General features: G+C 56.9%; 52 protein-coding genes and 1 pseudogene (1 of these 53 running past the window's edge). 22 read left to right on the top strand and 31 right to left on the bottom strand.

What is annotated here, in order from left to right; translation table 11 throughout:
• The 8 genes from ACR0CG_RS17355 to ACR0CG_RS17320 all read left to right on the top strand — a co-directional run.
• Nucleotides 1-1,068, top strand: partial view of a M24 family metallopeptidase gene (locus ACR0CG_RS17355; RefSeq protein WP_170432403.1) — the 3' portion only. It extends 90 nt beyond the left edge of the window; only the last 1,068 of its 1,158 coding nucleotides appear in the window; its start codon lies off the left edge, out of view; it ends in the stop codon at nt 1,066-1,068.
• A gap of 41 nt (nt 1,069-1,109) precedes the next feature.
• The gene (locus ACR0CG_RS17350) at nt 1,110-1,898 is read left to right on the top strand and encodes a phytanoyl-CoA dioxygenase family protein (RefSeq protein ID WP_170432406.1); all 789 of its coding nucleotides are present in this window, start codon (nt 1,110-1,112) and stop codon (nt 1,896-1,898) included.
• Between the two features lie 105 nt (nt 1,899-2,003).
• Entirely contained in the window at nt 2,004-3,242 is a 1,239-nt protein-coding gene (locus ACR0CG_RS17345; RefSeq protein ID WP_170686463.1) for an FAD-dependent oxidoreductase, read from the top strand.
• Nucleotides 3,243-3,263: 21 nt separating this feature from the next.
• On the top strand, nt 3,264-3,533 hold the full coding sequence (locus ACR0CG_RS17340) for a sarcosine oxidase subunit delta (protein WP_237212687.1): 270 nt from the start codon (nt 3,264-3,266) through the stop codon (nt 3,531-3,533).
• Nucleotides 3,530-6,397, top strand: a complete 2,868-nt coding sequence (locus ACR0CG_RS17335) for an FAD-dependent oxidoreductase (protein ID WP_480526501.1) — start codon at nt 3,530-3,532, stop codon at nt 6,395-6,397. Before ACR0CG_RS17340 ends, ACR0CG_RS17335 begins: the two co-directional genes overlap by 4 nt.
• Before the next feature lie 2 nt (nt 6,398-6,399).
• Entirely contained in the window at nt 6,400-7,008 is a 609-nt protein-coding gene (locus ACR0CG_RS17330; protein WP_170432415.1) for an aminomethyltransferase family protein, read from the top strand.
• Between the two features lies 1 nt (nt 7,009).
• Nucleotides 7,010-8,065 (top strand): threonine aldolase family protein, encoded by a 1,056-nt coding sequence (locus ACR0CG_RS17325; protein ID WP_480526499.1) that lies wholly within the window; start codon nt 7,010-7,012, stop codon nt 8,063-8,065.
• A gap of 123 nt (nt 8,066-8,188) precedes the next feature.
• Entirely contained in the window at nt 8,189-8,911 is a 723-nt protein-coding gene (locus ACR0CG_RS17320) for an NAD(P)-binding domain-containing protein (RefSeq protein ID WP_170686459.1), read from the top strand.
• A 267-nt stretch (nt 8,912-9,178) separates the two neighbouring features.
• Here the strand turns inward: ACR0CG_RS17320 and ACR0CG_RS17315 are convergent, their stop codons facing one another.
• A complete protein-coding gene (locus tag ACR0CG_RS17315; RefSeq protein ID WP_480526498.1) occupies nt 9,179-9,472 on the bottom strand; it encodes a hypothetical protein in 294 nt (97 codons plus the stop codon).
• A gap of 14 nt (nt 9,473-9,486) precedes the next feature.
• Nucleotides 9,487-11,121, bottom strand: coding sequence for an amidohydrolase (locus ACR0CG_RS17310; RefSeq protein ID WP_480526496.1), 1,635 nt, complete (start codon nt 11,119-11,121; stop codon nt 9,487-9,489).
• A gap of 233 nt (nt 11,122-11,354) precedes the next feature.
• On the opposite strand from ACR0CG_RS17310, the gene ACR0CG_RS17305 reads away from it, so the two are divergent.
• Genes ACR0CG_RS17305 through ACR0CG_RS17285 form a run of 5 tightly spaced genes read left to right on the top strand, consistent with a single transcriptional unit; the run spans nt 11,355 to nt 16,182 of the window.
• Nucleotides 11,355-12,122 carry an SDR family NAD(P)-dependent oxidoreductase gene (locus tag ACR0CG_RS17305; RefSeq protein WP_480526494.1) on the top strand — a complete coding sequence of 256 codons (768 nt, stop codon included), beginning with the start codon at nt 11,355-11,357 and terminating at the stop codon, nt 12,120-12,122.
• A complete protein-coding gene (locus ACR0CG_RS17300) occupies nt 12,122-12,904 on the top strand; it encodes an enoyl-CoA hydratase-related protein (RefSeq protein WP_170485152.1) in 783 nt (260 codons plus the stop codon). The genes ACR0CG_RS17305 and ACR0CG_RS17300 overlap by 1 nt, the downstream gene beginning before the upstream one ends.
• Before the next feature lie 9 nt (nt 12,905-12,913).
• A complete protein-coding gene (locus ACR0CG_RS17295) occupies nt 12,914-14,122 on the top strand; it encodes an acetyl-CoA C-acetyltransferase (RefSeq protein ID WP_170485150.1) in 1,209 nt (402 codons plus the stop codon).
• A gap of 3 nt (nt 14,123-14,125) precedes the next feature.
• Nucleotides 14,126-15,004, top strand: coding sequence for an enoyl-CoA hydratase-related protein (locus ACR0CG_RS17290; RefSeq protein ID WP_170682316.1), 879 nt, complete (start codon nt 14,126-14,128; stop codon nt 15,002-15,004).
• Nucleotides 15,005-15,027: 23 nt separating this feature from the next.
• Nucleotides 15,028-16,182: an acyl-CoA dehydrogenase family protein gene (locus ACR0CG_RS17285; RefSeq protein ID WP_170485146.1), complete on the top strand. Its 1,155-nt coding sequence runs from the start codon at nt 15,028-15,030 to the stop codon at nt 16,180-16,182.
• 344 nt (nt 16,183-16,526) lie between these two features.
• Here the strand turns inward: ACR0CG_RS17285 and ACR0CG_RS17280 are convergent, their stop codons facing one another.
• The 5 genes from ACR0CG_RS17280 to ACR0CG_RS17260 all read right to left on the bottom strand — a co-directional run bounded on the left by ACR0CG_RS17280 (nt 16,527) and on the right by ACR0CG_RS17260 (nt 22,446).
• Nucleotides 16,527-17,843, bottom strand: a complete 1,317-nt coding sequence (locus ACR0CG_RS17280) for an aminotransferase class III-fold pyridoxal phosphate-dependent enzyme (RefSeq protein ID WP_170682317.1) — start codon at nt 17,841-17,843, stop codon at nt 16,527-16,529.
• A 217-nt stretch (nt 17,844-18,060) separates the two neighbouring features.
• Nucleotides 18,061-19,014: an agmatinase gene (locus ACR0CG_RS17275; protein WP_170486488.1), complete on the bottom strand. Its 954-nt coding sequence runs from the start codon at nt 19,012-19,014 to the stop codon at nt 18,061-18,063.
• Between the two features lie 18 nt (nt 19,015-19,032).
• On the bottom strand, nt 19,033-19,806 hold the full coding sequence (locus ACR0CG_RS17270; RefSeq protein WP_170486489.1) for an SDR family oxidoreductase: 774 nt from the start codon (nt 19,804-19,806) through the stop codon (nt 19,033-19,035).
• Nucleotides 19,799-21,175, bottom strand: coding sequence for an aminotransferase class III-fold pyridoxal phosphate-dependent enzyme (locus ACR0CG_RS17265; RefSeq protein WP_170682318.1), 1,377 nt, complete (start codon nt 21,173-21,175; stop codon nt 19,799-19,801). The genes ACR0CG_RS17270 and ACR0CG_RS17265 overlap by 8 nt, the downstream gene beginning before the upstream one ends.
• Nucleotides 21,172-22,446, bottom strand: coding sequence for a Zn-dependent hydrolase (locus ACR0CG_RS17260; RefSeq protein ID WP_170682319.1), 1,275 nt, complete (start codon nt 22,444-22,446; stop codon nt 21,172-21,174). Before ACR0CG_RS17260 ends, ACR0CG_RS17265 begins: the two co-directional genes overlap by 4 nt.
• 20 nt (nt 22,447-22,466) lie before the next feature.
• Here ACR0CG_RS17260 and ACR0CG_RS17255 point away from each other — a divergent pair, with 20 nt between their 5' ends.
• Nucleotides 22,467-23,417 (top strand): SDR family NAD(P)-dependent oxidoreductase, encoded by a 951-nt coding sequence (locus tag ACR0CG_RS17255; RefSeq protein ID WP_480526490.1) that lies wholly within the window; start codon nt 22,467-22,469, stop codon nt 23,415-23,417.
• Between the two features lie 13 nt (nt 23,418-23,430).
• Here the strand turns inward: ACR0CG_RS17255 and ACR0CG_RS17250 are convergent, their stop codons facing one another.
• From ACR0CG_RS17250 to ACR0CG_RS17215, 8 genes are all read right to left on the bottom strand, one after another.
• Entirely contained in the window at nt 23,431-24,300 is an 870-nt protein-coding gene (locus ACR0CG_RS17250) for a nitronate monooxygenase (protein WP_170682321.1), read from the bottom strand.
• Between the two features lie 56 nt (nt 24,301-24,356).
• Nucleotides 24,357-25,793, bottom strand: a complete 1,437-nt coding sequence (locus ACR0CG_RS17245) for an amidase (RefSeq protein ID WP_170682322.1) — start codon at nt 25,791-25,793, stop codon at nt 24,357-24,359.
• Nucleotides 25,793-27,352 (bottom strand): long-chain-fatty-acid--CoA ligase, encoded by a 1,560-nt coding sequence (locus ACR0CG_RS17240; RefSeq protein ID WP_170682323.1) that lies wholly within the window; start codon nt 27,350-27,352, stop codon nt 25,793-25,795. The genes ACR0CG_RS17245 and ACR0CG_RS17240 overlap by 1 nt, the downstream gene beginning before the upstream one ends.
• A 36-nt stretch (nt 27,353-27,388) precedes the next feature.
• A complete protein-coding gene (locus tag ACR0CG_RS17235; protein WP_170682324.1) occupies nt 27,389-28,345 on the bottom strand; it encodes an oligopeptide/dipeptide ABC transporter ATP-binding protein in 957 nt (318 codons plus the stop codon).
• Nucleotides 28,342-29,316: an ABC transporter ATP-binding protein gene (locus ACR0CG_RS17230; RefSeq protein WP_170682325.1), complete on the bottom strand. Its 975-nt coding sequence runs from the start codon at nt 29,314-29,316 to the stop codon at nt 28,342-28,344. The genes ACR0CG_RS17235 and ACR0CG_RS17230 overlap by 4 nt, the downstream gene beginning before the upstream one ends.
• Entirely contained in the window at nt 29,313-30,176 is an 864-nt protein-coding gene (locus ACR0CG_RS17225) for an ABC transporter permease (protein WP_170682326.1), read from the bottom strand. The genes ACR0CG_RS17230 and ACR0CG_RS17225 overlap by 4 nt, the downstream gene beginning before the upstream one ends.
• Nucleotides 30,177-30,179: 3 nt before the next feature.
• The gene (locus ACR0CG_RS17220) at nt 30,180-31,190 is read right to left on the bottom strand and encodes an ABC transporter permease (RefSeq protein WP_480526487.1); all 1,011 of its coding nucleotides are present in this window, start codon (nt 31,188-31,190) and stop codon (nt 30,180-30,182) included.
• Between the two features lie 74 nt (nt 31,191-31,264).
• The gene (locus tag ACR0CG_RS17215; protein WP_170682328.1) at nt 31,265-32,797 is read right to left on the bottom strand and encodes an ABC transporter substrate-binding protein; all 1,533 of its coding nucleotides are present in this window, start codon (nt 32,795-32,797) and stop codon (nt 31,265-31,267) included.
• Between the two features lie 20 nt (nt 32,798-32,817).
• Between ACR0CG_RS17215 and ACR0CG_RS17210 the strand changes: the two genes are divergently transcribed.
• The 3 genes from ACR0CG_RS17210 to ACR0CG_RS17200 all read left to right on the top strand — a co-directional run bounded on the left by ACR0CG_RS17210 (nt 32,818) and on the right by ACR0CG_RS17200 (nt 35,986).
• Entirely contained in the window at nt 32,818-33,627 is an 810-nt protein-coding gene (locus ACR0CG_RS17210) for a TetR/AcrR family transcriptional regulator (protein ID WP_170682329.1), read from the top strand.
• Nucleotides 33,628-33,656: 29 nt separating this feature from the next.
• On the top strand, nt 33,657-34,910 hold the full coding sequence (locus ACR0CG_RS17205; protein ID WP_170682330.1) for a serine hydrolase domain-containing protein: 1,254 nt from the start codon (nt 33,657-33,659) through the stop codon (nt 34,908-34,910).
• A 107-nt stretch (nt 34,911-35,017) separates the two neighbouring features.
• Nucleotides 35,018-35,986, top strand: coding sequence for a helix-turn-helix domain-containing protein (locus ACR0CG_RS17200; protein ID WP_170682331.1), 969 nt, complete (start codon nt 35,018-35,020; stop codon nt 35,984-35,986).
• A gap of 132 nt (nt 35,987-36,118) precedes the next feature.
• Here the strand turns inward: ACR0CG_RS17200 and ACR0CG_RS17195 are convergent, their stop codons facing one another.
• Nucleotides 36,119-36,457 carry an FCD domain-containing protein gene (locus tag ACR0CG_RS17195; RefSeq protein WP_170485130.1) on the bottom strand — a complete coding sequence of 113 codons (339 nt, stop codon included), beginning with the start codon at nt 36,455-36,457 and terminating at the stop codon, nt 36,119-36,121.
• The gene (locus tag ACR0CG_RS17190; RefSeq protein WP_170485128.1) at nt 36,430-36,648 is read right to left on the bottom strand and encodes a GntR family transcriptional regulator; all 219 of its coding nucleotides are present in this window, start codon (nt 36,646-36,648) and stop codon (nt 36,430-36,432) included. The genes ACR0CG_RS17195 and ACR0CG_RS17190 overlap by 28 nt, the downstream gene beginning before the upstream one ends.
• A 99-nt stretch (nt 36,649-36,747) precedes the next feature.
• Here ACR0CG_RS17190 and ACR0CG_RS17185 point away from each other — a divergent pair, with 99 nt between their 5' ends.
• Nucleotides 36,748-38,196, top strand: a complete 1,449-nt coding sequence (locus tag ACR0CG_RS17185; protein ID WP_170485126.1) for an NAD-dependent succinate-semialdehyde dehydrogenase — start codon at nt 36,748-36,750, stop codon at nt 38,194-38,196.
• A gap of 86 nt (nt 38,197-38,282) precedes the next feature.
• Here the strand turns inward: ACR0CG_RS17185 and ACR0CG_RS17180 are convergent.
• A pseudogene (locus tag ACR0CG_RS17180) lies at nt 38,283-38,468 on the bottom strand (ABC transporter substrate-binding protein); the annotation flags it as partial.
• A gap of 98 nt (nt 38,469-38,566) precedes the next feature.
• Here ACR0CG_RS17180 and ACR0CG_RS17175 point away from each other — a divergent pair.
• Nucleotides 38,567-39,670: an IS3 family transposase gene (locus tag ACR0CG_RS17175; RefSeq protein WP_170682332.1), complete on the top strand. Its 1,104-nt coding sequence runs from the start codon at nt 38,567-38,569 to the stop codon at nt 39,668-39,670.
• A gap of 126 nt (nt 39,671-39,796) precedes the next feature.
• On the opposite strand, the gene ACR0CG_RS17170 is transcribed toward ACR0CG_RS17175, so the two are convergent.
• Nucleotides 39,797-41,197 carry an aminotransferase gene (locus tag ACR0CG_RS17170; RefSeq protein ID WP_480526483.1) on the bottom strand — a complete coding sequence of 467 codons (1,401 nt, stop codon included), beginning with the start codon at nt 41,195-41,197 and terminating at the stop codon, nt 39,797-39,799.
• Nucleotides 41,198-41,401: 204 nt separating this feature from the next.
• Between ACR0CG_RS17170 and ACR0CG_RS17165 the strand changes: the two genes are divergently transcribed.
• A complete protein-coding gene (locus tag ACR0CG_RS17165; protein ID WP_170682333.1) occupies nt 41,402-42,904 on the top strand; it encodes an aldehyde dehydrogenase family protein in 1,503 nt (500 codons plus the stop codon).
• A 120-nt stretch (nt 42,905-43,024) separates the two neighbouring features.
• The gene (locus ACR0CG_RS17160) at nt 43,025-44,389 is read left to right on the top strand and encodes an aminotransferase (protein ID WP_170485119.1); all 1,365 of its coding nucleotides are present in this window, start codon (nt 43,025-43,027) and stop codon (nt 44,387-44,389) included.
• 71 nt (nt 44,390-44,460) lie between these two features.
• Here the strand turns inward: ACR0CG_RS17160 and ACR0CG_RS17155 are convergent, their stop codons facing one another.
• The 4 genes from ACR0CG_RS17155 to ACR0CG_RS17140 form a co-directional block, all read right to left on the bottom strand.
• On the bottom strand, nt 44,461-45,264 hold the full coding sequence (locus ACR0CG_RS17155) for an ABC transporter permease subunit (RefSeq protein ID WP_170485117.1): 804 nt from the start codon (nt 45,262-45,264) through the stop codon (nt 44,461-44,463).
• Between the two features lies 1 nt (nt 45,265).
• Entirely contained in the window at nt 45,266-46,162 is an 897-nt protein-coding gene (locus ACR0CG_RS17150) for an ABC transporter permease subunit (protein ID WP_480526480.1), read from the bottom strand.
• Nucleotides 46,159-47,268: an ABC transporter ATP-binding protein gene (locus ACR0CG_RS17145; RefSeq protein ID WP_170682334.1), complete on the bottom strand. Its 1,110-nt coding sequence runs from the start codon at nt 47,266-47,268 to the stop codon at nt 46,159-46,161. Before ACR0CG_RS17145 ends, ACR0CG_RS17150 begins: the two co-directional genes overlap by 4 nt.
• Nucleotides 47,269-47,334: 66 nt before the next feature.
• Nucleotides 47,335-48,429 (bottom strand): extracellular solute-binding protein, encoded by a 1,095-nt coding sequence (locus ACR0CG_RS17140; protein ID WP_170485112.1) that lies wholly within the window; start codon nt 48,427-48,429, stop codon nt 47,335-47,337.
• Between the two features lie 305 nt (nt 48,430-48,734).
• Between ACR0CG_RS17140 and ACR0CG_RS17135 the strand changes: the two genes are divergently transcribed.
• Nucleotides 48,735-49,492 (top strand): IS5 family transposase gene (locus tag ACR0CG_RS17135; RefSeq protein WP_170682335.1). Its coding sequence is split into 2 segments (ribosomal slippage): nt 48,735-49,056 and nt 49,056-49,492, totalling 759 coding nucleotides; the frame shifts between segments, so codons are not numbered across the junction.
• 195 nt (nt 49,493-49,687) lie between these two features.
• On the opposite strand, the gene ACR0CG_RS17130 is transcribed toward ACR0CG_RS17135, so the two are convergent.
• The 8 genes from ACR0CG_RS17130 to ACR0CG_RS17095 all read right to left on the bottom strand — a co-directional run.
• On the bottom strand, nt 49,688-50,851 hold the full coding sequence (locus ACR0CG_RS17130; protein ID WP_170486504.1) for an ABC transporter substrate-binding protein: 1,164 nt from the start codon (nt 50,849-50,851) through the stop codon (nt 49,688-49,690).
• Between the two features lie 29 nt (nt 50,852-50,880).
• A complete protein-coding gene (locus ACR0CG_RS17125; protein WP_170560229.1) occupies nt 50,881-52,710 on the bottom strand; it encodes an AMP-dependent synthetase/ligase in 1,830 nt (609 codons plus the stop codon).
• A gap of 3 nt (nt 52,711-52,713) precedes the next feature.
• The gene (locus ACR0CG_RS17120; protein ID WP_170682840.1) at nt 52,714-53,487 is read right to left on the bottom strand and encodes an ABC transporter ATP-binding protein; all 774 of its coding nucleotides are present in this window, start codon (nt 53,485-53,487) and stop codon (nt 52,714-52,716) included.
• The gene (locus ACR0CG_RS17115; protein WP_170486507.1) at nt 53,484-54,248 is read right to left on the bottom strand and encodes an ABC transporter ATP-binding protein; all 765 of its coding nucleotides are present in this window, start codon (nt 54,246-54,248) and stop codon (nt 53,484-53,486) included. The genes ACR0CG_RS17120 and ACR0CG_RS17115 overlap by 4 nt, the downstream gene beginning before the upstream one ends.
• The gene (locus tag ACR0CG_RS17110) at nt 54,245-55,321 is read right to left on the bottom strand and encodes a branched-chain amino acid ABC transporter permease (protein WP_170682841.1); all 1,077 of its coding nucleotides are present in this window, start codon (nt 55,319-55,321) and stop codon (nt 54,245-54,247) included. The genes ACR0CG_RS17115 and ACR0CG_RS17110 overlap by 4 nt, the downstream gene beginning before the upstream one ends.
• Before the next feature lie 4 nt (nt 55,322-55,325).
• A complete protein-coding gene (locus ACR0CG_RS17105) occupies nt 55,326-56,198 on the bottom strand; it encodes a branched-chain amino acid ABC transporter permease (RefSeq protein WP_170486509.1) in 873 nt (290 codons plus the stop codon).
• A gap of 589 nt (nt 56,199-56,787) precedes the next feature.
• The gene (locus ACR0CG_RS17100) at nt 56,788-57,192 is read right to left on the bottom strand and encodes a nucleotidyl transferase AbiEii/AbiGii toxin family protein (RefSeq protein WP_170682842.1); all 405 of its coding nucleotides are present in this window, start codon (nt 57,190-57,192) and stop codon (nt 56,788-56,790) included.
• A 9-nt stretch (nt 57,193-57,201) separates the two neighbouring features.
• On the bottom strand, nt 57,202-57,671 hold a 470-nt coding region (locus ACR0CG_RS17095), incomplete at its 5' end, for a DDE-type integrase/transposase/recombinase (RefSeq protein ID WP_480526475.1).

Genomic DNA, 57,671 nt, shown 5'->3' with positions numbered 1-57,671 from the left:
ATCGTTATCTCGGTGCCCGAAAACATCTATTATCTGACCGGTTTGGACCACTGGGGGTTCTTTGCTGCCCATGTTCTCGTTGTGAACCGAGATGGCGAGATGGCGCTGATCTGCCGGGCCATGGAAAAGATCACGTTTGACAATCAGGTGAGAAACGCCCGGTTCTATGGTCATCAGGATCACGAAGAGCTTTCTGACTACGTGGTACAGGCGATGAAGGACCTAGGCCTGTCCGGTGGTCGCGTCGCGCTCGAAAGGCGCAGCCTGTTCTTGCACCTGCATCATGCCGAAGGGATATTGGCAAAGGCGGAGGGCGTCGAATGGGCGGACGGATCCGGTCTGGTCGACAACCTGCGACAGGCAAAATCCCCGCTGGAAATCGAATACACACGCAAGGCCGCCAAGGCCGCAGATGTCGGCATGAGCGCTTGCATTGACCTGATCCGCGACGGCGCGACAGATTATGAGATTGCCGCGGAGTACATGCGCGCCTCGACTCTGGCAGGTAGTGAGCCGACCGGCTTTGGCCCGTTCATTCGTCCAGCCACACGCTCGGGCGAAGAGCATACGACCTGGCGTGGCGAAACCTTCCGAACTGGTGACGCGGTGTTTCTGGAAAATGCCGCATCCTATCGCAAATATCACGCGCCTATGGGCCGGTTGGTCTTTGTGGGCAGCGCGCCGGAGGGGGCTGAGAAGTCGGCAGAGCTGGCCATGGACGGCATGAAGGCAATCTGCAGTGCATTGAAAGTAGGCGGCAAGGCCGGGGAGGCATACGCCGCCTGGCGCGAGGTAGCCGCAAGCGGCGGCTTGGCAGACTACGAACGGCATCATTGCGGTTATATGGTGGGCATCGGATTCTCACCCAGTTGGACAGGTGGGTCCATGGTAACCAGCCTCTTCCCCGGGTCAGAACGCACGCTGGAGGTCGGCATGGTGTTCCACGCCCACAGCTGGTTCACAGACACCGACGTCGTCGACTACTTCATCTCGAACACGGTCATTCTCACCGAAGATGGTGCCGAAGTGCTGACCGCCACAACACCTGAAAGCCTTGTCATAAAGTGATGACACGCACCGAAAGGCACACAATGCTGACGCAAGAACACATGACCGCTTATCGAAACGATGGCGTGGTTCAGATCAAAAACGCATTTTCGCAGGAATGGTTGGACGAAGTGCGAAGTTCGATTGAATTTGGTCGCGCCAATCCGGGGCCGATGTATCTGGACTATTCCAAAGACACCAATCCGGGCACCTACTGCACAGACATGTGGATCTGGCGCGAAAATGCCCACATGAAGAATTTCATTTTCAATTCTCCAGCGGCAGAACTTGCAGGCGAAGCGATGGAGGCCAGTTCCGTTGCACTCGTGACTGACAATTGGCTGGTGCGCGAGGCCGGCGCGGTCAACAGAGCGCCCTGGCACCATGACAACCCCTATTTCGATGTCAGCGGCGAATGGTGTGTACTGTGGATGGGACTTGAACCCGTTCGTCAGGGTGAGGGCGTGGTCTTCCTCAAGGGTTCGCACAAATGGGGGCGCAAATTCATGCCTCTCAGCTTTGCCGGCACCGGACAAAAGGCAGCACTACAGGAACCCTATGAGCCCACACCGGACTTCACTGAAAATCTGGATGATTATGACGTGCTGGAATTTGATCTGGACCCCGGTGATTGCCTGATCTTCGATTCCCATACATTGCATGGCGCCCCCAACCCTGTACCGCCTGAACGTACCGTCAACCGTCTGACAATGCGCTTCGCCCACGGGAATGCAGCGTTTGAAAAACGAGGCAGTTGGACCGACGCGCAGACAGAATACTGGCAGGCTCATGGAATGAAGGAAGGTGAACCCATTGTAGGCGAACTGCTGCCGCTTGTGTGGAGCCGGTAGCTGTATTTGAACGAACATCAGTCGCAAAGGTTTCGATGGTTGAATATGCCACTGAGCTAGTAGCCAACGAAACGGCACAACTCCAGCTCTAGAAGGTCTCTCCTCATGGTCCTGGCGCTACTCAAATACGGTCTCTCTCGACGCTATCCGGTGCGTGAGGAGATTCCCCGAACCCCTGATCTGAAAAAACACTACGACGTCGTGATCATAGGTGGCGGCGGTCACGGAGTGTCGCTTGCCTATCATCTGGCGACGAAACACGGCATAACAAATATTGCCATTCTAGAAAAAGGCTACCTGGGCGGCGGCAACACAGCGCGCAATACCACGGTGATCCGCTCCAACTACATCACCTCGCAGTCAATCAAGTTCTATGCCGCTTCTATGCGGCTCTATGAAAGCTTGGCCAACGAGCTGGACTACAACCTGATGTACTCCCGCCGGGGTCAGCTGACCCTGTCTCATTCCGATGGCGTTTCGCGGGCGCTGCGCCTACGGGCGGACAGTGGCACATTTCTGGGTGAACGCAACGAAATCCTGGATCGTCAGCAGATCAAAGAGCTGGTGCCCAGTCTAAACCTGGATATTGAAGGTCGCCCAATCCTCAAAGGTTTGTGGCACCCGGATGCTGCCACCGCGCGGCACGACGCGGTTGCTTGGGGATATGCCATCCGTGCTTGTGACCGCGGTGTGGAATTGCACCAGAAAACTCAGGTGACTGGTCTGACAGTGGACAGGAATAAGGTCACAGAAGTGCAGACCAATCGTGGCAATGTCTCGGCTGGGGCTGTGGTGCAATGTGTGGCCGGGCATTCCTCGGTTGTGGCTGCCATGGCCGGGCTACGCTTGCCGATCCGCAGCTTCCCGCTGCAGGCCATGGTGACCCACCCGGTGAAACCCTTCCTAAACCCGATGGTCTCCTCCACTGCGCTGCATTGCTATATTTCGCAATCCGCCCGTGGCGAGCTGGTGATTGGCGGGGGTTCTGATCCTTATGAGCTCTACAACACTCGCTCAACGCTGGACATGAAGGAAAGTCTGGCGGCCTCCGCGCTGGAGATGTTTCCCTTCATTGGGGATCTGAAAATTCTGCGTCAATGGGCGGGTATCACCGACATGACGCCGGATTACAGCCCGGTCATGGGACGTTCGCCATTGGACAACTACTGGCTGGATGCGGGCTGGGGCACATGGGGATTCAAGTCGACCCCCGCCAGCGGTTTCTATCTGGCACAGGCAATTGCTGAAGACCGGGTGCCGGAAATGATCCAACCCTTCCGCCTTGATCGTTTCGACACTTTTGACCTGGTTAATGAAATGGGTGCCACAGCGGCCAGCCACTAAGGGACAACGCAATTGAAAATCATGCACTGTCCGTTGAACGGACCCCGCAACATTTCCGAATTCATTTGTTACGGCGAATTCCACAACCATCCCGACCCGGACAAGACTTCCGACAAGGATTGGGCCGAGTACGTCTGGCTCGCCAATAACGCCGCTGGCGTAGTGCGCGAATGGTGGTGCCATACGCCGACCAACTACTGGTTCATTGCCGAACGTAACACCGTGACAGACGAAATCCTTCGAACCTATCCATCCGAGGACCTTCGCCCATCCGAGGAACTCCGATCATGACTCAAATCACTCGAACCGGCGCGCTGATCGACAGCACGAAACCGATCACTTTTTTCTTTGAGGGAAAACGCTACTCCGGTGTTCAGGGCGACACCATTGCCTCGGCCCTGGCGGCCAATGGGCAATGGGTTCTGTCGCGCAGCTTCAAATACCATCGCCCGCGCGGGGTGCTGACCATGGCCGGTCAGGACGCCAATACATTGGTGCAGATCGGCAATGAGGTCAGCGTTTTTGCCGACCGTCACCCGATTTCTGAAGGGCTAGAGATCAAGGCTCAAAACGTCAACGGTTCCTTGGAGAAAGATCGCGACTTCTTCATGAACCGTATGGGGCGTTTCATGCCTGTGGGGTTCTATTATCGCACTTTCTATAAGCCTAAAGGCATCTGGGAGAAAATCTGGGAACCGCTGATCCGTGCCAAGGCGGGTCTGGGCACTATGGATATCAATGCGCCCGAAGACGGTTATCACGACAAAGCTTATGGCTGGTATGATGTGGTTGTGGTGGGTGCCGGTCCTGCTGGTCTGGCTGCGGCGCTAGAGGCGGCCAAGTTGGGTGGGTCTGTTCTGCTGGTTGATGAAAATCCACAGCTGGGCGGCGCGGCGACCTATGCACGCGGCATGAATTTGCAAGACCTGATCGATCATGTCGAGGCGATGGAAAACATCGAGACTTGGACTGACGCCGTCTGTAATGGCTGGTTTGCCGACAATTGGCTGGCGGTGATCCAGGGTAACCGATTGCACAAAATCCGGGCGCGTCAGTTGGTGCTTGCCACAGGACTGATCGAACAACCCGCGCAATTCCGCAACAACGATCTGCCTGGGATTATGCAGGGTTCCGCTGCGCAGCGTTTGATAAAATCTTACGGTGTCACACCGGGGCAGACGGCAGTTGTTCTGGCGGGCAACGATGACGCCTATGGTGTGGCTCTTGACTTGGTGGATGCAGGTGTTTCCGTCACTGTCTGCGAACTGCGCAAGGAGGCGGAAGGGCCATTGCGGGCACAGGTTCAGACAGTGGGGCTTACCATCCACGATGGCTGCTGCATCTATGAGGCCTTGCCCGGGCCAGGCCACAAGCATGTGCGGGGCGTCTCCATTGCCGAATTGGACGACGCGGGTGCAGCGACTGGTAAGCAGCGGATGCTACCGTGCGATCTGGTCTGCATGTCGGTGGGCTACACACCAACCTATCAGCTCGCTGTGCAAGCTGGCGGCAAAGTTGGGTATGACGATAAAACGGCCATGTTCTCGATCACTGGGCACAACGCCGACGTTGGTCTCGCTGGATCAATGGATGGCCGATACGCGCTGGAGCGCTGTGTAGCTCATGGCACGGCCATGGGTGCGCGGGCTGCGGCCCGGCTGTCGGAGGCTGATGCCCCGGAAGCGCCAGACAAATGCGCCACTTCGCCCAATTACCCCTGGCCTATTTTCCCACATCCTAAAGGCAAGGATTTTGTGGATTTCGACGAAGATCTGCAAATCAAGGACATCAAGAATGCGGTTGCCGAGGGCTACCGCGAACTGGAATTGGTTAAACGCTTCTCCACCGTTGGCATGGGGCCTAGCCAAGGTCGGCACGCGGCGCTGCCGACCGCACGCCTGGTCGCCAAACACTCCGACCGCACTGTTGCGGAAGTGGGGGTCACCACCGCGCGACCACCTTTTACAACGGAAAAGATTGCCACGCTGGCGGGACGTAAGTTCACGCCGATGCGCCGCACGCCGATGCATTCCCGGCATGAGTCAGCCGGAGCAGAATGGTTGCTGGCAGGGAATTGGCAACGTCCGGCTTATTATGGGCGGGGCAATGCTAAGAAGACCATTGCGCTCGAAGTCAGTAATGCGCGCACCAACGTCGGTATGATCGATGTTTCAACGCTTGGTGGGTTGGATGTGCGCGGTCCTGATGCGGCAGAATTCCTCAATCGGATGTACACATTTGCCTATGCCAAACTGCCCATCGGCAAAACACGTTACCTGCTGATGACCAATGAGGCGGGTACAGTGATTGACGACGGTGTGGCTTGCCGCATTGCCGAGGATTACTTCTACATCACCGCAACCACCACCGGCGTCGACAATATCTACCGTAATATGCTGTGGTGGAACGCCCAATGGCGGTTGGACGTGGATATTGCCAATGTGACCGCAGCCTATGCCGGCGTGAACCTTGCCGGACCAAATGCCCGTACGGTGCTTAACAAGCTGACAGATGATATCGCCACTGGCGCTGAGGATTTCCCGTATCTCGCTTATCGCGAGGGGCATGTGGCAGGCATTCCCGCTCGGGCTTTCCGGGTCGGTTTCATTGGTGAGTTGGGCTACGAAATCCATGTGCCCGCGCGTTATGGCGGGGCGCTTTGGGATGCTATTGCTGAAGCGGGTGCCGAGTTTGGCATTCGCCCCTTCGGGCTGGAAGCACAGCGCGTCATGCGACTGGAAAAGGGCCATGTGATTGTTGGCCAGGACACCGACGGTATGACCACGCCGGAAGAGCTGGACATGATCTGGGCGGTGGCCAATAAGAAACCATTCTTCGTCGGCAAACGCAGTCTGGAATTGCGCAACAAGACGCTTAGGGATCGTAAATTGGTCGGCTTCTCCCTGGATGAGATGCCTACGGCTGGATTGGAAGAAAGCAATCTGGTGATCAAAAATGGTGAGATCGCGGGCTTTGTGACGTCGATCTGTCAGTCGCCTTCGGTGGGCAAGGTCATTGGTCTGGCCTATGCGGCCCGCTCTGACAGCGAGACCGGTGCGAAGATCACCTTGCGTGCCAGTGACGGAAGCCTGCATCAGGCAACCGTTTGCTCCCCCCATTTCTACGACCCCGACAACAAGCGGCAGGAGATGTGATCATGGACAATCCAATCGCACAAAGCCCCTTTGCTCATCGTTTGCGCGACACTCGCCCGACAGTCAGCGGCGGTGTGAAGATTACCGACCTTTCCGCCTTGCCGCGCACCGGCTTCAAAGGCCGAGGCACCCGCGACTGGCTGGCATCTCAAGTTGACACCGTGCCAGACGCCCCCAACCAAGCCGCCTTTCAAGACGATGGCACAGTCATCGCCTGGCTAGGCGGGCAGGAATACCTGGCACTGCCTGATCCAGAGGGTCGTTCCACCTTCTGCGCAAATCTGACGAAGGCCTGGGATACGGCGCGGTCCACTGGCACTCAGGGCATCGGCTTTCCGCTGCCTCGGGAAGACAGCCATAGTTGGCTGTGGATCACCGGCGCAGATGTACCGTCGATGATGGCCAAGATTTGTGGTGTGGATCTGCGGCCTGACGTCTTTGCGGAAGGGGACGTGGCGCAAACCGTAGTTGCGCGGCTCGGTGCCATCCTGCTGCGCCAGGATCGCAACGGCGAGTTCGGGCTTTATATGCTGAGCGATTTTGCTTCCGGCCATTACCTGTGGGATGTCCTACAAGATGCGGCGGCGGAATTTGGCGGAGGATTTGTCTGAGATGCCAAGCTACCAGTTTAACTCGGACAATGGTGCACCGGTTTGTGACGAGGTGATGCAGGCTTTGATCGCCTGCAACACTGGCGTTGAGACAGCTTATGGCGCGGATCAGTGGGCCGAGCGTTTGAACCCGGCATTTTCCGAGTTCTTCGAGCGTGAAGCCTTTGTCTTTCCCGTGCCCACGGGTACAGCAGGCAACGGTTTGGCTCTGGGCGCGATCACGCCACCCTATGGCACTATCTTTTGCCACCGCCTGGCTCATGTGGTCACCACCGAATGTGGCGCGCCGGAGTTTTATTCTGGTGGTGGGCGCATGACTTTACTGAGCGGGGCGCACAATAAGATCACGCCACAGGCCTTGCGTCAGGCGCTTTCCGATCATGGCATTGGCAACGCCCATCATATGCAGGCCAGCGCGCTTTGTCTGACCCAGGCCACCGAATGCGGTGTCACCTATGGGTTGGAGGAATTAGCTGAACTGAATGCCATCGCTCACGGTACGGGCATGAAGACCCATCTGGATGGGGCGCGGTTTTCCAATGCGCTCGTCCACCTGGGCTGTTCCCCTGCGGAAATGACTTGGAAGGCGGGTGTTGATCTGCTGACCTACGGCACCACCAAAAATGGCACGATGAACGCTGAAGCCGTGATCACATTTGATCCGGCCATCGGCGCGGCGCTGCGCTTCATGCATAAACGAGCAGGGCACCTTTCGTCGAAGATGCGCTACATGTCCGCCCAGCTCCTTGCCCATTTGGAGGATGATCTGTGGCGGACAAATGCGGCCCGCGCCAATGGCAATGCCACACGTATCCTCGCTGCCTTGCACGCCTGCCCAGGGGTCGAAGTTGTCCATCCGGTGCATATCAACGAAGTCTTTGTTCAGTTGCCGCTTGCGCTAGAGGCAGCGCTAGTAAAGGTAGGATTGTCCCTGCGTCCCTGGGTTTGTGACGGGCAAGGCAATGGAGTGCGCATGGTGATGTCCTATGCGGATGAGGAATCCCACTTGGAAATTTTTGAACATACCTGTCGTAATTTTTCGAAAAACTGCAATTAGGGCGCTTATCCGAGGCTTTTTCACGCACCGCTGCAGATTTGATGCCGGGAGATAACAAATGCTTTGAGCGTAGACTTTTAGAATTTTGTCAATGCAACAAACTGGAGGAGAGTGAGTTCTACCATGAGAATCGGAATTGTTGGAACAGGTACCATAGCCGCCGCCGTTGTCGATGGGATTGCTGAGGACGGCCACCAAATCACCGTTTCACACCGCGGAGAGGCGCACTCCTCCCGGCTCGCTGGAAAATATGAAAATGTGACTGTTGCTGACAATCAAGAGGTCCTTGATGCGAGTGACATCGTGTTCCTGGGTCTGGTGGCTGAACAAGCAAGGCCCGTTCTCTCTTCCCTGACATTCAGGCCAGACCAAAAGATCATATCACTCATGTCCGGCCCGACGCTCTCAGATTTGCGAGAAATGGTTGCGCCGGCGACTGCTGTCGCAAATATGATCCCTTTTCCTGGAATCGCCACAGGCGGATCTCCGATCTTGATACTGGGCGATGCTGCAATCGCCAATGCGCTTTTTGGGGCTCGCAATTCTATCTTCCAACTAGCGGATCAAAGTGAACTTGCCGCCTATCTCGCCGCTCAGGCTGTGCTTTCACCGGCAACCGTCATGGTGCAGAAAGCCGGAGAATGGCTGGGAGAAAATGTTAAAGATGCTGCGCAGGGCGAAGCGTTTTTACGTGCTCTGGTCGGCTCTAGCCTGCAAGCCACTCCGGATTGCCAGCACCTGATCCGGGCACTGAACACACCCGGAGGATATAACCAGCGCCTGCGGAATTATATGGAAACTTCGGGCTTCACGGAGCAGCTTAAACAGGGGCTTTCCAAGTTATGAGCAGCTGTAGAGCATGATCCATAAGGGCAGAACAGACGACAGTGGCTGGCGAAACCAAAGTGGCCCGAACGCCAATGAGCGGCCTCCATTCGTTAGTTTTTCGGCAGTGCCGCGGAGCGGCGCGCTGCGTGCGCATGCAGCACAATGCCGCCGAAGCACTTTTTGAAATTCGCTAAAATTGCGCGTACCGCAATGCACGGATTAGCTATATTGCCAAGTTAGCCAAGCCGGTCTCTGAATTCGCTGGGTCGTCTCATAGCCGAACCGCTATCGACACGTACTCAAATCAGTATCTTTTTTCGAAAATTCCACGACGTTCATAAACCGTTGCGGCTTCTTCAATGAACTTCGCCAAAAGCTCTGCCTTATAGATGGACCGGAGAACATCGGCCTGCGCGTGAAGCATTTCCCTGCAACCATACGCTTTGCCAGAGCGTCAAAATCTTTCTGGTTTTCCTGTTGAACGGTCAGGATTGCGATGAATGCGACATCTGCAAATGCGATTGTCGGGATCGCCACAGCCAAGGCTGCGGCGATCACTTTCTTCAGAAAGGGCCTCATCGAGACACCCGCGCTCACAGTCCTTCGCGGTGCGTGAACTGCCCATTCATCACGGTGCCCAAGATCTTGATGCCTGAAATGTTGCGTGGTTCGACATCCTCGATATCCTGATCCAGAACTACGAGATCGGCGTACTTCCCAACTTCAATCGTTCCGATCTTGTCCTCCATTGCTTGCTGCTGCGCAGGGTAAATCGTGATCGCCTTGAGCGCTTCGTGCAACGATGCAGGTTTGCGCGAAAGTGGGAATGGCTTGGATTCATCGTTGAAAGGATCGCGCAGGGTCATCGCGATTTCAACATTGAGCAGAGGGCCAATAAGATCGATCGGAGCGGAGGGCACATCCGACGAAATAGACACATTGTGCCCCAAAGCCATAAGCGACGAGTAACGGGCAAAGGTCGCTTCGACGCGGGCGCTCCCCAGCAGGTCAAGGGCGTTCACATCCTGCGCTTCCCAATCGACGTGGAAAATTGGCGTCGTGTTGACCATGATCTCATTTTCAATCACCGTTTCGTGGTCTTTGTCCGAAACCCAGAAGTAGTGGTGAAGAAGGTTGTTGGGCACGTCATACCCTGCACCGCGTGACGTCATGATGGCATTTACGGCGTTGCGCACGGTTTGAGACCCATCAACATGTGTCCCAACTGGCAAGCCGACCCGATTGGCCTGAAGATATACCGACGTGATCATTGGGCCCTCGATTGCTGCGGCCCCACGCGTTCCATCAGTGTAAGGGTCCATCATCCATGCCGTTTGAGAGCTCCAATTTCCCTCAGGGTGGATTTTGATGCCCCAGATTCGCAGCATGTCGCTGTCATACTTCTCGCGCAGTTCCACGGTATGCGCGACGATGTCATCTGCCTTGGCAGTGGGATCCTTGAAACCGGTCGCCACAAAGGTTCTCAGAGTGAGTTCGCCTGCCTTTTCCAATTCGTGAAGATGCGCCAGAGCGAGTTTTTCATCCTCCGTGCTGAGCGGCAGGTCCGTCACGGTTGGCATGGCAATCAAGGGCACGTGAACAGCCGTCAAACCGGTTTTTACCGCCTGTTCATAAAGCCGTTTCTGAATATCCGGGATAGAAGCGGCAGCGTCCCATGCACCGGCATTTCGGAATGCTGTCGCCCACTGGAATTCAATGCCGATGCCGGTTTGTTTGCCATCCGCATCGCGTTGCCAGAACATCACCCCAGGCACCTGATCGGGTTCATCGGGGTCGACCCCGCCAGCCTCAAAGGCCTTGGAGTTCATCCAGACATCGTGGATTGTGAAATCAAGGATAAACGCCGGACGATCCGAAACGACGGAGTCCAGATCTTCTTTGGTGGGCCAGCCACCATATGAGACCTGGTTGAAGCCGTAGCCAAGGATCAGTTCTTCATCCGGGTTTTCGTCTGCATGCTTCTTGATCGCTGCCAGCGCTTCATCGAGCGTTTCAATGCCGAACAGGCTCACACCGCGGGTCGTCCAGCCGGACACAATGATATGGTCGTGCCCGGATACAAACCCCGGCAAAAGGGTGTCACCACCCAGATCAAATACCTCGGTTTTTTCACCAATCAAAGCCTGTGCTCCGGCAGCATCACCCACATAGGAAATCTCGTTGCCGGTCACCGCAACCGCCTCGGCACTTGGTGCATCATCGTTCATTGTAAGAACGCTGGCGTTCGTGAACACCATGTCTGCCGTTTGCGCAGTAAGTGCTGTCGCAAACAGCAACAGGAAAGCGCCATTTGATTAGCTGAACAAAGCAAAACAGACCTGACCGATCAGTCCGAATTGTTCTGAAGGCGCTGTTCTATGGGTTTCACCCTATTCCACGTTAACTCCGTGAGAACTAGGTCAGTACGAAAGACAAGGTTTTACTCCTCAAGGATCCCGCTATGGAACTGAACTCTTCGATTTCCGCCGTCATTACCGGTGGCGCCTCTGGTCTTGGTGAAGCCACCGCCCGCGACCTAGCCAGCCACGGTGTCCGGGTCGGCATTTTCGATTTGGACGAAGACCGAGGTGTTGCGTTAGCCGAAGAACTTGGCGGCGCATTTGCCAAGGTCGATGTCTCCGATCTGACCAGTGTTGAAGCTGGATTTGAAACTATACGCGCCAAAATTGGTCAGGAACGTATCATGGTGAATTGTGCCGGTGTCGGCACGCCGGGCAAGACCATCTCGAAGGGCATTCCGATGGAATCCGCCTTCTTCGACAAGGTTCTCAAAATCAACCTGCTGGGCACCTTCCACTGCGCCTCGAGGTCCGCGCTTGGCATGGTCGCGGCCGATCCGCTGAACCAAGATGGCGAGCGTGGCGTGATCATCAATACCGCGTCGGTCGCGGCCTTTGACGGACAGATGGGCCAGATTGCCTATAGCGCATCGAAGGCGGGTGTCGTTGGCATGACGCTTCCCATGGCCCGCGATTTGTCGCGGGATGGCGTGCGCGTCGTGACAATTGCTCCGGGGCTGTTCAAAACCCCGATGATGACCGCCCTGCCGCAAGAGGCACAAGATTCGCTTGGCGCTCAGGTACCTTTCCCGGCCCGTCTTGGGCATCCGTCAGAGTTTGCCAAACTGGCCACGCATATCGCCGAAAACAGCATGATGAACGGCGAAACCATCCGTCTGGATGGCTCCATCCGGCTTGGAATTCGCTGATGAGCACTCCGGTGCTCTATGACTTTTCTGGTGATGTGGCAACGCTCAAGCTGCATCGCCCAGATGCGGCCAATGCGATGAGCGTGGCTTTGCTTGCCGCGCTCGAATCTGCGGCCTTGCGCGCCGCAGAAGACAAGGCGCGCGCGGTTCTGATCACGGGTTCGGGGGATCGGTTCTTCAGCTGTGGCGGCGATCTGGCCGAGATTGTCAACGCCTCGGACCGTGCCGCCTATCTCGACCAGGGATTGCAGCATCTGCATGGCGCAATTGTTGCGCTCTGCGAAATGGATGCGCCTGTCGTCATAGCTCTCAACGGTCAGGCTGCGGGCGGTGGTATGTCGTTAGCCCTGGCTGGAGACTATGCCATCGCCACCCCCGAAGTGACCTTGACCCCGGCCTATGCGGCAATCGGTATGTCACCGGATGGCGGGTTAACGGCATCTCTTTCAAGGCAGGTGGGTGTGCAACGGGCCAAGTCAATCATCCTACACAACCGCAAACTCACTGCGAATGAGGCACTTGATCTGGGACTCGTTGCCGAAATCGTGCCGAAATGGACCCTCAAAAACCGGGGCCGGGAACTGGCTGACGCGTTTGCTCAGGGACCAACGCTTGCCTATGGCAAGACGAAACGCTTGTGCCATGCGGCGATGCATACCTCGCTGAGCGACCAACTCGATGCCGAGGCCGACGCGATCAGAACCTCTATTGCGACCGAAGACAACGAGGTCGCTATGCGCGCCTTTCTGGAAAAACGGCGACCAAAGTTTGCTGGACGATAGGAGAAAATTATGTCCAACACAGCCTATATTTTTGATGCGCTGCGCACCCCACGCGGCAAAGGTCGCGCCGATGGCGCGTTAAATGAAATCAAACCTGTGGAACTAGCCGCCGGGGTGCTGCGTGCAGCGCGCGACCGCAATGGCATAGACACCACCCTTGTCGATGACGTGGTCCTGGGCTGCGTGACCCCGCTTGGCGAACAGGGTGGTGATATTGCTGTCTCCGCTACCCAGCGCGCCGGATATGACGAAAGCGTCGGTGGCGTGCAAATCAACCGCTTCTGTGGCTCGGGCCTGGAGGCGGTGAACGTCGCGACGCAGAAGATCGCATCGGGCATGGAAGACCTCGTGATCGCGGGTGGTGTGGAAAGTATGTCGCGCGTCACCATTCTGTCCGATGGCGGCGCGTGGCTTGGCGATCCGGAAACCATGTTGCGCAATGGCTTTGCGCCGCAGGGTGTGGGTGCTGACATGATTGCCACCATCGACGGTTATTCCCGAGAGGACGTGGACGCCTTCGCAGTCGAGTCCCAGCGTCGTGCCGCCGCCGCATGGCAACGTCGCGCATTCGACGGGGCCATCGTTCCGGTTGTTGACGAGATTGGCCGCACGATTCTGGCCACCGACGAGCACATGCGCCCAGATGCCACGGTCGAGAGCCTTGGCACACTGAAACTTTCGTTCGCAGCAATGGGAGAGGCGGGGTTCGACGCGGTCATGCTGGCGAAATACAGCGATTATGACGCGGTCAACCATGTGCATCACGCAGGCAATTCGTCCGGCATCGTCGACGGCGCGGCCGCCGTAGTGATCGGGTCCGAGGCCATAGGCACCAAGATCGACGCCAAACCCCGTGCGCGCATCCTTGCAACCGCCGTCACCAGCTCCGAACCGACGATCATGCTTACCGGTCCCGCCCCCGCCTCGCGCAAAGCACTGGCAAAAGCTGGGCTGGCTGTCGAGGACATCGACCTGTTCGAGATCAACGAGGCCTTCGCCAGCGTTGCCATGCGCTTCATGAAAGACATGGAGGTTTCGGCCGACAAGGTGAACGTCAACGGCGGCGCCATCGCCATGGGGCACCCCTTGGGCGCGACTGGCGCGATGATCCTCGGCACCCTCTTGGACGAGCTTGAAGCCCGCGACCAGAAACGCGGCCTTGCCACGTTGTGCATCGGCGGTGGCATGGGCATTGCAACCATCATCGAAAGGGTCTGATCCATGGCCAATTACACCTTTGCAATGGGCGATGATGGCATCGCCACAATCACGCTGGATACACAGGGCAAGCCGGTCAACGTGATCGACGCGGATTTCATCCCGATGATGGAGGAAATCCTTGGATGTCTTGATCGCGAAGCCAACCTCCGGGGCGTGATCATCACCTCGGCCAAGTCCACCTTCTTTGCCGGCGGCGACATCAATATGCTGGCATCAATCGACGATCCGCTCGCCGCATTCGACGTCGCGCAGGGCTTGAAAGACGTTTTGCGCCGACTTGAAACGCTCGGGAAACCAGTGATCGCAGCAATGAATGGTTCCGCCCTTGGTGGAGGGCTTGAGATCGCGCTGGCCTGTAATGGCCGTGTCGCGATGCGGGGAGAAAAGACCCGCTTTGGCCTTCCCGAAGTGGGCCTCGGATTGCTGCCCGGTGCGGGCGGCGTCGTTCGAACCACCCGAATGCTGGGGCTCAAGGCCGCGCTTCCCTTTCTTATGTCTGGCCGCGCCGCAGACGCCGACACAGCGCAAGAGATGGGGCTTGTGGATGTGGTTGTGGATGACGCACAGGCAATGATGGCAGCAGCGCGCGAGCTGATCAACGCACACCCATCGCCCTCCAAACCCTGGGATGAACGGCGCGAACGTATCCCGGGCGGCAATCCTTATCTGGGTGCGATGCCAAGCGTGATTTCCGGCACTTTTGCCGCCACCGTGAAAGCCGCCGGCAAAGAACCTGCCCCTCACGCTATCCTGGCCGCCGCAACAGAAGGCGCTGCTGCTGGATTTGCATCCGCTTGCAAAATCGAAAGCCGCTATTTTGCCCAGCTTTGCATCTCGCCCGAAGCCAAGACCAAATTGGCGGCGTTCCTGGCACGATAAAAACGAGAAACGGAGAACACCCGATGACCCTGTTTTCACCCGCCGCAACATGGCAGCAGGAGGAACACCAGATGTTTGCCGACAGTGTCGGCCGGTTTCTAGACGATGAACTGACACCGAACATTGAAACATGGGCCGAACAGGGACGCGTCGACCGCGAGTTCTGGCGCAAGGCCGGGGAGGCTGGGATCATGGCCGGTTCAATCCCCGAAGCCTTTGGGGGCGTCGAGGGCGGCATCGGATTCGACGCGATCACCGTCTATGAACAGGGTCGCCGCGGCGATACCGGCTGGGGCTACTCGATCCAATCGATCGTGATGCACTACATCACGACCTTTGGCTCGGAGGAGCAAAAGAACCGCTGGCTACCCAAGCTGGTGTCGGGTGAGATGGTCGGGGCAATTGCCATGACTGAACCGGGTACCGGGTCTGACCTGCAAGCCGTGCGGACCAGCGCGGTTAAAGACGGCAATTGCTATCGCATCAACGGCTCGAAAATCTTCATCACCAACGGACAACTGGCCGACTTGATCATCGTCGTGGCCAAGACCGGGGGTGAAGGCGCCAAAGGTACCTCACTGATCGTAATGGAGACTGAGGGCGCCGAAGGCTTCAAACGCGGCAAGAACCTAAAAAAGCTGGGCATGAAGGGCAATGACACGGCTGAACTGTTCTTTGAGGGCGTGAAGGTGCCTTTGACCAACCTACTGGGTGCAGACGAGGGTCAGGGCTTCTATCAGCTCATGAAGCAGCTTCCCTGGGAACGTCTGATTATCGCCATCACTGCCCTTGGTGTGATTGACTTTGCCCTCGATGAGACCGTGACATACGTTCAGGAACGCAAAGCCTTCGGTAAACGTGTCATGGATTTCCAAAACACGCGTTTCAAGCTGGCCGAGATCAAAACCAAAGCCGAATTGCTTCGGTCCTTCATCAACGAGAGCATTATGCTGCTGGAACAGGGCCAACTCACTGCCGAGCGTGCATCGATGGCGAAGTACTGGGCCAGCCAGACCCAGAACGAAGTGGTTCATGAATGCCTGCAACTCTTTGGGGGCTATGGCTACATGATGGAATATCCCATTGCGCGGCTCTATGCCGACAGCCGGGTTCAGATGATCTATGGCGGGACAAACGAGATCATGAAGGAACTGATCGCAAGGTCGATCGACGTCTAACCGCAATAAACCCAACAGGAAATGGAGACCGCGCACAATCACGCGCGGTCTCTGTACGTTATTCACATAGAACCGCCCCAAAACCATGCTTCCGCCGTAGCCGGGACAAAAAGGCAATCACACGTTTTGTCCCCATCAGCGTAGGAAACAGGTACCGCCAAGACAAAGACGAGCAGCCGATCGGCTGCCATGCAGCAGGATCACCGGCGCACCGTTTCCCTCACCGCTGTTAAAATACTGCACAGTGCAACCGGGCAGCGATTGGCTCATTTGAAATACTTCATGCCAAACGCGCCTGATCCTCAAGGGTTTCAAAAGTAAACTGGAGCTCTAGTGGCAGAGTTTCAACCGTCGCAGGTCACACTGCGGATCAAGGCGGCCCGCGACCGGATAACCTCGGCGAAATCGCTGCGAAACGTTCCCATCTCGTCCCGGGTGGTCGCCAGCGAAAGGTTGATCATGCCGCGCCTAGCAAAGAAGTGACCCCGCGCGATCATGTCGAGATGGATCAGGTCCAACAGGTCTTTTGGCGGTTTCTCATCTCCCAGAAGTGGCTTCGTCGGCGGCGAGTCGCGGAAGTGGAACACCATCATCGAGCCCAGTCCGGTGATCGACATTGGCACGTCGATCCCGGCCAACTCGCTTGCTAGGCTTTCACGAAACTGATTACCCGTCTCAAAGAAAGTGTCCGCCACGTCGGGTGTATAGACTTTACTCAGCCCGGCATGGCCGGCTGACATGGTAAGGATATTGTTGTTGAACGTGCCGGCATGCCCCCATGCGTTGGGATGTTCGGGATCAAAGCGGTCCATGATGTCGGCCCGCCCTCCAAAAGCGCCGAAAGTCAATCCGCCGCCAAGGTATTTGCCAAATGTTGTCAGGTCCGGCATGATACCTGTCAGCCCCTGCATCCCTCCGCGGGTGTGTCGCGATGACATGACCTCGTCAAAAATTAACAAAGCGCCAGTTTCTTGTGTGGTTTCGCGCAGGGCCGTCAGGAACTCTTGCGACCCGGGCATGCCACCGCCCGCACCAACCGTCGGCTCAACGATCACAACCGCCAGCTTGTCGCCAAGGGCACGGATCATGTCCCGAGCCATGTCGGTGTCATTGTAATCGCAATAGTGGAACGGAAACGGCGCGTTCATCTTGCCCGTACCTTCGAAACTCAAGACGCCGCCGTGATAGCCACCGTTCATGACCATGACACCCTCGCGCCCTGTAAAGGCGCGCGCGGCGGAAATGGCCATCATGTTGGACTCCGTGCCGGAATTGGTGAAGCGGATGCGTTCGACCGAATGAAACCGTTCGCACATCAGACGGGCGAACTCGGCTTCAACAAGGTTAGGTCCCCCCAGCACGATCCCCTTGGACAGGGCGTCGCGTACAGCTGCCTCGATCACCGGGTTGCTATGGCCGTAGAGACCGGCGGTATATTCACCAAGAAAATCGGCATAGTCGTTGCCGTCTGCATCCCAAATCCGGGCGCCCTGGCCGCGAATGACGGTAAAAGGAAACGGTCCGTAATGCAGTATCGAGCGGGTATTGCCACCCGGCATGACATTTTGCGCCGCTCTATGACGGGCCAGCGACTGAGGATGTGCTTCGGTAAAAGCCTGCCGTGCTTCGACAATGGCGGTGTTCAAATCAAGGTTTCGCATGTGGCTGCCTTTGCGCTGTTCCACTGTAAAAGTACCCGTTCACGGACTGGTAACGTTGTATTTTCGACGGCCTGCCCGTGCATCTGTGGGCACAAACAAGTCCGTCAAGCAGTAGGTATCTTCCATCCTCTCAAGGGTGCGGAGAACCTGAAAGCGCCAACCAGAGCCAATCCCATTCCATCCGGTCATTTGGGTCTGGCTGGCGCAAGTGTATGGTCTAAACCTTCCTGCCTATTGCGTGAGCGATAAGGCATGTCAGTTCAAACATCAGGTTCGCAGCGGTGACGCTGGTCACACCGGTCGGATCGTAACAGGGGGCAACCTCGCAGATATCGCCGCCGATGATGTCGAGCCCCATCAGCCCCTGAAGGATTTTTTGAACGTCGCGCGGGATGATGCCGCCAATCTCTGGCACAGCTGTGCCAGGGCAGAACGACGGATCGAGCCCATCGATATCAATGGTCACGTAAACCGGACCGCCTTCAAGCGTTTTGCGAATGGTCTCGATCGCGGTTTTTCGGCCCATGTCCTCATAATCATCCATCGGGATCATGGTGAAGCCGGCGTCATAGCCGAACTGGATATCCTCAGGCACGAAGCGCGAACCGCGCAACCCCAACTGCACCGTGCGCTTGGGGTCGATCAGACCTTCTTCGGTCGCACGTCGCATAAAGGTCGCGTGGTTGACCTTGGTGCCACACATCTCGTCCAGCACATCGGCATGGCTGTCGATCTGCAACAGGCCTACAGGTCCATCGGCCGCCAGCGCCCGCAGGATGGGGGTCGGGATGGTGTGGTCACCGCCAATGGCAACGGGCCGGATGTTCAACGCCTTCAGATTTGCAAAGAAATCCTGGATGTTCCGAAGCGACTGTTCGAGGCTCAGCGGATTGACCGTCGCATCCCCCAAATCAGCGATGTTGCACAGTTTGTAGGGTTCCACATCTGTGGTGGGATGCGCCATGCGGATCAACCGGCTTGCATGGCGTACGGCGCCCGGCGCTTCTCGGGGGCCGGAGCGATAGTTCAGGCCGATATCAAACGGAACGCCAACAAGACCGATGTCGATATCCTCGCACGGGTCCACACGTTTGGTGCGCATAAAGGTTGCCACGTCTGAAAAGCGCGGGATCTGGGTTGCGTCGACGGGTTGATACTTGGGGTCAGCCATGGATGAGCTTCCTTTTTGCTAGAGCGGCGCACCAACGGTCAGGTGCGTCCCGCCGTCGATCACCAGCAATTGTCCCGTAATGGTTGGTCCGCCCAAGGCGAACCAACGGGTGGCCTCGGCCACTTCATCCGGGGTCACGATGCGCCCCAAGGGCGCGATGGATGCGGTTTTTGTTTTGAAATCAGCAAGTTCGCCGCTTTCCAGCTTGGGCGCCATCCAATCTGTATCGACAAAACCGGGGCACACGGCATTGACCCGTACCTCCGGTGCAAAGACCCGTGCCAGTGAGAGGGTCATGGTATTCAACGCACCCTTCGAGGCCGCGTAGGCCATGGACGAGCCGATGCCGGAAAACCCCGAATGCGACGAGATATTCACGATCGAACCACCAGCCGCCCGCAAAGGCGCTTCGGCGGCACGACACATCTGGTAACAGCCGGCGACATTCACGGAAAAGATGCGAGTAAAATCATCCGCGCCAAGCGCGGAGAGATCGTTGGCCTCGGCAAAACGCGTTACGCCTGCGTTGTTGACCAGAACATCAATCCGGCCCCAAGTATCCATTGCAGCCTGCACCAACCTGCGACAATCAGCGTCCTCTGAGATGTCGCCTTGCACAGCCTTTGCTTCGACTCCAAAGGCTTTACACTGGCGCACGATTTCGGCCGCACCGTCCTTGTTGCCGCTATAGTTGACCACCACATTCAACCCTTGCAACGCAAGGTCTTTGGCAATTGCCGCGCCAATCCCTGAGGACGCGCCGGTCACGATGGCGGTTTTCCGATCAGACATGGGCGCTCTCCTTCAAATAGGGGGCTGCCTTTACTTCAAAGTCGGCGATAGTGGCTTCGAGGCGCCGCAGGAGATCGTCACATTCATCTGCCGAAATAGTCAACGGCGGTGAGACCAGGAACCAGTCACCATTGGCCCCATTGGCGGTGCGTCGCGAATAGATGATCAAACCGTTCTCCAGCCCGCAGATGCGGATATGTTCGGTCGGCGGGAACTCGGCCGGGAAACTGGTTTTTGTCTCGCGATCCTGTACCAGTTCCACCGCCAGCAACAGCCCACGCCCGCGAATGTCACCAACAGAGGGGTGCTTGGCCGCAATCCGCGTCAGGCCTTTGCGCAACTGCTGTCCGCGTTCTCTGGCATTCTGCAACAGGTCATGCGTCACGTATTCGTTCAGCACCGCAATGCCCGTGGCACAGGTAATCGGATTGGCGTTGTAGGTGTGTGAAAAGTTAAAACCGGTCAGCTCGGCCAACTCATCCACCATAGCTTCAGGCATCAACACCGCACCCAGTGGCGCATAGCCCGCCCCCAACCCCTTGGCCAGAACCACCAGATCAGCCCGGGCGTTGGGGAAGGCGTGGCTGGCCAGAAAATCGCCAGTGCGCCCGGTACCACAGAGAATTTCGTCGTATATCAAATAGATACCATGCTGGTCGCAAATCTCGCGAACGCGGTTCAGGTAGTCCTCCTGCATCTCCAACGCCCCTGTGGCGAGCCCACCTATCGGTTCGACCACAAACGCCAGAACGTTCTCCGCCCCCAACTCTCGGATCTTTTGGTCCAGCGCCTTTGCACAGCCCATGCGATACGACTGCGGGGTTTCGTCGTTGGGCACTCGATATTGCCACGGCGCGGGTATGCGCTCGGACTTGACTGCAAATCCCTCAAGGAACGGATCAAGCGCCGGGTCTCCGGTAATAGCCAGCGTCGCGATGGTACCTCCGTGATAGCTGGGCGACAGCGTAACAATTTTGCGCTTTTGCCGTGCTCCCGTCGCCAGAACGTATTGGCGGAGAAACTTGAGCGCGATTTCCATTGCCTCGGATCCACCAGAAGCCAGGGCCACCCGTTCATAGCCAGGCCCGGCCATCTCTGAGATCATCTGTGTCAGGTCGATATTCGGCTGGTGACGCGCCACTCGGCTATAAGCAAAGTCCATCTCACGCGCCTGTTGTGCCATCGCGTCGGCCACGCGTTGGTTGCCATGCCCGATATTGCTAACCACCGGCCCAGAAGACACATCGATGTATTTGCGCCCCTGATCGTCCCACATATGCACCCCCTTGGCGCGGGCAATCATTGGAAGGGGGACGATGTTGGAGCGGGCGTAAAACTGGTCCTGCGGACCGCCCAATGGATTGCTCATGCTTCAACTCCAAATGAAACTTCACCATTGGCCGCCGCGATCAGCGTCTCGGCGAGCACTTGCGCCGCCAACGCGCAAGCGCCAGGTTCCGCCCACTCAGCCTCGTTGTGGCTGATCCCATCGCGGCAAGGGACAAAGATCATGGCGGCGGGCAGAAAACGGGCGATATTGCACGCGTCGTGCCCGGCGCCGGTGTACATGCGGCGATAGGGTTTTCCTGCGGCAACGGCAGCGGCTTCGATCCGGTCAGCCAGCGCTGCGTTGAACGGCACGCCAGGGCGCATCACGTCCAGTTGCAGGTCAAGTCGCAACCCGCACGCATCGGCGACCCGCTGCGCCACCTCACGGAACTCACGATCCATCGCTTCCAGCACTTCTCCCTCGGGATGACGCAGATCGACCGAAAAACTCACAACTCCCGGCACGACATTGGGCGAGTTAGGCATGATCTCGGCCTGCCCAACTGTGCCCATGCCCGGCGCGTTTTCGCGGGCGATGCGCTCGGCCTCCAAAGCAATCCGCGCCATGCCCATCAAGGCATCCTTGCGCGAAGGCATCGGGGTCGGCCCGGCATGCGCCTCTTGACCCGTCAGTGTGAGGCGATACCACGAAAACCCTTGCGTCCGGTCCACGACGCCCAACATCTCGCCCGCATCCTCAAGTACAGGCCCCTGCTCGATATGCGCCTCAACGTAACAGGCCACATCCCGCCCCGCCATCATTGGCAGGTTGCCGTTGTACCCCATCTGTCTCAACCGATCCCCGATGGTCCAGCCCTCGTCCGAGCGCATCGCCAAAGCCTCATCCAAGGGTAACAACCCGGTCCAAACCTCGGACCCCAGCATTGGGCGAAAGATGCAGCCTTCCTCGTTGGTCCAGTTGACCACCTCGATAGGTACCTCGGTCTCTACGCCCGCGTCATTCATTGCGCGTATCGCCTCGAGCCCGGCCAATACGCCCAGCACGCCGTCGAACTTGCCGCCTGTAACCTGGGTATCCAGATGGCTGCCACACATCACCACCGGCGCGTCCGGGTTGCGCCCTTCGCGCCGGATCACCTGATTGCCGAAACCATCGACACGATGCGAACAGCCCGCCGCCTCGGCCCATGTGCGAAACAGATTGCGCCCTTCGACATCAAGATCGGTAAAGGCAACGCGGTTCGAGCCGCCCTTTGGTGTTTCTCCGATCTGCCCAATCTCCATAAGGGTCTTCCAAAGGCGGGCTTCGTCAACGGTCACAGCCGTTCGGTTGGCGGATTTGAGGGTCATCGCATACCTGCAGTCATTTGGTGGAACAGGTCGCAGGCGCGCAATCGGGCAAACGACAAGTTGAAGCCAGTTTGTACCCCATCCCCGGCGATGCAAATATCGCATTGCCAATATGGATTGCCCGGCCAAAACGGCGATACTGGCTGGTGGATACCTGCGCCTTTCTGGCGCGTCAGTGTAAACTTTTTTCTGTTTCCCGGAGCGCACAGATGGACCTTGGCCTGAAAAACCTGAATGTTTTGATCACCGGCGGCAGCCGCGGCATTGGCCGGGCCTGCGCCGAGCTTTTTCTTACCGAGGGCGCAAACGTTTCGATTTGTGGGCGGGGCGCAGAAGGAGTGGCACTGGCCGTTGCAGAGATGTCGGCAAACGGAGGAAAAGTTTACGGGGCAACCTGCGACGTCGCGGACAAGGCTGCACTAGCAACCTGGATCACAGAGAGCGCAACCGCCCTCGGCGGCATCGACATCATTGTTGCCAACGCCTCGGCCATGGTTAACGGCGCTGACGACGCCGATTGGCATGCTGCTTTTGAGTCTGATTTGATGCAAGCGGTCCGGCTGGTGGAACTGACCCAACCACAGCTTGAGCAATCGAAAGCCCCCGCGATTACCTTCGTTTCATCAGTGTCCGCTCGAGAGGTCGACGGCACATCGCCTGCATATGGTGCAATCAAGCTTGCGCTCCACCGCTATGCCAAGGACCTTGCCGTCACTCTTGCCCCGAAGGGTATCCGCGCCAATATGGTCGCTCCCGGTACGACCTACTTCGATGGCGGCGTCTGGCAACATATCGAAGCGGAGATGCCCGAGATGTTTGCCGAAGCACTGGCCGCGAACCCGATGGGGCGTATGGCCTCTGCCGAGGAAATTGCCCGTTCCGTGGTGTTCCTGTCCAGCCCCGCCTCCAGCTTTACCTCCGGGTGCGTGATGACTGTCGATGGTGCCATGACCCGTTCGGTTCAGGTTTGAGGTGGCGACAAACTCACACCTCCCGATAACCCTTATCAAGTAGGTCGGCGATCTCGCCAATCGGCAACACTTCGGACAGCACACCTGCCCCGTGGCCGGCTGACCAGACCCGCGACCACAGCTTGATGTCCTTGTACAATGCCGGAGGCAATTCGGCTGGATGATCCATCAGCCGTTTCGGGTCCATACCCTCCGCCTCAATGCTTTCCCGCAACAAGTTGGCAGGCGATCGGTGGAAGCGGGTGAAGATCACATCTGACGAGGCGGCCCGCGCGATCATCTGCTGATACGCAGGATCGGCGTTGGCCTCCTCTGCCATGAGGAAACGCGTGCCCATGTACGCCAGATCCGCGCCCAGATTCTCTGCCGCGCGGATGTCGCCACCTGTGCTCAAGCCTCCGGCCAACGCAATTGGCTTGTCGGTCAACGCCCGCAACTCGCCCATCAGGGCAAAGGGGTTGATCGTACCACAATGCCCGCCAGCTCCACCTGCAACGGCAATGAGCCCATCGGCCCCGGCCTCAAGCGCCTTTTCGGCATGCCGCGCCGTGGCTACGTCATGCATGACCAGACCGCCATAGTCCCGGATACGCTCGAACACTCCAAGCGGCGCGCCCTTCGAGGTCAAAACCAAAGGCACTCGCCGTTCACAGATTAGGTCAAGGTCGCCCTGCCAACGTGGGTTGCTGTCATGAAGGACAAGGTTCACAGCATAAGTCGCGAACCGGTCGCCTTGGTTCTTGGCTTCCGTTTCAGCGGCGGCGATCTGGTTCAGCCAGTCAGTAAGGTCCTCGCGTGTACGCGCATTGTGGGCCGGGAAACTACCGAGGAGGCCGGCCCGGCAACTTTCGATCACCATCTTCGGCGTTGAAACAAGGAACATCGGCGCCACCACGACGGGCAGTCGCAGGGCGCCAATCAGTCTTCTTAAGTTCTCGCTCAAAACAGGGCCTTGCGGTCCCACCACGGCATTGCTTTCTCCAGCTGTGCCGCGAGCGAGAATAAAGTCGACTCGTCACCATAGCGACCGACAAACATCATCCCAACAGGCATTCCCGCCTCGGTCCAATGCAAGGGCACAGACATGGCCGGCTGCCCGGTCACATTCTGCACCTGCGTCATGGCAAGATACTGGTTCTGATGCGTACGGAACGAGTCGAAATCGGCCTCATGACGGTAGATTTCTCCGATCTTGAGCGGCAGCTCGGTCATGGTCGGCGACACTACCGCGTCAAAGTCCTTCATGAACAGGTCGAAGTTATAGGCCTCTTCCATCGCCACTTCGGTAATGCGCGCATATTCGGAGGCCGTCACCCCTTTTGCGGCCTCACGCCACGTTCGGATGAACACTTCCAACTCATCATCGCGCACCGGTTTACCCCGCATCGTGCCAATGTCCTGCAACACGGTGTCCACGTTCACGGCAACACAGTTGTAGAGAACTTGACTCAACCGGTCAGGGTCGATCTTTGGGGCTGCGGCGACAACCTCGTGACCAAGGCTCTCCAGAAGATTGACGGTCTCAGAGAGACCTTTCTGGTGATCCGGATGAAAATCGGTGCCGAAATGGGTCTTTTCCTGCACCGCGATACGCAGCTTGCGGCAGGGGTGGTTGATCTCTTCTCCATAGGGACGCGCAGGAGCGGGCGCCGTGCAGCGTACGCCGGTTTCACCACCCATAATGACATCCAGGGACACGGCCCCATCGCGCACAGAGCGTGTGATCGTCCCCTCGGTTGCAAAGCCCATCCAGCCTTCGGTATGAACAGGTCCATTGTGCACCCGCCCCCGGGACGGCTTCATGGTAAAAGCCCCACACCATGCTGCCGGAATCCGCAACGACCCACCACCATCATTGCCATGCGCCATGGGCAAAGCGCCCGCCCCAACAACGGCTCCTGCCCCAGAGGACGAACCGCCCGGCGTGCGACTCTTGTCCCACGGGTTTAGACAAGCGCCATAGGGTGCTCGATCACTGTCAATCGTGGCGCAGAATGGCGGCACCTTGGTGGCGCCCATCATCACCAAACCGGACTGCATGTAACGTTTGGACAACGTACGGGTCTCAGTCGACTTATAGTCTTTCAGGATGCCGAGTCCGGCTGTTGTGACCAGCCCTTCGATCTCGCAGCCCTCGTCCTTGCGCAGGAACGGCACGCCGGTAAAGGGGCCTTCGGGCAGCCCTTTCCTGATCTGGTCTCGGGCAAAGTCATAGTCTCGTGCCGACAAGAGATGCAGCGCACCGTCCGCCTTCTCAACCCGCTCGATCGCCTCGTCCAGCATTTCGGAAGCGCTGACCTCACCGGATTTCACCAGTTTTGCCAGTCCTACTGCATCATGCGTGTCGAACACGCTGGTTTTGGTTACATCCTTCATCAGTGCACTGCCCGTTCCTGGCCTTCCCAGAAGGGTGCGCGCAGGTCTTTCTTCAAAACCTTGCCTGCACCTGACAGCGGGAAGGGTTCACTGCGGAACTCGACAGAACGAGGCAGCTTGTAGTTCGCAATGTGCTCACGGCAATGTGCCATCACGGCCTCTTCGGACAGTTCGGAGGTGCCGTTCGGGATCACGATGGCATGCACCGCTTCGCCCCATTTTTCAGACGGAATACCGACCACCGCCACACCGGCAACACCGTCCATGGTGGAAATGGTGCTTTCGACCTCGGCCGAGAACACGTTCTCACCACCGGTGATGATCATGTCTTTGACACGGTCGACAATGAACAGGAAACCATCTTCGTCCATATAAGCGCCGTCACCGGTAAGTACCCAGCCATCGCGGAGGGCCTTTTTCGTTTGCTCAGGCAGGTTCCAATAGCCTTGCATTGTGTGCGGGCCGGAAGCGGCTACCTCGCCCACTGTGCCGCGCGGCACCTCGTTGAACTCTTTGTCCACAATTTTCACACGTGTGCCCACGGTCGGACGACCAGCAGAGCGCATCTTGCCCGCAAACTCACCTTCGACAGTATGGTACCTCGGTGGCAAGGTCGAGATGATCGGACCCATCTCGGTCTGGCCATAGCCCTGGATCCAGCCAACGGTGGACAGCTCTTTCAAGGCCCGCAGCAACAGGCCTTCTGGCATTGGCGACGCACCATAAAGGACATGTTTCAGGCTGGTGAATTTCGACGGATCAAAGGTCGGGTCTTCAAGGATCATCTGCACCATTGTCGGCACCCAAAGCGCATGGGTCGGGCGATGTTTCTCAACCGCTTCGATGGCCGCTGCAGGAGTGAACATTGGGATGAAGTAATGGGTGGCCCCCGCCATCGTCGCACCGTTCGATCCGGCGCCATCGGCAAGGTGAAACATAGGCGCACAGTGGATATAGCTGTCGCCGGACTCCATGAACATGTGCTTGGACATGAACACACCATTGGACCAAAGCGACCGATGAGGGATCATCGCGCCTTTGGGGAAGCCAGTGGTGCCGCCCGTGTAATAAATTCCGGCAAGGTCTTCCCCAGAACGACCCACATCGTCGATCGGATCGCTTTCAGTCACCAGCGTTTCATAGTCCAACCAACCCTCGGGACAGCCGGTATCATCCAGATGGATCAGGGTCAGCGGATGTTGGGTCTCTTTCTGGATCCCAGGCACATGCGCACCAAATAGATCGTCAACAAACAGCACCTTGGCACCGGAGTCATTCAGCGAATAGCCGTTTTCTTCCGCCGACCAGCGCACGTTCATCGGCACCACGACGCCACCGCACCACCATGTCGCGAAGTAATATTCCAGGTAGCGGTCCGAGTTGGCGCCCAGAATGGCAACCCGGTCGCCCTCCTCTACACCCAGCTTGCGCAGCCCCCCGGCCAAACGCGCTACGCGCTGGCGCAGTTCATCCCAAGTGTGCGCGCGGTCCTTGAAGACCGTGGCCAATTTGTCGGGCGTGGTTTCTGCCGCGATGTGCAGTGGTTGGGTCATATACATGAGAGCTTTCCTCCTCGAAACTCGGGATTTTTGAGATCAGCCATCGATGAGTGGGTGATGGCAGGCAACTGCGTGATCCGCGGTCGGATCACGGTGTTCCAATGATGGATTGGTCCGGCAAACGGCGCTGGCGCGGGGGCACCTGCTGAAAAAAGGGCACCCCTCAGGCCGGTTCAGAGGGCTTGGGATTTCGCCCTGCGGCGGTTGGCCCATCGTTCGGTTTTTCGGGTCCAAACCGGGAGCACTGTCAATCAACAGGCGTGTGTAGGGGTGCGCAGGATTAGCGAAGATCTCTTCGGCATCGCCAATCTCGACCACGCGGCCCAAGTACATCACCATCAAGACATCGGCGAGATATTCCACCGTCGCCAGCGAGTGGCTGATGTACAGATATGACAGCCCGCGGCGTTCCTTGAGGTCCTGCAAGAGGTTCAAAACCTGCGCCTGTACCGAGACATCAAGCGCCGAGGTCGGTTCGTCCAGAACCACCAGTTTCGGGCGCAAGGCAAGCGCACGTGCGATGGATATCCGCTGACGCTGACCGCCAGAAAACTGGTGCGGATAGCGTTCCATGGCTTCGGCGGACATGCCCACCTCATCGAGCAGTTGGGCAACCCGGGCGGTCAGTTTCTTGCCGCGTAATCCTTCGAACAGCTTCAAAGACTCGCCGACAAGATCGACGACTCGCATCCGCGGATTGAGCGAGGATGCCGGGTCCTGGAACACCACCCCGATGTTGCGACGTATGCCCTTGAGATCGCGCCCTCTGGCACGCAGCATGTCAGAACCGTCAAAAAGGATGTCGCCACTCGTCGGTTCGATCAGACGCAGGATGCTCATCGCCAACGTGGACTTGCCACAACCGGACTCACCCACGACGGCAAGCGAATGGCCCGTTTCGATGTCAAAACTGACACCGTCAACCGCGTGGACCACACCGCGCCGGGTGTGAAACTCTTTGCCCAGCTCTCTAACGGACAAAAGCGCGGTCATGATACCACCTCGTGGCGCTCTAGCGGGTGCCAGCAAGCAAAGCGGCTGCCGCTCTCGATCACCTCAATCGGTTGGCTTTCACGGCATTCGTCGGTCGCTCCAAGGCATCGGGGGTGGAATGCACACCCTTTCGGCAGCGAACCTGCCGACGGAGCATTGCCGGTGATGGTTTTAAGGGCTTCAGTCCCACCGATGCGAGGCATCGAACCCATCAGAGCAGCGCTGTATCGATGGCGAGGACGGTCAAACAGGTTAGCGACCGGCGTAGCTTCACAGTTGCGTCCGGCGTAGAGAATACTGACGCTGTCACATAGCTCGGCCACTACGCCCAGATCATGGGTGATGAACAACACGCCGATATTGCGTTTCTTTGCCAGTTCCCGGATCAGATGCACCACTTGCGCCTGCACCGTCACGTCCAAGGCCGTGGTCGGTTCATCCGCCACCAGAAGGCGCGGCTGGCATGATAACGCCAGCGCGATCATCATCCGCTGTGCCTGCCCGCCCGAGACCTGATGGGGATACTTGCGCAGCGCAATCTCAGGGTCCGGCATCTGCACATCGTCCAGTGCCGCCAGCGCAGTTTTGCGCGCCTCTTTGCGGGACAGTCCGGTCTGCGCGCTGATCGCGTCCACAAGCTGACGGCCAAATGTCAGGTAGGGAGAAAATGCCTTCATCGGCTGCTGAAACACCACCGAGGCCCGCCCCCCAAGCTGCTGTCGTGCGGTGCGGGGGCGCGCCAAATCCAGCGCATCCCCTTCAAATCGGCAATCGCCCGTGACTATGGCATTGCCGGACAACAATCCAAGCGCCGCCATGGGCGTGGTCGATTTGCCCGATCCGGACTCGCCTGCAAGGCCAACGATCTCGCCCGGGGTAACGCGCAACGCCACGCGATCCAGAACTTGCGTCACACCGGCATGACCGGCAAACCCGACCGACAGGTCGCGGATATCCAGAACCGGGGTCATTTGCGATCTCCTTTAGGGTTCAGAAGATCATTCAGGCCATCGCCGATCAGGTTGATGGCAAAGACGGTGACAAAAATCGCCATCCCCGGCACCATCGCAACCCACCAAAAGTCGAGAAATTTCACCCGGCCCTGACTGACCATTAGCCCCCATTCAATCGCCGGCTCCTGCGCGCCGATGCCGATGAAACTGAGCGAAGCCGCGGCGAGAATTGCATAGCCAAAATCCAGTGATCCTTGGATCACCGTTGGTGACATCGAGTTAGGCAGAACATGCTTGAGGATGATACGCGCATCCGACATGCCCAGCGACTTGGCCGATTGCACGTAAAGCTGACCCGTGGCACGCTTGGCTTCGGAATGCACGATCCGCGCATACCATGGGAAGAACGAAATCGAGAGCGCCAGCATCGCCTCGTACAGCCCCTGACCCAACGCTGCGGTAATGGCGATGGGCAACAATAGCGGCGGAAAAGCGATGAACACGTCCATCAGACGCATCACGGCCCATTCCACACGACCACCGAAGTAACCCGCAATCAGACCAAAAGGCGTGCCGATGGCTATCGACAGGGCGGTGACTACCAAGCCGATGGTGATTGAGGTGCGCGCGCCATAAACGACACGGCTGAAAAGGTCACGCCCAAGATCGTCAGTACCGAACCAATGCTCCAAACTGGGCGGCACAAGTTTGGAGCCGAAATTAATTTCGGTCGGGTCATGTGTGGCAATCCAGGGCGCGAAGATACCCGCGAGCACGATCACGGCCATCAGGGCGCAGCCAATGAAGAAAGCGGTGTTGCCTCGGACCCTAAGAAAGGCCGTGCGCATGCGCGATTGGGGATGAACGGCATCAGTCATATCTCACCTCAGCCTCGGGTCGGTGGCAAAATGCAGAAGGTCGATCAGAAGGTTCACGATCAGATAACTCGCTGACAGAACCAACGTGACACCCATCACAGCCGGGTAGTCCGATTTGGTAATCGCGTTCACCACGAAACCGCCAATACCAGGCCAGTCGAACACGTATTCAACGACGACCGAGATGCCGAGCATGTAGCCGAAGGTCAGCCCGATCACGGTTAACAGGGGCACCATGGCGGCGCGCAGGGCATAGCGGAAATTAATCTGGGTGGCAGACAGGCCATAGGCGCGGGCGGTAGTGACGAACTCTTCGCCTAACGCCTCGATCATCATGCCGCGTGTCATTCGCAGAATGATCGCAAGCCCCCCGGCAGACAACGCCAGAACAGGCATGATCAGGTGCAGAACGGCGCTGACAAAGGCGGGCCATTGGCCGGCCAACAGGGAATCGACGATGTAGAATCCAGTGATCTCGCTGAACTCATGGCCCAGCAGGATCAACTCGTCGACGCGACCCTGTAGCGGCAGGGCACCCAACCAACCGGCAAGGACCAGTTGCAGCATCATCGCCACAAGGAAAGTTGGCATGGCGGCGCCAAAGGCAGACAGGGACCGTGCGGAGTAGTCGATGGGGCGATTTTTGTTCAACGCGGCCCAGACCCCCATCGGGATGCCGACCACCAGCACCACGACCAGCGAGACGATCACCAATTCCAATGTGGCCGGAAAACGGTTGCCAATCTCTGTGAGAACTGGACGATTGGTCAAAAGGCTGGTGCCAAAGTCTCCACGCAGAACATCCCCAAAATAAATGAAAAGCTGCTCCGGGATTGAACGATCGAGTCCCAACCGCTCCATAGCGGCAGCGATCTCGGCCTCAGTCGGACGCGCCCCAAGAGTCATCTCGATAATCGAGCTTGGGAGAATACGGCTGATGACGAATGTGATGATCAGGACACCCAGAAGGATGAGAATCAACATTCCAAGCCGCTGCAGGACATAGCGAGACATGTCGTCCACCCGGAGCTAGTTGGGGAGTATAACACGCGGGCCACACCAAGCTGAGTGCAGCCCGCGACGAGGTATTACTTCCGGCTCATCTCGTTGAAGAAGACGTAGCGGTTGTAGTAGGGGTTGTATTCGAAGCCAGTCACGTCATCGCTGATCGCAAAGACGAACTTCATTTCCTGATCAAACACCGCCGCGGCGTCTTCGACCAAGATGTTCATCGCCGCTTCGTAAGCATTGTGGGACGCGGCCTGGTCGACCGTCTCATTGCCAATGGCCTCGAACAGTTTTCCGTCAAACTCGGGGTTCGCGTACATTGCGAGGTTGAACAATTTCTCTTCGCTGAAGAAGCCTGCATAAAGCGCGTCCGACATGGAATTGAAGATCGGCCACCAAACGACGCCCAGCATGTTGGTTGCCGTTGCTTCGTCGCGTGCGTTGGCCCAGAGGGTGCCCCAATCGTTAGGTTTCAACTCAACCGTCAAACCTGCCTTGGCCGCATTCTGCTGGAACAAAATTGCGGAGTTCTTGTGGTCGTCAAGGGCCGAGATGTATCCAATCGAAATCTTCAATTCATCTTCTGACAAACCGGATTTCGCCAGCTCCGCCTTGGCGGCTTCGATGTCAAACATCGGGAAAGGCAGTTCGCGCGTGCCGGCCATTGCCATCGGGTACACCGATTTCATCGGGGTGCTCGTGCCGTTGTAAATGCCGCTTGAAATGGTTTCGCGGTCCCAAAGCATGCTGATCGCCTTGCGAACATGCAGGTTGTTGGTCGGGGCAATCTTCGTGTTGATCGGCCATTTGATGAACTCAAGCGAGTCCTCGACCCGAAGCGAAATGCCGTCCGTTTCGCCAACGCGCGCTTGCTGATCCGCAGGGATGTCCATGACAATATCGGCTTCGCCGCCGGTGATCATCTGGATGCGGGTCGAAGCCTCCTGCACGATGCGCACAACCACGCGATCATATCCATTCTCGGGATGCGTGCCCCAATAGTCAGGATTGCGGTCGAGCACAGCCTGCTGGCCGGTTTTGTAAAGCCGAAGCTTGTAAGGGCCCGTGCCAAAGGATTCCTCACTGGCCGCGAAGTCTTCGTCAGTGGCATTCGGCGAGTAAATCCAAGCCGCGTACATTGCAGAGGCCGACACCGGAAGGTTTGTCGGGAAAGCAGTTGTCATCTGCACCGTCAGATCGTCCGGGGTCGCAATATCGGTGACCGCCAGCCAGATGAAACCGGAACCCTCGGCGGCCTTGGTGCGTTCAATGGACGATTTTACTGCGGCTGAGTTCATAGGGCTCCCATCATGGAACCGCACGCCTTCGCGAAGCTTGAACGTCCAGACCATGCCGTCCTCGCTCACGCTCCATTCGGTGGCGAGACCTGGACGGAACGATCCGTCAGGATTGGCCCAGACAAGGGGTTCATACATGTTGGATAGAATTGTACCTTCTGCCGATGACGAAGACGCCGGGTTCCAGTCCGTCACATCCTCTGTCCATGCAAAGGTCAGCACATTGTCTGCGGCAATGGCAGGCGCAGCTGTCACCGCCATGGCGGCACCAAGCGCTACGGCTGCAAAACTGCTGCGGTATTGCGAAAAGAGCATTTCTTTCTCCCTGATCAGCGATGGCCGCACGCGCCAAAGATGACATGCACAGCGATGATCAAAAAAATATGAACCTATTCATGTTTGCGAGCCATATGGCAAATTCCATATCCCCACAGGCAAAGAAATATGAACCAATTCATGTTTTGGTGCGCTACCCTGTCACGCGAAAACACTGGGATATTGCAATGGTCGGCAAACGGGAAAACAACAAGATTCAGCGGCGGGACCGGATTCTAAACTCGGCGATTCAGGCATTTAGAGAGAACGGCTATCAGAACACCCGCATGGAAACCGTGGCGGAAATGTCTGGCCTGGCAATCGGAACACTCTACAACTACTACCGCAACAAGGGCGATCTTCTGCTGGCCATCCTGACTCTGGACTTTCAGGAAGAAAGAGACCGAATCAAGGCTCTCGCCGATGACAGCAGTTTGACTCTGGAAAGCTGTGCCCGTCAGGTGGTGCGGACCTTCTTTGAGGGTTCATTCACCTTGGTAGATCGCCATATGCTGCGCGAAGCCATTGCGACGCTCATACACGATCCCAGAACGCAGTTTGCCAAAGCATACCAGAAAGACATTGCGCGCTTTCAAAGCGACCTGAAACACCTGTTTCGCATCGTTGCGGAGCGGTCACCCGATGCCCAAGGCATTGACACCGATTTCTTCGCTGAAACGCTTTTTAGCGCGGTGAATCTGGAGACCATCCTCTACTGCATCGGCTCCAGCGATGATTTCGCGCCGCACGTGGCCACGCTCAACCGACTCGTCGATGCATTGCTAAATCCTACTGAACGGCGCCCGACATCACAGAACGCAGCGCTCTGACCTACTGCCAATCTTTCAGGACACACACAATGGTACAGCCACCTTTTGACACGCGCTCGCATCTTGAACACGAGTTGATGCAAGGGTTCCCACCACCTCCGGAAAAACGGGTCAACCGACTGAACGGGCTTTGGGGCGTGCCTTACAATCGCTGGTCCTATCAAAACATGCGTCGTCTGTTGCCAAGCGCACCGATTGCGCGTGCCACATCCGCAACCGTTTTGGCGCGCAGCATTGATCCGCAAACCATCGACCTCAACGTCACCCGCGAGGACGGCTCCACCGCCACATTCGAAGACTTCCTTCTTGAGACATTTACCGACAGCCTCGTCGTGCTGAAGGGCGACAAAGTCGTACATGAATCGTACCTCAACGGCATGACCAAAAACCAAGCCCATCAAATGATGAGCTGCACCAAGTCTTTTGTCGGACTTCTGGCTCTATTGGCCATCGACGACGGCATCCTTTCCGAGCATACCCTCGTCAGCGAAATTCTTCCGGAACTGCCATCTTCCAGCGGATTTACCTCGGCAAACGTGGGCCATGTCCTCGACATGACCAACTCGCTGCACTTCAGCGAAGACTATGATGACCCTGCAGCTCACATTCATGACTACGCCCGGATTGTCGGGCTTGGGCCGGGCTCGGGCGCTGTAATCGGCTCTGACGACCTTTATGATTTCCTTGCCACCTTGGAAACGGAACATGGGTTAGAACATGGCAAAGTCTTTCACTACCAAACCCCTAAAACGGACGTGCTGAACTGGATCACCAACCGCGTCACGCGCCAGACCTTCACAGAGGGCATGCACAACCGCCTCTGGTCCCGTCTCGGCACCGATGGCGAAACATATATCCTGCTCGACCCAAGCGGAAACCTTGTGGCAGGGGGCGGCCTTAACGCCACCTCCGAGGACTTGACTCGCTTCGCCGCAATGATGCTGGCAGGTGGCACATTTGCCGGGGAGCGAGTGGTTCCCGAACACGTAGTTGAAACCCTCGAAGCCGGTGGATCGAAACGCGCCTTCACGAACGGCCCCGATGCGGGCGGTGTCATGGCGGACGGACACTGGAGCTATCGCGCGCAATGGTGGATTCGAGGTGCGCCGGGCCGCGAAGCGATTGCCGCCATCGGGGTCAACGGTCAGTGGATTTACATTGATAGAATGCGCGATGTCGCCATCGTCAAACAGTCAAGCCAACCGGTGCCCGTATCTGACTACTTCGACACCTACACCGTGAACGCCTTTGATGCGCTCATTGACCATCTGTCTGATGTATAACTCGGTCAGTTGCCGCCGCGTTTTGTACTTAAGAAAGACACGACGACACCGGAGATAGTATCGCAAGTACGTGCCGTCGGACGAACCTCAGCACGGTGGCCTTCGGAATGCACAACGTGATACGAGCGTTGAATGCTGGACAATGGCGTCACACCATCGAAACTTGTTGTGGTCTCGGCTTGGGAGTAGGCTTGCAAGGACGAAAGGACATGCACGTGCCCCATTTCTACGGTTACCTCAAGGAATCCACTTGGGATTTTGTCGAAACCAAAACCAGCGTAAAGGTCGTTCTCGACGGTGTAGCGCTCCTCTTGCGGGCCCGTCGCGAAGGCAACTTCCTGCCAGAATTGGCCCGGATTTTCGCACTATCCCTGCGCGATGATTTGGAGATAGTTCATTTCTCGGTATTTGAGTTCCAGCGTGGCCTACAACCAAAACTACTGTTCAGGGATGGCGATGACGCCATATTCGACGCCGATTTGACCAAGTACCTGAACGGCATGTACCTTCTGGATCCGCTCTATGATCTCTACGTGAACCAGGAAAAAACCGGCACATTCCATTTCTGCGCAGACACGCGAGGAGAACTGGACGCTGAACCCTATTACGATCGGTATTGGCGATTTATTGGCCTCAAAAACGAAATTGGTGCGCTCTATGAAATCGCGCCAGACCGGTGCATTCACGTCTCGATTCAATTTTCCGGAACCGACGAACAAGCCGCCGCCCGTGCGGTAGAGTTTACCACGGCGAGTGAGAAATTCTTTATTGAACTTTTCACCGACATCTTTGCCGAAGCACCGCCTGCCGATGACGAAGACAGCCGCCGCGACGTGCACGGCGCAGTAAGCGAAGCTCTGAGGGATTTTGGCTCTGAAACCTTGACCGGACGAGAACAGGAAATCGCCCAGCTGATGCTTAAGGGTCATTCAGCCAAGATGATCGCACGCATCGCGGGGATTTCGCCTGGAACCGCGTCAATCCACCGCTCAAATATCTACCGCAAGATGGATGTGACATCGGTAGGTGACCTTTTCGGTGTGTTCCTGGCAAAGCTAACTACACCTAAACAGTGATCATTCGTTGTCGCCGCTAAATACTTGAAAAATTTACCATCTTTGCTTGGGAGCGGACATCGGGATCAGAAAAGCTTCGGCGGCATCATTGTTCTTTCCGGTTCTAATATGACAAGGGATCCGGCGAGTGCCTCAATCTGCTTCGCTCAGACGCGACAACAGGAACTCCGGTCCAAACTGGATATCAATCCGCGTCCATAAAGACTCTACCAGATCCCTGAAAACCGGAACCACCGCCGCATCAAGAACGGCAAACTTGAAGCCACGGATCGCGGCAACATAGCGCTGGCCTTGCCCGGCGTTGCCCGACCCGGTCAGTATACGGCTTTGGATTTCGATTTCACCCAATTGCAGTTGGCTCAGGGTGTTCGCGGCAAGAGGTGCCGCCCTCCCTTCCAGTACCATGCGTAGCTCCATGAGCTCGCGAAACTGGTCTGCGATAGTCACGGCAGGCTGAACGTACCGTTCCATGCCTTCTTTGCAACCAACCGCAAGACCGCAGCGCGCACGGGCATAGCGCTGACCCCAAGCTCTCCGGCAATTGCCCGCAAAGACAGTTTCTGACCCGGCTCAAACTGCGCGCCCACTATGGCATCACGGATGCCGGAATAGACCGTATCATGCATTGGCTCCCAGTTCAGTTTCTTGAGTGTTTGGGCCATCGATGACGGGCGTATATTGAATGCCAGATTTTACCCAAACCTATTAACAAATTACAAAATACTACAATCGTAACACAAGTCTAACTTAAGGATAGCGGAATGACGCAAGACAAGTCCTACTCGGAATTGAAGCTGCTGATCAACGGCGAATGGCGCGAGGGTGGAGACGGCGTCAGTGAGCCGGTTTTTAACCCGGCGACAGGCGACGTTTTGGGCCAGTTGCCCCATGCCAGCAAGGCCGATCTCGATGAGGCTCTGGCCGCGAGTAAGTCAGGTTTCGATGTATGGTCGAAAAAGTCAGCTTTGGAACGGCAAAACGTTATTGACGCCACCTGCGCTTTGATGCGCGAGCGGCGAGACACCATTTGTCGCCTGTTGACTCTGGAGATGGGCAAGCCATTCCCCGAAGCCTGCGCCGAATATGATTTCGCTGTCGACACGCTGAAATGGTATGGCGAAGAAGCCAAACGCGCCTATGGCCGTATCATACCGGCCCGCGCCCCAAATCTCCGTACACAGGTTTATAAAGAACCGATAGGCCCCTCGGTCGCCTTTGTCGCGTGGAACTTCCCGGCGACCAACGTGATCCGCAAAGTTGCGGGTGCCGTCGCTGCAGGGTGTTCAATCATTATCAAACCCTCGGAGGAGACCCCCGCAACGGCGATTGAGATCGCGCGCTGCTTCCAGGATGCTGGTCTTCCCGCAGGAGTGCTAAATGTCGTCTTCGGAATACCTGCCAATGTCTCAGCGCATCTGCTCGCCTCGCCAATTCCAAAGAAGCTTTCGGTAACTGGTTCAACCGCCGTTGGCAAACTGTTGACCAAGATGGCGGCCGATACGCTGAAACGCTGCACAATGGAACTTGGCGGCCACGCGCCTGTGATTGTCTCTGCAGACGCCGATGCCGACCATGCAATTGCAAACATGGTGGCCGCCAAGACGCGCAATGCCGGACAGGTTTGCACGTCACCAACCCGGTTCCTGATCGAAAAACCTCTCTATGACCGCTTCGTAACGGACTTTGCCGACGCGTTTTCCAAAATCAAGATTGGCAATGGACTGAATGACGGCGTTCAGATGGGCCCGCTGATCGACAACCGTCGCATAGATTGGATGGACGAGTTGGTGGCGAACGCTACAGCCAAGGGCGCACGGCTCGTCACCGGCGGGCATCGCATCGGCAACGAAGGCGCTTTCTATGCACCAACCGTGCTGGCCGACGTGACCCCCGACATGAAAGCGATGGTCGAGGAACCCTTTGGCCCCATGGTACTGATGATGCCCGTTGACTCGGTTGAAGAAGCGCTTGCCGAGGCCAACCGCGTCGAGGTGGGTCTCGCTGCGTATGGCTTCACGCAAAGCCAGGCCAACGCGCTGAAAATACAGCAAGAGTTGAATTTTGGTGTCATCGGTATCAACCAGCCCGGCGTATCGCTTCCCGAAGCTCCCTTTGGCGGCATGAACGAGACTGGCTATGGCTCAGAGGGCGGCATCGAGGGGTTGGAAACCTTCATGCGGACCAAATTCGTGAACGAAATGGTTCTCTAACTAATTATCTCGGAAGCAAAAAACACAAAGCGGGCCGCGAAAGCGGCCTTTCTCCTTTTTGGTTCCAAAAGCTTTTGTTTCGTACGCTAGGCTTGGAACCTCGTGTCGATGTCATCCCGGTAGTCAGCCCAGAAATCAAAATCATTCGGGATCACGGTCGCTTAATTTACTGGGTCGGTTGCATGTGAGGTGCCATATCGATACCCAGGTCAGCAATGCTGACCTACCAGAGCGGCCGAAGACCTACGTACAGGACCGTACGCGATCCACTTGCCAGGTCCGCCAGACGCCAGTTGGTCTTGACCCCTGAAAGTGGTCCGAACTGAGTGTGAAATTTTGGGTACATTTCCGGCAACAGAGGAGTGTACCGATGCCGAAGAAACGATTCAGCGATGAGCAGATTGCCTTTGCGCTGAGGCGGGCAGAAGCCGGAACGACGGTTGGCGAGATTTGCCGCAAGATGGGGATCGCGGAAGCGACATTCTATCGTTGGAAGAAGGTCTATGCCGGGATGGGCGTGTCGGAGATCCGGCGTCTGAAGCAGCTCGAGGACGAGAACGGCAAGCTGAAGCGTCTGGTTGCCGATCTGACGCTGGACAAGAGTATGCTCCAGGAAGCTTTGCGAAAAAAAGTGGTGAAGCCTGTCCGCCGCCGCGAAGTTGTCCGGCATTATCAGGAGGTGTTTGAGGTGTCGGAGCGCCGGGCATGCAGGGCCATGGGCTTTGGACGGGCTTCTCACAGGTATCAATCCAGGCGTGATCCTGAGGTGGAACTGCGGATGCGGCTGAAGGAGCTGGCTGAGAGCCGGGTTCGCTACGGGTATCGCCGACTACACATCCTGCAGCAAAGGGAGGGCTGGCACGTGAACCATAAGCGGCGCTATCGGCTATACTGCGAAGAAGGTCTTTCGATCCGAACGCTCAGCTCGAAGCGACGCCGTGCCTGCCGGTATCGCTCCGGCCTAGCCGTAGCAGACGGCATGAACGATGACTGGGCGATGGACTTCATGTCGGATCGGCTATTCGACGAGAAGCCATTTCGGATTCTTACAATCGTCGACTGCTTTACGAGAGAGGCTCTCGCGACGGCTGCGAGGACAAGATTCCGCGCCTACCAGGTCATCGGTGAACTGGATCGCTTGGCGCGGATCAGGGGTAAGCCCAGAAGTATCCGGGTCGATAACGGACCAGAGTTTGCTGGTCGGTTGCTCGACCAATGGGCCTATTTGAACAAGGTCGAACTAGACTTCTCGAGACCAGGGAAACCCACAGGCAACGCCTACATCGAAGCGCTCAACAGCCGCCTGCGCCAAGAATGCCTGAACGCCTCATGGTTCCTATTCATGGAGGACGCAAGAACTCGCATCAACAGCTGGAAGGACGATTACAACGAAACCAGGCCGCATTCTTCGCTCGGAAACTTGACGCCGAGCGAATTTGCGACCCAACTGAACGAAACCCGAAAGGTCGCATAAAGCCCGGACCAGAAACCGGGTGAACTCCACAGTGCCCGAAACTCTACTCAGAAATGGCCCAGAACAGGGGGGCTAGACAGAACCGCAGCGCCCCCTTTCCAATGGTTATTTTGGGCCCACACGGGCTCAGAGATGCCCTTCGGCCTTGAGATCGGCAATCACCTCTTCCATGGCAGCTCGCAGTTTCGCGACCAGTTCATCGGCCTCCGCATGGGTCATGGTCAACGGCGGTGACATGATATTGAGGTTGCCCAGCGGGCGGACCAACAGGCCGAGTTTTTCAGCTGCGACCGCGATCCGTTTTCCGATGTCCACCTCATATGGGAACTCTTCACGGGTTTCGGTGTCCTTCACGTTCACGACACAGGCCATGAGGTGTTTGCCGCGAATGTCACCCACCGTCGGCAGATCACGCAACGTGTTGAGCTGTTCCATGAAATATGGGCCGATATCCTCGCGCACGTATTTCGGAAGCTCTTCACGCTCCATGATCTCGATGTTCTTCAGCGCCGCGGCACAGGCCACCGGATGACCGGCATAGGTGAACCCGTTGGTGAACCAGCGTTCGTGCCCAGCCTCGGCGATCACGTCATAGATTGCATCCGAGAAGATCGCGGCGCCCAGCGGCATGTAGCCCGACGTGAGCCCCTTGGCCGAGGCAATCGCATCCGGCTGGATGCCCATCACGTCTTCTGCTGCAAACCACGCTCCAACCCGGCCAAACGCGGTCACGACCTCATCTGCCACATAGAGAATGCCGTATTCACGACAAATCTCACGCGTCTCTTGGATGTAGCGCAGCGGCGGCACAACAACGCCCCCTGCTCCAAGGATGGGTTCAGCAAAATGAGCGGCGATATTCTCTGGGCCTTCCCGCTCGATGGTTTCGCGGAACTCATCGATCAGCCACTGCTCGAAATCCTGTTCGGCCACACCTTCGACCGGACGGTACATGTTCGGTTCACTGACATAGATCACCATGTCTTCTGCATAATGGAACTCGGGCATACGATCGCCCGGCTTGCCGGTCATCGACTGCGCGATGTAGGTCGAGCCGTGATAGGAGCCGCGGCGCGTGATGATCTTCTTACGCGACTTTTCACCCTTGCAGCCCCAGTAGAAATGGATCAGTCGCACCAGCGAGTCATTTGCGGTCGAACCGCCACAGGTCAGCATTACCTTGTTGAGATCTCCAGGCGCCAGCTCGGCCAGTTTGGCACAAAGCCGCGCGGCAGGCGCGTTGGTTACATCAACAAACGGGTTGGCATAGGCCAGCTTGCGGGTCTGCTCGGTAATCGCCTCGACCATCTCCTCGCGGCCATAGCCGATATTCATGCACCACAAACCGCCCACGCCATCGAGATACTTGTTGCCTTCGATGTCGTGAATATAAACGCCGTTCGCTTCGGTCAGGATCAACGATCCTTCCTTTGTAAAGCTGTCGAAATGCGTCCACGGGTGCAGGAAATGGTCCTTGTCCTGCTGCCAGATTTCTTGGGATCGATCGTTAACTCTCAGGTCATCCATAGGTTGGCCTATCTGTCTTGATGGTGCCCGGTCGTTCATCGGACGGGCGGACGATATCGCAGTCTATTCTGGCCAAACTCCGCAACCGGCTGAATATGGAGTCTTCTATACGTCCGCACCGACTGCATGATCTATACTAAGCCCAATATTGTCCGGAGCGGCGCGACTTGGGCATGTCAGGGGAATCAATTGCAGGAGTTTTTCATGTCCCCCGACCTTCACGCATACATGGACCGGTTCAATGTTCATCCCGACGCGCGCGCTCATGTCTCAACCCACGCGGGCCACTTCATCAACGGGCAGTTCACCGACGGGCACGGCACAGAGACTGTTGCCGTGATCGAACCCTCTACCGAGGCTCAGCTGACCGAGGTCATACGGGGCACCACGCAGGATGTCGACTCGGCAATCGCCGCCGCCCGCAAGGCTTTCGAAGACGGGCCGTGGAGCCGCATGGTACCGTCCGAACGCCAGGCCATCCTGTGGAAACTCGCCGACTTGATCGAACGTGACGCCGATATCCTCGCTCAAATAGAAACACTGGACAACGGCAAGGCTATCGGCCCCTGCCGCGACTTTGATGTTTTGGGCTCGGTGGACCTGATCCGCTTCATGGCCGGTTGGGCCACAAAGATCGAAGGCAACACCCGCCAGATTTCCGCCGGCCTCGACTTCTTCTCATACACGCTCAAGGAACCCGTCGGCGTGGTCGCCGCAGTCACCCCGTGGAACTGGCCGTTGAACATGGCGGTCTGGAAACTGGCCGCACCGCTGGCCGTCGGCTGCACCGTGGTCATGAAAACCGCCGAGCTAACACCTCTGTCCATGCTCTATTTTGCCAAGCTCACCCAAGAGGCCGGGCTGCCCGAAGGGGTTTTCAACATCGTCAACGGCCGCGGCTCAGAGATCGGCAACTACCTGACCGGCCATCCCGGCATCGACAAGGTATCGTTCACCGGCTCCACCCCGATTGGCCGCACCGTCGGCCAGAGCGCCGCCAGTCATTTTGCACCGGCAACGCTGGAGCTTGGGGGCAAATCTCCGATGGTGGCCTTTGAAGACGCCGATCTTGAGGCACTTGCGGACGCCACCCGCTGGAGTGCCTTTTTCAACTCTGGCCAGAACTGCTCAGCTGGGACCCGCCTTTACCTGCATGAGAGCATCTACGAAGAAGGGCTTGAGACCATCAAGCGCCATATCACCCAGATGAAAATGACGCCCGGTCTGGACCCCGATTGCGACATCGGCCCGGTGATCTCGGCCAGCGCTAAAGCCAATATCGAACGCTACTTGCAGATCGGCAACGAAACGGCACGCACCGTATTTGGCGGCAAATTCCACGCCGGACCTGGCTTTTTTGTCGAACCAACTCTGTATGCGCTGCAAGACAACGCCTCGCCCATCGTGCAGGAAGAGATCTTCGGCCCGGTGTTGGTCGCGCTGCCCTTCAAGACCGAGGAAGACGCCATCGCCAAGGCCAACGACAATCAGTACGGCCTCGCCGCAAGTATCTGGACACGCGACGGCGCCCGCGCCCAACGGATATTGCGCAAACTGCGCGGCGGATCGGTCTGGATCAATTGCCACGATATCACCGACAGCGCTATGCCCTTCGGCGGGGTCAAGAACTCCGGCTATGGCAAGGACATGGGCCGGGAACAGCTGGAACACTACCTTGAGACCAAGGCGGTCACCATGGCGCTCTGATCCGGGCGCGGCCCTATAGGGAATGCGCTATTTCCCAAGGCCCCACCCTTGTCCCAGACTGGCCACAGTCAACGCACGGCGGGACTTGGTACCTGCCGCACCTCACAAAAGGGAAATCACATGAAACCAAACTCGCTGGAAGCCCGCGACGCGGCTGCGCAGCTGCACTCCTATTCCAACCTATCCGACCTTGAAAAAAACGGCACCATGCTGATTGCCAAGGGTGACGGCGTTTATGTCGAGGACAATCACGGAAAGCGATATCTTGAAGGTATGGCCGGGCTATGGTCCGCTTCTCTTGGGTTTTCCAACCCACGTCTTGCACAGGCCGCCTTTGACCAGATGAACGACATCACTTTCTACCACACGTTCTTCAACCGCGGCTCCACCCCCACGGCTAAACTCGCAGAGAAACTGGTCGAAATGACGCCGGAACATCTGACCCGCGTCTATTTCGCTAACTCGGGTTCAGAGGCGAACGACACCGCGATTAAACTGATCTGGTACTACAACAACGCCCGTGGCAAGCCCGAGAAGAAGAAGATCCTGTCGCGTACCATGGGCTACCACGGCGTCACGGTTGCCTCGGCATCGCTCACGGCTATCCCCGTGAACCAGATGTCCTTTGACTTGCCAATCGAACGCATCGGTCACCTAACCATGCCGCATTACTGGAGCCAGGGAAAACCCGGCGAGAGCGAAGAAGACTTCGCATCCCGGCTGGCCGGCGAGCTTGAAGCCCGTATCCTCGAAGAAGGTCCCGACACCGTGGCGGCACTGTTCGCTGAGCCGGTCATGGCCGCGGGCGGCGTGATCCTGCCCCCGGCGACCTATTTCGACAAGGTACAAGCAATCCTGAAGAAATATGACGTGCTTTTGGTGGCTGACGAGGTCGTATGCGGGTTTGGGCGCACCGGCAACATGTTCGGCACCGAAACCTACGGCCTCAAACCCGACTTCATGACTCTTGCCAAAGCGCTTTCGGCCTCAGCCGCGCCCATTTCTGCCCTGATGATGACCGATGAGATCTATGATGCGCTGCATGCACGCTCAGACGAGATCGGCATGTTCGGGCATGGTTATACCTATTCAGGCCACCCAATGCCCGCTGCCGTGGCGCTGGAAACGCTGAAGATCTACGAAGAAATGGACGTGGTGTCCCAAGTTCGCCGCGTTTCCCCTCGCTTCCTTGAACGTCTGAACGCCATGGCCGACCACCCACTGGTGGGCGAGGCGCGTGGTATAGGTCTGATCGGGGCTTTGGAACTTGTCGCTGACAAGTGCGGCAAGGTTCTGTTTGATCCCGCCATGAAGGTCGGTCCTCGCGCCAATGCTGCCTGTATCGAGCGTGGCTTGATCCTGCGCGCGCGCGGTGACGCGCTGACAATCTGCCCGCCCCTGATCATCACTGAACCCGAAATCGACGAATTGTTCGACACGCTCACCGAAGCGCTCGACGCGATTGCGGCCGAACTGGCAACCTGAATAGATCACCCAAAAAGCGAGAAAAGCCCGCAGGTTGTTTCTGCGGGCCTTTTTGTTGGATGAAACCTCGCTCAGTCTTGTGGTCTCGATGTACGGAACATCACTGCCGCCGCCACCGCTACAGCAAAGCCAACCGCAAGCACGATAATTGTGGCCAACGCGTTCACGTCCGGAGACACCCCGAGACGCACCTTCGAAAAGATCAGCATTGGCAGGGTGGTCGCTCCGGGGCCCGTGGTGAAGGACGCGATCACCAGATCATCCAGCGACAGGGTAAAGGCCAAAAGCCACCCCGCCGCCAGCGCTGGCGCGATCAGCGGCAGAACCACGCGCTGAAACACCCGTAACGGAGTTGAGCCCAAGTCGGCGGCAGCCTCTTCCAGATCGCGGTCAAGGCTCACGAGCCGCGACTGCACGATCACCGCAACGAACGCCGAACAGAAGGTGACATGCGCGATGGTTATTGTCGTCATGCCCCGCCCCGGCGGCCAGCCAAGGAGCTGCTCCATCGCCACAAAGAGCAACAAAAGCGAAATACCGGTGATCACTTCGGGCATCACCAGCGGCGCTGACATCATGCCCGACAACAAGGTCCTGCCTCGAAACCTTCCAAACCGCACAAGTGAAATCGCGCCGAGCGTTCCGATCACGGTGGCAAAGGTGGCCGACACCATCGCAATCGTCAGCGAATTCATCGCCGCCTCGATCAACTGCGTATCCTGCAACAGCGCACCATACCACTTGGTCGAGAAGCCCCCCCAGATGTTCACCTTTTCCGAGGCGTTGAACGAAAAAACGATCAAGACAATGATGGGCAAGTAAAGGAAGGTGACCCCCAGCCAGAGCACCGTTCTCAGAAACAATCGGCTGGCCATTTTACGCTCCCTCGTCTTGCGCTTGCGCGTTCTGGAAAATCATGATCGGGACCACCAACAGCACCAGCATCACGATCGCCACCGCGCTCGCCACCGGCCAGTCCCGGTTCTGGAAAAACTCGTCCCACAGGACGCGCCCAATCATCAGGTTGTCGGTGCCACCTAAAAGCGAGGGGATCACGAACTCGCCCACCGTCGGGATAAAGACCAGCATACAGCCTGCAATCACGCCGGGCAGAGACAAGGGCCAGGTGATTTTGCGAAACACCGCCAGCGGCGACGATCCAAGGTCGGTTGCCGCCTCGCGCAGCGATCCATCCTGCCGCTCCAGCGCCGAGTAAAGTGGCAGGATCATGAAGGGCAGATAGGTGTAAACCATGCCAAGATAGATCGCGAACTCTGTCTGCAGCATGGATTGCGGCTCGGAAATCAGGCCCAGCCAGGACAAGGCCCCGTTGATGATCCCGTTCTTCTGCAAAAGCCCCATCCACGCATAGACCCGGATCAGAAGCGAGGTCCAGAACGGGATCACTACCAACATCAACAGGAAGGGGCGGATCCGGGACTGCGCCCGCGCGATGCCCAATGCCATGGGATACCCGATCAACAGGCACAGGCCGGTCGAGATCAGCGCAATCTTGATCGAATTGAGATAGGCGTTGAGGTACAGCGTATCCTCGATCAGGTAGCGATAATTGCCAAGGTTGAGGACAGCGGTGAAACTGCCCTCCTCCGCATCATAGCTGAACAACTCGCTATAGGGCGGGCGTGCCAAAAGCGCCTCGGCAAAAGAAATCTTCAGGACAAAGACAAACGGCAACAGGAAAAAGATCGCCAGCCAGACCATCGGAATCCCTGCGACGACCCGACGCCCCGCATTCCCCGTGGCCGCGCTCATACCGGCACCACGGCGATATTGTCGCCGTCCCATGTCAGGTTCAGTTCATCCCCAACCGCCAGGGGCGCCCCCGCTCGGCGGGTGGCGCGCACCTCATGGGCGTGAAACTCCGATCCGTCCGGCATTTCGACCTTGATGATCGACATATGCCCCAGATACCCGACATCCGTAATCCGCCCCTGCAGCACGGTACCCGAACTGCCCGGATCAAGATCCCGCCGCCGCATGCGCAGCTTTTCGGGGCGCAGGATCAGATGCACTTTCTGCCCCTCTTGCCCCGTAATCCCGTGATTGATCCGCGTCGTGGTGCCAAAATCGGGCAGATCAAACACCACATGGTCATGGGCATCTTCCGCGATCACGGCCTTAATCATGTTGCAGGTTCCAAGGAAATTGGCGGTGAAGGCCGAGGTCGGGTTCTCATAGACATCCACCGGCGTCCCCACCTGCCGGAACCGCCCCTGATCCATCACCGCGATCCGGTCGGACAGGGTCATTGCCTCTTCCTGGTCATGGGTCACGACGATAAAGGTGATACCAATCTCGTCCTGTATCCGCATCAGTTCAAACTGCGTTTCCTCGCGCAGTTTCTTGTCAAGCGCCCCAAGTGGCTCATCAAGCAAAAGCAGGCGGGGCATCTTGACCAAAGCCCGGGCCAACGCCACCCGCTGCCGCTGACCACCGGAAAGCTGGTCAGGTTTGCGTTTGGCAAAGTCCTGCAACTTGACCAGCCGCAGCACCTCGGCCACCCGGTCGCGTATCTCCGACTTCGCAACCCGGTCTTCGACAAGCCCATAAGCCACATTCTTTTCCACACTCATATGCGGGAACAGAGCATAGCTTTGGAACATCATATTCACAGGGCGCCTGTGGGCCGGGATATCGACCAACGATTTGCCATCCAGAAGGATCTGCCCCTCGGTCGGAGTTTCGAAGCCAGCAAGCATTCGCAGCAATGTCGACTTGCCGGACCCGGACCCGCCAAGCAACGAGAATATCTCGCCCTCTTCGACGATCAGATCAACATTGTCGACGGCCTTGACTGGACCAAAAGCCTTGCTCACGCCCTTGATCTCCAAGAGCGGCGGTGTGGTTTTCTTGTTCATCTGCAACCGATCCTCGGGCTGAATGAAAAACGCCGCGGGCCTTGGCCCGCGGCGTTCTCTTGTTCGTTATTGACCAGTTTTGATCTTGGTCATCAACCGCGTACGGGCGCGGGCCACTTTTTGCGGCACCGTCTTGTCCGCCTTCAGCTTCGCCTGCACCTCGGCAACCGGATAAACTGACGTATCCGCCAAAAGCTCAGGATCAAGCAACGCATTCGAAGCAGCGTTACCATTGGCCGACCAGAGGTAGTTGGACAGGTTCGCCGCGATCTGCGCGTCCATGATGTGGTTGATGAAGGCATGCGCTGCATCCGGGTTCGGCGCATCCGATGGGATAGCCAGTGTATCGAAATAGATCACTGTGCCTTCCTTCGGAATTTCAAATGCCAGCTTGCTCGGGTCTTCGCCATTCTCTTCGAGAGTCCACATCACTTGGAATGCATCCACCGAATAGCCGAGGAATAGGCAGATTTCTCCATTGCCCAGATCATCGAGATAGCCGGTGCCCTTGATGTAGCGGAAATTGTCCCGAACCCCCATCAAGAGGTCTTCGGCCGCCTGCAAATCGGCCTTCTTGCCCGAATAGGGATTAAGGCCGAGGTAGTTCAGCGCGATGATCGCCACTTCCGACGGCTGATCAATCATGCCGACACCACAGTCCTTCAGCTTGGAGGCATATTCCGGCTTGAAAATCAGGTCGAGAGAGTCGGTCGGCGCATCCTCGCCCAGCCGTTCCTTGACCATCTCGACGTTGTACATCAACCCGACCGTACCCCACATGTACGGCACGACATGCTCATTGCCCGGATCCACACCGGCCAGTTCGGCCATCAAGCCCGCGTCAAGATTGTCCCAATTGCTGAGCTTGGAGCGATCCAACTTGGCCAGTGCCCCGACCTGGATCATTCGCTCTGCCGTTGACGAGGTCGGCACCACGACATCATACCCGGAATTGCCGGTCAGCAGCTTGGTCTCAAGCGTCGCCATACCGTCAAACAGATCGTACCGCACTCGCGTCCCCGTTGCCTTCTCAAAGGCTGGAACGGTCTCTTCGTCGATATAGTCCGACCAGTTGTATACATTGACAACATTCTCTGCTGTCGCTGTCTGAGCTACCAGCACCGCCGCCACCAACGCGCTCGCGCACTTGATCACCTTCATCTGTTTCCTCCTATTATGGGGTTAGTTTCGACTTGAATACATGGTTTGCATTCAGGCAGCCTGACGCAATATTGGCTAACCAATACGCCCTGTTGGGATTAATAGTGAATCGCGAAAAAGGGAGAAATTCAGTTAGTTCAAGTAGACAATACTTGGTCGACGCATGGCCTGATCCAAATGTGTCCCACCCAGGATGGCAAAAAGAACGACCGGTAAACGACTTGTCGGCCGAGTAAAGCTTAGGGTCAGGACCCATTGATTTCCGTCCATTGGCGTGATTCACGGTTCAAAAACGAGCGGTGAACATGCCTGATCTTTTCTGGTTGAGCGATGCGCAGATGGCGCGTCTCGAGCCTTTCTTTCCGAAGTCTCATGGCAAACCCCGCGTCGATGATCGGCGCGTATTGAGTGGGATTATCTTCATTAATCGGAATGGCTTACGGTGGCGCGACGCACCGATGGAATACGGGCCGCACAAGACGCTCTACAACCGTTGGAAGCGGTGGAGCGATAAGGGCATCTTCGCGCAAATGATGGCAGGTCTTGCAGCCGACCACGGCGAAGAGAAGACCGTCATGATCGACGCCACCTACCTGAAAGCTCACCGCACAGCGACCAGCATGGGCGTCAAAAAGGGGGGCGTGGACGTCTGATCGGTCGCACCAAGGGCGGGATGAACACCAAGCTGCATGCCATCTGCGACAGCCAAGGACGCCCTCTCAACCTGTTCGTCACCGCCGGTCAGGTCAGCGACTATATCGGTGCCCGTGTTTTGATGGGCAGTTTGCCCAAGGTGGACTGGCTACTCGGAGATCGTGGCTATGACGCGGATTGGTTCAGAGAAGCGTTGAAAGACAAAGGGATACGCGCATGCATCCCTGGCCGAAAGCAGCGCAAGAAGGCCGTGAAGTACGACAAGCGTCGCTACAAACGGCGCAACCGCATTGAAATCATGTTCGGCAGGTTGAAGGACTGGCGGCGGGTGGCAACCCGATACGACAGGTGCCCGAAAGTATTCCTGTCCGCCATCGCACTAGCGGCACTCGTTATTTACTGGCTATGAGTCCTGACCCTAGTTCGCCCTGATGGCAACCTTAGACGATCTTGGCTAAGCTATGAGCATCGGTTACAAGTCAGCCTTAAGCATCGACCAAGAAATGGACCCATGAACTTCAGGCGTGCCCATTTCTTGCAATGAATGGGAAGACGACCGACAGTTTCATGCCGGTCGCACTGACAGGAAAATCGCTGATTGTGATTAGTAGGACAAGTCAGACGCGACATGTGTCCACTTCTTGTCCTTAGCTTGAACCAGGACAAGAGAATCGCTGCCATGGTGCTTGTCTGCAGCGAAGGAGAGCGATGGACCACCAAAGGGGTCTTGGTGCCCACTGATGCCTTCGAGTGCAGCCGTCAGCTTTGCGACGGTCAGATCTGGCCCAGCGGCTTCAAGCGCTTTCACAACGATGTCTGCAGCATTGTAACCAATCTGGGCTTGGGCTGCTGGTGCGGCGCCGAATTCTGCGTTGTAGCGGTCAAAGTAATCCTTACGCCACGCATCGCCGTCGTTGAAGTCGGCAATCAGAAAGGGCGATACCAGATACAGTCCCTCGGTCGCGCCATTGCCAGCTTCGGCAACCAGCGGCATGTAAGGGGTCATGTTGCCAACAACCGGCTTATCAAAGCCAAGTTTGCGAAGCGTGGCATAAAGGGTGATCGTATCCTTGATCGTAGTGCCAAGCAGCAGCATGTCGCAGTCTGCATTCTTGATTGCGGTAGCCGCGCCTGCAAACTCGGTTTCCGTGGTCTTGTGCGTACCGTGGAAAGTGATGTTCAGGTTCAGCTCTTCGGCTGTCGCCTCGGCCCCGTTGACAACGCTTTGACCATAATCGCTGGCGACAGTTTGCATGCAGACGTTTTTGACATCCATGTTGGCGGCAAAGTAACGAAGTGCTCCGGACGCCTGATCACGGTTGCTCACAAAGTAGCCGAAATGCAGAGGGTGCAAGGGTTCAACCATGGCTTCGGCGGCCGAGAGCGGAAACAAGTTGGGAATGCCAGCCTTGTCCAGAATGGCCATGGTCGCCAGGTTTTGCGGCGTGCCCATGGTCATCATCATTGCAAAGATGCGGTCTTTTTTGACCAGTTTATTGGTCAGACGCACGGCCTGCGGCACCTGGTAACCCGTGTCTTCGACTAGCAGCTCAATCTCGCGCCCGTGGACGCCACCGGCAGCATTGGCTTCCTCAAAGCGCATCCGCATGCCGTTGGCCGAGGGGACACCCCAAATGGCCAGCGGGCCCGACAGGTCGTTTGCGGATCCGATCAGGATCTTGTCGTCGGTCACGCCTTGCGGCTCGGCCATGGCGATCCCCGATGCGGCCACCAGTGCGGCGACCAGCGTTGTCAGTTTCGATTTCATGGTTTTTCCTCCTTAAAAACCGGGATGGTTCAATACATCTGACCGATCAGGTCGGCGTATTTTGTTTCGACAAAGCTGCGCTTTAGCTTCATCGTCGGTGTCACCTCATCGTCTTCTGGCGTCAGCAGGACGTCGATAAGGCGGAACTTCTTGATCTGTTCGACGGACGAAAACTTCTGGTTCGCCTCGCGGATCTGGGCGTCGATCAATTCGACAACATTTTCGTTAGCGCAAAGCGACTTGTAGTCAGTGAACGGGATGGCGTTTGATTGTGCGTAATGCTCGACGTTTTCTTGGTCGATCATGATCAGGCAGCTCAGGTACTTGCGGCGATCCCCGATCACGATGGCATCCGAGATGTAAGGCGAAAACTTGAGCGCGTTCTCAATCTGGCTGGGTGTGATGTTCTTACCGCCAGCAGTGATGATGATGTCTTTTAGGCGATCGGTGATCTTGAACGCGCCATCGGGCATTTGAACGCCGATATCGCCGGTGTGAACCCAGCCATCCACCAGTGTCGAGGCCGTCGAAGCTTCGTTGTTGTGGTAGCCTGAAAACACCGATGGACTCTTGACGAGGATTTCATCCTGCTTGCCCAACATCATCTCAACGCCTGGTAGGGTGAATCCGATGGTTCCTGGCTGGGGCTTGTCCTGGCGCGTCATGGTGGCCAGGCCGGTTTCGGTTTGACCGTAGAGTTCGGCAACCGGCAACCCTAGAGCCACATACCACTTCAGCAGTTCCTCTGAAATCGGTGCGGCCCCGGACATCAGGAAATGCGAACGATCCAGCCCCAAGAGTTGTTTGAGGTTTCTGAACACTAAGCGATCTGCCAGTTTGTATTGCAGCGCAAGTGTTGCCGGAACCGGCTTTTGCCCGAGGATGTACTCGGCGCGTTTACGCCCGACGTCCAGTGCCCACGCATATCCTTTTTTTCCAAACCATGTCGCTTCGGACATCAACGTCAGAATCCGCGAATAGAATTTCTCCCAAATGCGGGGCACCGCGAAAATAACCGTCGGGGAAAGTTCCTGAATGTTTTGGAAAACCGTTTCAGCGCTTTCGGCAAAATTGAGTCGCGTGCCGTGACCGAGGCACATACACAGGGAAACGACGCGCTCAGCAGCGTGGCACAGCGGCAGGTAAGTCAGGATTTCATCCTCTTCCCCGATAGGGAACGGATCCGGTGCGGCCGTCATTTGGAACAACAAATAACGGTTGGAAATCAGTGCTCCCTTAGGCGCCCCGGTGGTTCCTGAAGTGTAGATCAGTACCGCGATGTCGTCATTGCCGCCCTCGTTGATGCATTGGTCCAATGCGTCTGGGTGGTTGTGCTGGAATTGGTATCCTGCATCGTAGAGGTGTGCGATAGGCTCGACATCCGGATCCTTAAACCCGCGCAAACCTTTCCAGTCGATCACGTAGATTTTCTTGATCAAGGGCAGCGCGTCGCGCACCTCAAGAAACTTGTCCAACTGTTCTTCATTCTCAACGATCAGAACTTTCGCAGCGCTGTCTTGAAGCATGTGCTGCAACTGGCCTGCCTGATAGGTCGGGTAAACACCGTTGACCACACACCCGGCGATATGGGCCCCCATGTCGACAAAGGCCCATTCCTTGTTGTCTTCGGAGAGAACAGCAACGACGTCGCCACGGTCCAGACCTAACGACTTCAGCCCGCCTGCGACTTGCCTGGCGTGCTCGTCATAGTCTTTCCAGCTGAACTCTTCCCATATGCCGAAGTTCTTTTCTCGAAACGCTACTCGGTCGCGCCAGCTGGCGACCCGGGCGCGGAAAAGCTTGGCTAGGGTGTCATGCCCATCAATCGAAACGAAATCATCTTGGATCACTACGTCCATGGATCACCTCCAGGTCTTGCGCTTTTTCCAGCGCTTTTCGCCGCGGACGCCGTCAGTGGTTTGTCCGAGATAAAATTCCTTGATGTCTTCTGACGCCAAGAGTTCTTGCGTTGGTGCGTCCATCACCACGCGCCCGACTTCCATGATGAAGCCGTGGTTGGCGACGCTTAGTGCGGCACTGGCGTTTTGCTCAACCAACATGATGGTGACGCCCTGTTCGTCATTGATTCGGCGCACCACGTCAAAGATCGTCTTGGAAAGAAGTGGTGACAGGCCCAGTGAAGGCTCGTCGAGGATCATCAGCTTAGGGCGTCCCATGAATGCACGTCCTACGGCCAACATCTGCTGCTGACCGCCGGACAGATAACCGGCAAAGTCGCCGCTTTTCTTCAGAAGATCGGGGAAATAGCTGTAGACGGTTTCAAAGTCGCGTTCGACCTCATCGCGATCTTTGCGGCCCCAAGCCCCCATCTTCAGGTTGTCCGCAACCGTCATGAAGGGAAAGACTTCGCGCCCTTCCGGGACATGCCCGATGCCCCGTGATGCCACCCAATCGGGATCCCGATTGTGTACTTCCTGGCCGTCAAAGATGACCTGACCCTTCCGACAATCAATCGCGCCGGTAATTGTTTTGAGAAGCGTCGTTTTTCCCGCGCCATTGGCTCCGAGAACGGTTACGATGTCGCCTTCTGCAACCTCAAGGCTGACACCTGCAATCGCCATGACGGGCCCATAAAAAGTTTCGACGTTTTTGACTTGAAGCAAGTTCTGGGTCATACCGCACCTCCGAGATATGCGGCCTGAACTTCGGCGCTGCTCTGGACTTCTTCGACAGTGCCGATGGCAATCACTTCACCATTTGCCAAGGCCATGGACCGGTCGGCGATACGGCCAACGAGGTTCATATCGTGTTCAACCATGACAACCGTGACACCCAGCTCTTCCTGGATATCCTTGAGCCAGAACGACATGTCAGTGGTTTCTTCCGGGTTCAAGCCGGATGCCGGTTCGTCCAGAAGCAAGATTTCGGGTTCCGCACACAAAGCACGCGCCAACTCGACATTTTTTCGGGCGCCATAGGCTAGGTCGCCGACCTTCTCATAGCGGTATTGCTGCATGTCCAGTAGGTCGAGTATCTCTTCAACCTTGCGACGGTGGTTACGCTCTTCTTCACGCACACGCTTGGTAAAGAACCATTCACTGATCCAGCCGGTTTTGATCTTTGAAGACCGTCCGACCAGAAGGTTTTCCAGAACAGTCGCCTTTTCGAACAGTTCGATATTCTGGAAAGTCCGCGCGATGCCCAGATCCACGACTTGATTTGCCTTGCATTCCAGCAGCTCTTGCCCGCGGAACTTTATCGACCCGCTGTCTGGATTATAAATCCGGCTAATCGCGTTGAAGATCGTACTTTTCCCGGCCCCGTTGGGGCCAATGATCGCATAGATCTCACCCGGCTCCACAGCGAAGGAGACATCATTGATGGCCTTGATGCCACCGAAGGACAAGGTCAAGTGCTCTACGACAAGTTCTCTCATCTGAACCGCTCCGTCTTGAGATAGCGCTTCTGACGAACGAAGGTCGCGCGCTTGTAATAAGGGAATGTTTCGAGGAAGAGACGGAATTTGCGCCACCGCCCGTAAAGCCCCTCGGGTTCAAGAATGATGAATGCCGCGATGATGCCGCCAAACAGGAACTGTTCCAGCCCCGCCGCATGTGCGATCGCGTCAGGCAGAACTTCCCTGAGAAGCCCGATGATATTGGGCAGGATGGTGACAAAGACCGCACCCAGAATGGCTCCGGTAATTGTTCCTAATCCACCGACGATAACCATCAGCAGAATTTTCAGACTTTCCGGGACGCCAAATGTCTCTGGGCTGAGAAACCAAAGAAGATGGGCCATTAGGCCGCCCGCCAGACCCGTAATGGATGCGCTTATGAAAAAGGCTAGGATCTTGGTGCGCCCGATGTCGAGGCCGAGCGATCGGGCTGAGGTTTCGGAATCTCGCACTGCGATCATGGCGCGTCCCGTCGGGGATCGCATCAGGTTGGCAACACCCCAAATACAGAACGCCACAACTGCCAGAATCAGGTAGTAAAGCTGCCATTCTGCGGACAGTTCGTATCCGAAGAGTACCACGGGTGGAACTTGCAGCCCCATGTGACCGCCGGTCAGCGCTTCCCATTCTCCAAGAACGGTTTCGACGATGATCACGAAAGCCAATGTGGCAATCGCAAGATAAAACCCGTGCATTCTCGACACTGCACGTCCTAGTGCTGCGCCGATTGCCCCTGAGACCAATGCAGCCACGGGCAATGATATCAGGAAGGGAACACCAAGCCCCAGAAGAATAGAATGCGTGTACGCGCCAAGCCCCAGAAAGGCCGCATGGCCAAAACTGACCTGCCCGGTGAAGCCCGTCAGGACCATCAGACCGATACCGGCAAGAATGTAGGCAAGAAAGATTGATAGTTCGGAAATGTAGTAGCTTCCGACCGCCAACGGCGCCAACAGCGCGAGCAGCACCGCAAACGCGACACGGGTACGTTCACCGCGATCAACAAGGTGATTTATGTCTTGGTCGTAGTGGGTTCTGAAAAGAATCTGCATGACCTCACACCTTTTTCGAGAAGGTTTGCGGAATCAGCCCGTCGGGCTTGATGAACAGCACAACCAGCATGATGACGTAGGCGTAGACGCCTTTAAGCGGAGGGAAGAAGTAGTCCAGAAACGGCTCGGCAATGCCGATCAACAGACATCCCAACAAAGCGCCGGGAATCGAACCGAAGCCACCGACAACTGCGCCAGCAAATGCTTTGATGCCGAAGGCACTCATTCCGGTGTCGACTTGAGTCACCGGCGCCATCATCAGCCCCGCCACCGCGGCCACCATTGCCGCAATCGCCCAGACCACGGAAATCAGCTTCTTCACGGGGATGCGGTTGTAATAGGCGGCCAGTTGGTTTTGCGAGCTTGCCTGGATCGCTAGACCGGTCTGTGTGCGGGAAAAGAACAGATACAGCAGTGCGCAAAGCAGGATTGTACCACCAATGACGACCAACCGATCTGTACCGACTAGAATACCGCCAACGTCAAAGTCGTGCATGAATGGAACATCCAGCGACATCGGGGACCAGCCCCAGATCATGCCACCTAGCGACCGCAACATCAGGCCAATCGCCACGGTCAGGATGAAGATTGACGCCTGACTTTCTCCGACAACGCGGCGCATGACAATCGCGTCGAGTAAATATCCGAACACGCCAAGAGATAGGATCCCGAGCGTTGCGCTAAGCCAGAAGTTCAGGCCAAGGATTTGGCTGAACGTCAGCACCATGAAAGCACCAAGCATCATCAACTCGCCATGTGCAAAATTGACGATCTCGGTGGCCCGATAGATGAACACAAATCCTATGGCGACCAGAGCATAGCCACATCCTTGGCTAATACCGATTAGCAGCAACTGAATTACGTCAGAAAACTCCATCCCGCTCTCCTTAAGGCGTTCGAGTGATCGCGAAATTGCAGCGTGGCCGATGCGCGGCCCGATCGATCGGCCTTGCAAGGTGCAAACTGGCAAAGCGACATGGAGCGCCGGAATCCCAGACGTGAACCCATTTTCACTCTCGAGTTACATATCTTCGTGGGTTCTCTAGCACGCTGCGAGAGCAGGGCCGATATTCGAAACCCCATAGAGGTCTGTCCGAACATTCAGTCTGCGAACCCCAGAAAAATACTTGTAATATCAGCAACTAGGGCGTCCATGGAGCTGATCTGCGCTCTCAAAAGGCCCCGTCGGTGCAGGTGCATGTTCCGCGCAAATCGTTGCATGGCAAAAAACATGCATGGCTTGATGATTCACCAAGTGCGCTGGTGATATCACGTTAACTTCCAATCCGCCGAGGAATACTGATGCTCTGATTTCAAGCAACTCGAGAGGCGGTGTTCCAGGCGTCAAATGCCTTAGGACGGTGATATCGGATTGTTATGGCTGAACGACGAGGTTCGGAGACACAGAAGCAGTTCCGAATAGGTGGCAACGAACCGCTGCAAATTTCCTGGAAACCAATGTCCTTTCATTGTCCGTTCCGGCATTCGGAATGGACGGTGGCTGTCTCGACATAGTCCGGCGACAAACCCGCAAGGCGTTCCCACGCGATAACCACAGCGTCCGCGTTGTCAGCCAGAACGGCTTCGATCTCCGCCCCATGGCCGGATTCAATGGCTGCAGCGATGTCGAACACGTCACGGGGTTGGATGCGCGCGCCTCGAAACCGGATCTTCTTCGCAATGATTTCCGGGATGGTTTCCAAAAGCACATCTCGACCAAGTATCGAACGCTCCACAGCATAGTCGGCCGTCACATGTCCTGTGACGATAAAATCGATTTCGCCGATTTCTTCGAAGGCGATCTTGAGGTGCCCGCGCCCATCACCGTGGTTCTGTCGCAAATTCCTCTGAAGGCTGAGGAGATGGCGCATGCGGGTTGATTACCCTGCCAGTTTAGCAAACTGCTGAAATGCCGAGAGTCCGGGTGTGAATTGACCTTTACGGATCATATTGACCAGCTCGATGCCAGCGAGGGCAGATGCGGCGGAATCGAAAGACTTGAAACCCATCATAGGCCTGATCCGCCTTTTGATGAATCGATGGTTTTGCTCAATGATGTTGTTGAGATATTTCTGCCTCACCATCTCCATCGGTATCGGACAACCAAAGCCTTTCAGCATCTTGTTTATTGCTTTGATGCCAGCAGTGTTGGCCCCGCTTTTGTCGATGACAATCTTCCGTGGTAATCTGTTTACCTCAAGCGCACGAGCGAAGAACTTTGTTGCAGCAACTTTGTTCCGGCGTTTGGATAGCATGAAGGGTTTTGTTGCAAAGATTTGAGCCCGTTGAGTTGTTTCAGCAACCGCTTGTGCGTCAGGTGGCGAGCTCAGCGAACTGCTGAAATGGGCAG

This window comes from Ruegeria sp. AB8 (assembly GCF_056542605.1).
This window is presented reverse-complemented; position numbering and strand designations above follow the sequence as displayed.

Bases quoted from the DNA above. Each gene is read 5' to 3' on its own strand.
- ACR0CG_RS17350 (WP_170432406.1), top strand. From the start codon at position 1,110: ATGACCGCTTATCGAAACGATGGCGTGGTTCAGATCAAAAACGCATTT.
- ACR0CG_RS17345 (WP_170686463.1), top strand. From the start codon at position 2,004: ATGGTCCTGGCGCTACTCAAATACGGTCTCTCTCGACGCTATCCGGTG.
- ACR0CG_RS17340 (WP_237212687.1), top strand. From the start codon at position 3,264: ATGCACTGTCCGTTGAACGGACCCCGCAACATTTCCGAATTCATTTGT.
- ACR0CG_RS17335 (WP_480526501.1), top strand. From the start codon at position 3,530: ATGACTCAAATCACTCGAACCGGCGCGCTGATCGACAGCACGAAACCG.
- ACR0CG_RS17330 (WP_170432415.1), top strand. From the start codon at position 6,400: ATGGACAATCCAATCGCACAAAGCCCCTTTGCTCATCGTTTGCGCGAC.
- ACR0CG_RS17325 (WP_480526499.1), top strand. From the start codon at position 7,010: ATGCCAAGCTACCAGTTTAACTCGGACAATGGTGCACCGGTTTGTGAC.
- ACR0CG_RS17320 (WP_170686459.1), top strand. From the start codon at position 8,189: ATGAGAATCGGAATTGTTGGAACAGGTACCATAGCCGCCGCCGTTGTC.
- ACR0CG_RS17315 (WP_480526498.1), bottom strand. From the start codon at position 9,472: ATGAGGCCCTTTCTGAAGAAAGTGATCGCCGCAGCCTTGGCTGTGGCG.
- ACR0CG_RS17310 (WP_480526496.1), bottom strand. From the start codon at position 11,121: ATGAACGATGATGCACCAAGTGCCGAGGCGGTTGCGGTGACCGGCAAC.
- ACR0CG_RS17305 (WP_480526494.1), top strand. From the start codon at position 11,355: ATGGAACTGAACTCTTCGATTTCCGCCGTCATTACCGGTGGCGCCTCT.
- ACR0CG_RS17300 (WP_170485152.1), top strand. From the start codon at position 12,122: ATGAGCACTCCGGTGCTCTATGACTTTTCTGGTGATGTGGCAACGCTC.
- ACR0CG_RS17295 (WP_170485150.1), top strand. From the start codon at position 12,914: ATGTCCAACACAGCCTATATTTTTGATGCGCTGCGCACCCCACGCGGC.
- ACR0CG_RS17290 (WP_170682316.1), top strand. From the start codon at position 14,126: ATGGCCAATTACACCTTTGCAATGGGCGATGATGGCATCGCCACAATC.
- ACR0CG_RS17285 (WP_170485146.1), top strand. From the start codon at position 15,028: ATGACCCTGTTTTCACCCGCCGCAACATGGCAGCAGGAGGAACACCAG.
- ACR0CG_RS17280 (WP_170682317.1), bottom strand. From the start codon at position 17,843: ATGCGAAACCTTGATTTGAACACCGCCATTGTCGAAGCACGGCAGGCT.
- ACR0CG_RS17275 (WP_170486488.1), bottom strand. From the start codon at position 19,014: ATGGCTGACCCCAAGTATCAACCCGTCGACGCAACCCAGATCCCGCGC.
- ACR0CG_RS17270 (WP_170486489.1), bottom strand. From the start codon at position 19,806: ATGTCTGATCGGAAAACCGCCATCGTGACCGGCGCGTCCTCAGGGATT.
- ACR0CG_RS17265 (WP_170682318.1), bottom strand. From the start codon at position 21,175: ATGAGCAATCCATTGGGCGGTCCGCAGGACCAGTTTTACGCCCGCTCC.
- ACR0CG_RS17260 (WP_170682319.1), bottom strand. From the start codon at position 22,446: ATGACCCTCAAATCCGCCAACCGAACGGCTGTGACCGTTGACGAAGCC.
- ACR0CG_RS17250 (WP_170682321.1), bottom strand. From the start codon at position 24,300: ATGTTCCTTGTTTCAACGCCGAAGATGGTGATCGAAAGTTGCCGGGCC.
- ACR0CG_RS17245 (WP_170682322.1), bottom strand. From the start codon at position 25,793: ATGAAGGATGTAACCAAAACCAGCGTGTTCGACACGCATGATGCAGTA.
- ACR0CG_RS17240 (WP_170682323.1), bottom strand. From the start codon at position 27,352: ATGTATATGACCCAACCACTGCACATCGCGGCAGAAACCACGCCCGAC.
- ACR0CG_RS17235 (WP_170682324.1), bottom strand. From the start codon at position 28,345: ATGACCGCGCTTTTGTCCGTTAGAGAGCTGGGCAAAGAGTTTCACACC.
- ACR0CG_RS17230 (WP_170682325.1), bottom strand. From the start codon at position 29,316: ATGACCCCGGTTCTGGATATCCGCGACCTGTCGGTCGGGTTTGCCGGT.
- ACR0CG_RS17225 (WP_170682326.1), bottom strand. From the start codon at position 30,176: ATGACTGATGCCGTTCATCCCCAATCGCGCATGCGCACGGCCTTTCTT.
- ACR0CG_RS17220 (WP_480526487.1), bottom strand. From the start codon at position 31,190: ATGTCTCGCTATGTCCTGCAGCGGCTTGGAATGTTGATTCTCATCCTT.
- ACR0CG_RS17215 (WP_170682328.1), bottom strand. From the start codon at position 32,797: ATGCTCTTTTCGCAATACCGCAGCAGTTTTGCAGCCGTAGCGCTTGGT.
- ACR0CG_RS17210 (WP_170682329.1), top strand. From the start codon at position 32,818: ATGGCCGCACGCGCCAAAGATGACATGCACAGCGATGATCAAAAAAAT.
- ACR0CG_RS17205 (WP_170682330.1), top strand. From the start codon at position 33,657: ATGGTACAGCCACCTTTTGACACGCGCTCGCATCTTGAACACGAGTTG.
- ACR0CG_RS17200 (WP_170682331.1), top strand. From the start codon at position 35,018: ATGCACAACGTGATACGAGCGTTGAATGCTGGACAATGGCGTCACACC.
- ACR0CG_RS17195 (WP_170485130.1), bottom strand. From the start codon at position 36,457: ATGGAACGGTACGTTCAGCCTGCCGTGACTATCGCAGACCAGTTTCGC.
- ACR0CG_RS17190 (WP_170485128.1), bottom strand. From the start codon at position 36,648: ATGGCCCAAACACTCAAGAAACTGAACTGGGAGCCAATGCATGATACG.
- ACR0CG_RS17185 (WP_170485126.1), top strand. From the start codon at position 36,748: ATGACGCAAGACAAGTCCTACTCGGAATTGAAGCTGCTGATCAACGGC.
- ACR0CG_RS17175 (WP_170682332.1), top strand. From the start codon at position 38,567: ATGCCGAAGAAACGATTCAGCGATGAGCAGATTGCCTTTGCGCTGAGG.
- ACR0CG_RS17170 (WP_480526483.1), bottom strand. From the start codon at position 41,197: ATGGATGACCTGAGAGTTAACGATCGATCCCAAGAAATCTGGCAGCAG.
- ACR0CG_RS17165 (WP_170682333.1), top strand. From the start codon at position 41,402: ATGTCCCCCGACCTTCACGCATACATGGACCGGTTCAATGTTCATCCC.
- ACR0CG_RS17160 (WP_170485119.1), top strand. From the start codon at position 43,025: ATGAAACCAAACTCGCTGGAAGCCCGCGACGCGGCTGCGCAGCTGCAC.
- ACR0CG_RS17155 (WP_170485117.1), bottom strand. From the start codon at position 45,264: ATGGCCAGCCGATTGTTTCTGAGAACGGTGCTCTGGCTGGGGGTCACC.
- ACR0CG_RS17150 (WP_480526480.1), bottom strand. From the start codon at position 46,162: ATGAGCGCGGCCACGGGGAATGCGGGGCGTCGGGTCGTCGCAGGGATT.
- ACR0CG_RS17145 (WP_170682334.1), bottom strand. From the start codon at position 47,268: ATGAACAAGAAAACCACACCGCCGCTCTTGGAGATCAAGGGCGTGAGC.
- ACR0CG_RS17140 (WP_170485112.1), bottom strand. From the start codon at position 48,429: ATGAAGGTGATCAAGTGCGCGAGCGCGTTGGTGGCGGCGGTGCTGGTA.
- ACR0CG_RS17130 (WP_170486504.1), bottom strand. From the start codon at position 50,851: ATGAAATCGAAACTGACAACGCTGGTCGCCGCACTGGTGGCCGCATCG.
- ACR0CG_RS17125 (WP_170560229.1), bottom strand. From the start codon at position 52,710: ATGGACGTAGTGATCCAAGATGATTTCGTTTCGATTGATGGGCATGAC.
- ACR0CG_RS17120 (WP_170682840.1), bottom strand. From the start codon at position 53,487: ATGACCCAGAACTTGCTTCAAGTCAAAAACGTCGAAACTTTTTATGGG.
- ACR0CG_RS17115 (WP_170486507.1), bottom strand. From the start codon at position 54,248: ATGAGAGAACTTGTCGTAGAGCACTTGACCTTGTCCTTCGGTGGCATC.
- ACR0CG_RS17110 (WP_170682841.1), bottom strand. From the start codon at position 55,321: ATGCAGATTCTTTTCAGAACCCACTACGACCAAGACATAAATCACCTT.
- ACR0CG_RS17105 (WP_170486509.1), bottom strand. From the start codon at position 56,198: ATGGAGTTTTCTGACGTAATTCAGTTGCTGCTAATCGGTATTAGCCAA.
- ACR0CG_RS17100 (WP_170682842.1), bottom strand. From the start codon at position 57,192: ATGCGCCATCTCCTCAGCCTTCAGAGGAATTTGCGACAGAACCACGGT.